This window comes from Oceanobacillus piezotolerans (assembly GCF_003665065.1).
Lineage (GTDB): Bacteria > Bacillota > Bacilli > Bacillales > Amphibacillaceae > Oceanobacillus > Oceanobacillus piezotolerans.
The window spans coordinates 749,731-794,737 of the sequence record NZ_RCHR01000002.1; the positions used below are offsets into that span (position 1 = coordinate 749,731).

Below are 45,007 nucleotides of genomic sequence, written 5' to 3' on the forward strand. Positions count from 1 at the left end.
TCTTCCACCGTTAATCCAAGTGGTTCAGCAATTTGCGTTCGAACGGCTTCATATGCCTTTTCTTTGGAAAGCTTAATGACACCACCAATAAAATTATCTGGATTGATCAGGCCAAGCACGACATGACAATCGGACACGGTAACAGTTTCAATGCCTCCCTCAGGATTACACACACCAACACGTGAACCTGCACTATCAGGTCCAATAACTAGGTTTCCATAGTTCGGATCAACACGTACAAAACTTCCCGTTCCTGCTCCCGTTGTATCCATGGAAACAAGTGGTAACGAAAGGACAAGGCGCGCCATGGCTGGATCGGTTTCAATAGCTAAATTTCCATCTGTGATCAGACCAATATCAAAACTTGTTCCACCGATATCCGAGCATGCGACATTTTTAAGACCGAGATTTTCACTTAAATACTTCGCTCCGACCATCCCACCAATTGGACCGGAAACACAAGTACGTGCTAATTCATTTGCCTGAATACCAATGGTTCCTCCATGACTTGCCATAATACGAAGGTCAAATTCTGCTCCTTGTTCACGCAATGAATGGTCTAACATTTCCAATGTCTTTCGTGAAGGCTCAGCAGCATAGGCCTCAACGATTGTCGTATTCGTTCGATGGGACTCCTTTCGAACGGGATAATAGTCAACCGTAGCAAAGACTTTAATATCTTTATTTTCCTGTTGGATCATTTCTTCAGCAATATCTCTAATTTTTCGTTCATGTTCAGGAAATTTGTACGAATGAAGTAGACTGATCACTATAGCTTCTACATCTTCGTCAAGTAAGGATTGGATCGCTGGTCGAATATCATTTTCATAAAGTGGTATAACAACATTCCCGAATAAGTCGACCCTTTCTGTAACACCAACTGTCCATTTTCGAGGTACAAGTGGTGAATCGAAATGATGGGTATTAATATGAATTCGGTCGGAATAGGAATATCCTAAGTAGGATTGTACTCCACGTCCCATTCGGTGATTGTCTTCTGTCCCTTTATTAACAATTAATCCAACTCGTTGCCCTACTCGTGATACCAAGCGATTGAGCATTGCTGTTCCAGAGTAAACCCCTGCGAGTAGATTCGGATATTCTTCTTCAATGACGGCATCCCATTGATTGAGTGCATCGATGGCAGAGTTTCTCAGGCCAATATGCTCGTCTTTAGGTGTTGTTTGTGCTTTCCCAACAACAAACTCCCCTGCTTCATCAATAATAAAAGTGTCTGTCATCGTTCCACCTGCGTCAATTGCAAGAATTTGTGACCTTGCCAAATTATATTCGCTCCCCTCATCCATAAGGATATTTAGTTTTACAGCATGTCTGTGACGTAGTACGGTCTTCTTTGAAAAGTTGCTGTTACAAATACACTTGCAAATTGCGTGCCAGCTTTTTTAAAAATAAAAGCTTTTAAATGTAAGGGCTTACATACCGAGTGTTGTTCAAAATGTGTAGCGAATAGCAACAGGTGTAGCGCAACAATGGAGTTGATTGCTTCAGTAAAAGGTTTAGTTTGTTTGGACCTAATAGAAGAATTGGCGAAGAAAAGATAGAAAAACAAAATATAATTATTGATTATTGCAAAAATTACGTAAATAATATAAGATGTATTATAATAGAAATCTACCCAATTGACCCGGCTCCCTTAGACAAATGCATTCTTGGTAAATCATTACTTGATGAAAAAGGATAATCATTTGATAAAGGAGGATAACCCTTGGAAAATTTATTCACCTCGATGTACTCTGCATTGGATTTGAACGATGATGCAAGTGCGATTAGGCGATCATGGGAGGATTTTGTTACTGATCATAATTATAGTACGTTGCAGATGCCTATAAGGAATGATATTTTAGATTCTTGGAAGCGTTGTCATAGCGATGGAATCAATCCTCTGCAGACTCAAGCAAGAGAAGGGCTTACGCCAATTGAGCTAGAGCAGTTATGGACAGAATCCGAACTCTATCATTCAGCAAAGCCAATTATTGAGGCTGTTTTTCAAAAATTAATTGGCACAGACTACTTGATTACGTTAAATGATGAAAAAGGGAACATGATTTATTTAAAAGGTGAAATAGATATATTAAGGAAGACAGAGAAAATGAACTTCACGGTCGGAATGGATTGGAGCGAAGCAGCAGCTGGAACGAATGCAATTGGGACAAGTATTATAACGAAAACGCCGATACAGATTTTTGCAACGGAACACTTTTGTGAGGGATTTCACTCAATGACATGTTCATCTGCCCCAATTTTCCAGCCTTACACAAGAAAAGTCCTTGGAGTGATTGATATTACTGGCTTATGGCCAAATGGACAACCACATACACTCGGTTTAGCTGTCACCATTGCCCAAACTATAGAACAAGAGCTTACGAAACTACACATTAAAAAATATAACTTCTTAATGGAATATTATCATCAAAAGAAATCGCAATGGAAAAACGATCCGATGCTCGTTATAAGCAATGATTTTCTGTTAGTTAACGGCAGTGATAAATTACTAAAAACCTTCGAAATAGATAAGATGATGCATTTAAATGAAAATCACCAACTCCGTGCTATTGTAAGAAAACTAAATGAGCGAAAATTTGATCGAACGGATCTCTCGACCCAGCTAAATAATGTTGAACTGCTTGGCCTTCGCCTTGATGATGTACATAGGATTCAAACTTCTGGTGAAACAATCGGATATGTCATTTTATTTAAAGGCAATTTGACAGACAAAGCACCTGCCATGACACAAGTGAATCCAATTACAAAGTATAATTTAGTTGGAGAATCAGGTGGTCTGAATCGAGTTTTGTATAAAGTTCAAAAAGCGGCAACAACAGATGTGCCTGTTCTATTAATTGGCGAAACCGGTACTGGTAAAGAAGAAATCACTCGAATGATTCATCAGGAAAGTCGAAGAAAGAAACAGCCATTTATCGCAATGAACTGTGGTGCGATTCAAAAGGACCTCATTGGCAGTGAGTTGTTTGGCTATGAAAGTGGGACCTTTACTGGTGGCAACAAAGGAGGAAAAAATGGAAGGTTCGAGGCAGCAAATGGCGGAACTTTGTTTTTAGATGAAATTGGCGAAATGCCCTTTGATCAACAGGTACATCTACTTAGAGTTCTAGAAGAAAAGGAAATTACAAGGCTAGGCTCTTCGAAGACTATCAAGGTGGATGTACGAATTATCGCAGCGACAAATCAGAATTTACAGGATATGGTTGAAAAAGGTCTGTTTCGCAAAGATTTATATTTTAGACTAAATGTTGTCTCAATCGAAATTCCGCCATTACGGGAGCGAAAAGAAGATATATTGCAGTTAAGTAATTACTTCTTAGCTAAATTTGCCAAGAAATATGAATTACTATCCCCACCGATCTTCGATGAAGAAACGGCGAGCATTTTAGCGAATTACCATTGGGAAGGCAATATAAGAGAGCTCAGGAATGTAATTGAACATGCGGTTATTTTTAGTATGTCATCAGCAGTAATTAATCGGACGCATTTACCCGATTATCTACTGAAAAACATTGAAGACTCCCCACAAAAGGAAGACAACAAAATGAATCTTTCTTTGATGGACAACCTAGAAAAACAGCAAATCATTGAGCTCCTGCAGATGAAAAACTGGAATATATCAGCAGTTTCGAAAGAACTGAGTATCGCGCGGTCAACTTTGTATCGTAAAATACAAAAATACCAGCTCGCGAAAACCTAACAGTTGCTTCGAATTCCCTTTTTAAATAGTTGGCATCCTATTTGCTATAAATGAAGTAGAAAGAGGTGAAAAGGAATGAAAAAAATTTTAACATCATTTGATGAAGCTGTACGGGATATTCAAGATGGTTCGACGATCATGGTAGGTGGTTTTGGACTTGTTGGGATTCCTGAGAATTTGATTCTAGCTCTAAGAGATGCGAATGTGAAGCACTTGACAGTTATCTCTAATAACTGTGGTGTTGATGATTGGGGCTTAGGTTTATTATTGAAAAATAAACAGATTGATAAGATGATTGGTTCCTATGTCGGAGAAAATAAGGAATTCCAGCGCCAAGTTTTATCAGGTGAATTGGATGTTGAGCTTGTACCACAAGGGAATTTGGCTGAGCGGATTCGAGCAGGCGGAGCAGGGATTCCTGCATTTTACACACCAGCAGGGGTGGGTACACCGATTGCAGAAAGGGTGGAAGTACGGACGTTTGACAATAAGGAATATGCGCTGCAAACGGCATTGAAAGCGGATTTTAGTTTGGTCAGAGCTGCGTTTGGTGATACCCATGGGAATTTAATTTATAACAAGACGGCGCAAAATTTTAACCCAATGATTGCTACAGCTGGGCAGGTGACGATAGCGGAAGTTGAACAGATTGTTGAAGCAGGTTCGCTTGACGCGGCACAAATTCATACGCCAGGAATTTATGTGCAAAGATTAATCAAAGGGAAGCAAGAGAAACGAATCGAAAAATTAACATTAACTAAATAAATCAGGGAAGGAGGTAACTCACGTATGGATAAAGAATTGATTCGGGAAAAAATAGCGAAACGAGCGGAACAGGAGATTGAAAGCATTTCCTATGTGAATTTAGGAATTGGTATCCCAACAATGGTTGCGAATTATATACAGCCCGATAAAGAAGTGGTGCTTCAATCAGAAAACGGTTTACTAGGGATTGGCAGATTTCCATTAAAGGAAGAAGTGGATCCTGATTTAATCAATGCTGGGAAGGAAACGGTCACTGCGACTATCGGCGCATCCTATTTCAGTAGTGCCGAGTCCTTTGCAATGATTCGCGGTGGTCATATTGATTTGGCGATTTTAGGTGGAATGGAGGTTTCGGAAGCAGGGGACCTAGCAAATTGGATGATTCCTGGAAAAATGATCAAAGGCATGGGTGGAGCCATGGATCTCGTTCAAGGGGCGAAGAAGGTTGTAGTAATTATGGATCATGTCAATAAAAATGGCGATCCAAAAATTCTAAAATCATGTACATTACCTTTAACGGGAAAAAAGGTTGTGAATCGCATCATTACGGACCGTGCTGTCATTGACGTAAGTGAAAACGGACTCGTCCTTGTGGAAGTGGCAAAAGGTTTTACAATTGATGATATTGTGAGCGCAACAGAAGCCAAACTACATGTCGATGAGAATGTGAAAATGGGGACCTATTGAATTAAGAAACGGCTCCAAAGCCGGAACGGATAATATGCAAAACGCACTTTATTTATGTGCATTTTGCAATGGAATTATTTAATAATCCAAAACCGTACAAATACTTTACAAACAAATCTCCCTGCGGCAAATGTCATAAAGATTATAAGTTATGGAAGGAGCAAGGAATGAATATTAAAGATAAACAAGAAAGGGTTGAAATGTAACCTTTGTCAAGGACGTTATAAATAGACTAGGCAACATCTAAAAGATGATTTCTGTATTGTACAGGAGTCATCTTTTTTACGTTCCATTTTAAATTTGCGTAATATAACCTGTATTTATGGTAACCCATAAAAATGTATATACAGTTTTATGAGTTACTTATCTTCTTTATCTAATAATCCTTAGTTGCTTTTTCAACTATATCAACCTTTATAACATCATTTATAGCAGCAAAATTACGGAATCTTTTATGAAGTTCTGCTTCTGGTATAAATGCTACTTCTTTGGTTTTTCTTTCTACTGTAGTTACATCTTCCTGTATTTCTGTATTTACAGGTTATTCGTCATTTTGGACAATCTTAGAAATGAATTCTGCATTCCCTTTTTTTTAGGGGGGCTTGTGGTTTTGGTCTACTATATTTATCCTTTAACGACTAAAATATCTCCGTATAGCCCTCCGATTAATAAAAGAGCAACTTGAAACAGGAGATGTAGACCAGTCAAGGACTGTATCGCTTAATACAACATCAAAGACTACCCAAATAGAAACTAATACCAATAATATTAAGAATGATGAGTTTGAGGATTTGTCTGAAGACATATTGAATATGGGTAAATAAGAAATAAGTCTTTATCCATCCCCTACTTATCCTTTCTTTTAAAATTGAAAAGAAATTTAACTATATATATTTTATCTTTATCATGTATTGCTGTAATTACGGTTTTATAGTTATACAGCAATACATGTAGTTTAGTTTTTATAGGAAATCTATCGGAGTAAATACATAGAATAATAAGATAACAAAAAGAGTGCAGAAATGATATGCTCCCCGTTAGGTAGACAGATTAAAAAATAAAAATTTATTTTGCCTTAGGGGGGTTTTTGTTTCCAAAAGATCGCACTCATTATTGTAAAGAGGATTTTAATATTAGCTCGATTGTACGTTTTTTGATTTAAAAAACCCTTCATCTTATTAAATGAAGGGTTTCTTAATCAAGTTATGCGGAAGTAGAAGATTGGCCACCATCAATTCGATAATAAGTACCAGAAATGAAGGAGGCTTTATCAGAAGATAAGAACACCATTAAATCTGCAATTTCTTCTGGAGTAGAATAGCGACCCATGGGAATAGAAGCTTCAATTGCTTTTTTAGCTGCAGCTGCATCTTCTGGGTTTGTATTCGATTCGATACGTTTCATCATATCTGTATCAACAGCTGTCGGAGCCACTGCATTTACACGAACGCCATATTGTGCTCCTTCTAAAGCAGCCGATTTAGTAATCCCTACAACTGCGTGCTTAGAAGCAACGTACGCGCTCATTCCTGGTGCGCCTAACCAACCGCCGTTTGAAGCCGTGTTGACAACGGCCCCACTTTTTTGTTCTTTCATTACTTGAAGAACATATTTTAATCCAAAGAATACTCCCATAACGTTAACATCTAGTACTTTTTTAATATTTTCCTCCGTAATATCCGTAATAAATTGATAATCGCCATTTATACCAGCGTTATTGATGAACACATCAATACGCCCATAATGTTCCTTTGTTTTTTCTACATAAGCTTTTGCTTCTTCCTCTTTTGCAACGTTAGCCGTAAGTGTTAAAACATCTGTGGCATCAATGGTAGAAGCAGCTTTTTCTAACGTTTCTTGATTTAAATCGACAAGTGCTAGTTTGGCCCCTTCTTTAGCGAACGATTTTGCTGTCGCAAGACCGATACCACCTGCAGCACCAGTAATTAAAACAACTTTGTCTTCAAATGACATCAAAAAACCTCCTAAAAATGTTCTCAATATTTCTCCACCTACAAATATGTATTCCCTAAAAACCCTTTCAAATCAAGATTATTTGTGATTTGAATCATTATTTCTTCTTTAATAAGTACAAGAGATGGAATGAATCAATAGTTTATCAACAAGTTCCTCCAAAGGTTGAATATTCCAAGACTGAATACGGTCAGATTTAAATACCAGTGTTAGCAGCTATGAGAGATTGGGGATTGAAACATCTTGAACATCTTGATGAATTATATGGTGAAGAAAATAAACTAAAAGGTTAATAAAATAATTAAAACTATCTAAGTATCTAGGGATATTCACAAGACAGAAATATATATTTCATAGATGTGAAATTAATTATGATTTAATATGGAATTTTAAAACCAAAGGATGGGAAATCATTATTTAACAAAAAAATACCGCAATAAATTCTGTAGCGAATATAATTGCGGTTTTGCATGTAAATGACTCGTTTGTACCTTAGTAGTAAACCCGTTAGAATAAAGCTGCTGTTTTGTTTATTTTTCCTTTTTTATAGGTTCATCTTTTAACGCTGCCCAAAATGCAAGCACAATAGAGAGTAATAAAACAATTATTGGGGCAATAAAGATGAGAAAATCATTCATGTTCAGCCCCCCTTATTTTCTTTTCCCTTTCACATAATCTTTATCAAACAGAAATAGTTTCAATAAAAGATAGAGAGATGGGATAAGCATCAGTAATCCTAATATAAACGCAACAACAAGTGAAATCGCCATTGCCTGATTCGTAAACCCTTCATAAATCGATAAATGCGGGTAAAGCAAATATGGATAGTGTGAAAATCCGTAGCCAAAAAACGCAAGTGCAAATTGGCCAAATAGCAGCCATACTACCAGGCTGTACTTTTTCCGTGACCAAATTAGAGCGACCGTTGCAATCCATAGCAGGAAGGAAACACCAAATACCCACCATATATCTAAAATTCGTTCAAAATGTGCCGGATTATGTGAGCGTAGTTCAAAGATAATTCCGCTTGCGGTAATAATGAGCGGCAATGCCCAGGCAAGTGCATACTTGCGCATCAATTCGGTTGCATCCTTATCTCCGGTTTTATTCGCATACCATGTTAGGAAAACAGCAGATATATAAAGAACGGCAACCACACTTAACACGACAATCGCCCATGTTAATGGACTAGTGAACAATGCCCAATAATTTAAGACTGGATCTCCGTTGACGATATCTACAAATCCACCTTCCGAAATCGTAAGCACAATTGATAAGGAGGCAGGAATAAATAGCCCGGACATTCCATACATAAACGCATACCCTTTATGTCCTCTCGATCCATAGGTTTCGAAGGCATAGTAGGAACCTCTTATCGCTAATAGGATTAAGGCAATACTGCCTGGAATCAAGAAAATCGTTCCAAAATAGTAGGCTGTTTGCGGGAAGAACCCAACAATCCCAACAAAGAAAAAGACGAAGAATACATTCGTTACTTCCCAAACTGGTGATAAGTAACGCTGAATGATTTTCGATAAAATATGGTCTTTTTTCGTAATGATACTGTACGCATTGAACACGCCGGCACCATAATCAATGGAGCCAACCATGACATATCCAAATAAAAACGTCCAAAGCACCGTAATCCCCAGGATTTCTAGACTCATGCTGGATCACCGCCTTTGTTGTATTTTTCCAAGTCCTTTTCAATTGGATTATTCTTAAATATGCGCCGCAGGACAAACACCGTTCCAGCGCCTAAAACAATATATAAAATAAGGAACAGAATAAACATCCATCCAACATAATCACTACTAGTTGCGGCTTGATCCACCGTCATAATTCCTCGTAATATCCAAGGCTGTCTGCCGACTTCTGCCGTCCACCATCCTGCCTCGATAGCAAGAAAAGTAAGCGGTCCACCTATTACAATCAGAAGACGGTACCACGAAGCTCTTACAAAGGACCACCCTAGTTTTATTCCGAACCAATAAATGAAGGAAAGAGCCATCATAAAGACCCCAATCGTTACCATGGTATCGAAAAAGTAATGGACAACCAGTGGCGGTGTTTCCTCTTGTGGAAATTCATTTAATCCTGTTACTTCCGCCATTGGATTCCCATGTGCCAAAATACTTAATGCAAATGGAATGTGAATGGCATATTTGGTTTCTTGATTTTCTTCATCTAACGCACCATATAAAAGGAGAGGTGCTCCTTCTTCTGTTTCGAAGTGCCATTCAAATGCAGCTAATTTCTCTGGTTGATATTCGGCTACATACTTTCCTGAGAAATCACCTATCAAGGCTGCCGCCACTGAAAAAATAAATCCAACCTTCATCATCAAATACAGCGATTTTTTATGATACTCATGGGAAGAGCCTTTCCATAGTTTAAATGCAGCAATGGCAGCTAATAAAAAGGCAGACGCCATATATGCTGTGACAATAACATGAGATACTTTAGTCGGCATCGCAGCAGTAAACATCGCTGCGATAGGATTGGCATGGACAAGCTGTCCATCCACGAAATCAAATCCTGCTGGCGCATTCATAAAGGAGTTCACGACGGTAATGAAAAATGCCGAAGCTGTTGCTCCAAGTGCCACTGGAATAAGCAGCAAAAAGTGCTTTCGCTGATCATCAAATCTGTCCCATGTATAAACATAGATTCCTAGGAAGATAGCTTCAAAGAAAAACGCGAAAACCTCCATAAATAACGGCAACGCAATAATGTTACCAGCCAGTTCCATAAAGTTCGGCCATAATAAAGAAAGCTGAAGGCCGATAATGGTACCTGTGACAACACCAACCGCTACCGTAACAACAAAACCGCGTGCCCAGCGTCTTGCCATTAAGATATAATGCATATCATTTTTCCTAATCCCAATCCACTGCGCAATCATTATCATAAGTGGGACACCCACACCAATGGTCGCGTAAATAATATGGAAGGTCAGCGTGAGCAAGGTTAGCATCCGACTTGCGAATACTGGATCTTCAAACAACAATGTGGTATTCCTCCTTTATTTCGTACACTGCTTTTAATAGCTTCTGAGATTAATATAATGGATGCGGTTCACAAGCCGACCATATATGAAGTTATGGAACTGTAGTGATATTGGTTTAAAAATGTAAACGACCGTGTGTTCAACTTATATTATGTATGGCCTCAGCAACACATTCTGTCTCAGTGCAGCTTTTTAATAGATTATTATTTGCATCCTTCACTAATGATATTTATAAAAAGCTAGCCTTTCCTTATGTATTGCTTACAATACGTATTTACCCAAACCTTAAAGGTTAAAACTTCTATCATAGTGGAGACATAGATTGACTTCCCTTGAAGATGGAGCATACTCGAAGGTTTTCTAGCGGCCTTTTGTGTTGCTTGCTCAAGTTTTGGGATGGCTCGAGCGACTTTTAATGCGGTTTGCTTACCTTTTAAAGGAAGGAGGGCGACTATTGAGGTGGGCTGATGAAGTTTCAGGGAGGCAGGAGCAACTTCTTTCTGTTTTGGGCAACTAGCCTCATTTTTATAAAAAAAGGCACTTCCCTTTTATTACAGGAAAGTACCCGGTAAAATAATTAGCTATAAGGATAGGAGCGTTTTTCATGCTGAATCGAAATCCATTTAAATGTAGTGAATGCATCGAGACTCCATTCTCCATTTAAACGGCCTACGCCAGAATTTTTCATTCCACCGAAAGCTACGTTCGGTTCATCATTAATGGTTCCATCATTAATATGAATCATACCAGTATCCATTAACTTGGCAAGCTCTGCACCACGTTCTACATCCCTTGTATGAATAGCGCCACTTAATCCATATGGACTTTGGTTAGCGTAAGAAATGACCTCTTCATCATTGGAAACTTTCATGATGGATACAACTGGAGCGAAGAACTCTTTATTAGCAATGGTCATATCTGGTGTCACGTCGGTAAATACAACCGGTTCAACCACATTACCTGTAACCTTACCTTGAATGACAGGTTTTGCACCCTCTTCAATGCCTTTCTCAATCAATGCAACGGTATTCTGTACTTGGCGTTCATTAATTAATGGTCCAATAATCGTATTATTGTCTTTTGGATCGCCACAAGTTAATTCGGAAACTTTGGATACATATTTTTCAACAAACTCATCATAGACTGCTTCATGTACAATTAGACGATTAGCAGACATGCAGATTTGCCCTTGGTGAGTGAAACGACTAAATACACCGGCACTTACTGCAAGGTCAATATCTGCATCTTCTAATACAACAAGTGCACTGTTTCCACCTAATTCTAAATGAACTTCTTTTAGATTTCGCCCTGCAACTTCACCAATATGTTTTCCAGTTTTCGTTGATCCTGTAAATGAAATGGCTCTTGGAATTGGATGCTCCACAAAGCCATCGCCAATTTCTGAAATCTCTGTAGTAATGACATTTAATAATCCTTTAGGAAGGCCTGCACTTTCGAAGATCTTAGCAATCATCGTTCCGCCCGTAATCGGAGTATTTTCATGCGGCTTTAATACCACACCATTCCCTGCAGCCAATGCTGGTGCCACAGATTTCATGGATAAGAAGAATGGGAAATTGAATGGGCTGATGACCCCAACTACACCTACTGGTACACGGTAAACACGATTTTCTTTTCCATCAATAGGAGAAGGTAAAATGGAACCATTCATTCTCATTGGAAATGTCGATGCTTCCTTTAAGATGTTTTGAACTAATCCAATCTCAAATTCCGCTTTTAATCTTGTTCCGCCTATTTCGTCAATAATCACATCCACGATAGCTTCATGGTTATCTTTAATATAATGGTGTGCATTATCGAATACTTCTCTTTGCACAACTGGATTAGTTTTCGCCCATTGCTTCTGTATCGTATCGGATGCTTCGTATGCATGATTTAGGTCATCCATGCTGGCGGCTTGATAACTGGCAATAATCTCACCATTGTATGGATTCTTATTATCAATTGTAAGAGTGCTGGTTCCTTCTCTCCACTCTCCATTTATGTATTGGCTATGTAATGTTTTAAAATTCACCATATGTATTAACCCCCATCACTAATTTTTAAGTTCTATATTTTCCCTAGCTAAATCCGCAAGAGTATGAATATTAGAATTCACTTCTTCCATCGTGGCAGTTAACTCTTCAATTGCAGCAGACTGTGAATCTGATTCTAAATTTGCTTTCTGAATATCTTGGTTTAGGCTATCAATGATTTCTTTAATATTGGTTGTAATATCTTGTATTTCCTCCACTTGTTTTTTGGAGCCGCTAGCCATCTTTCGAATTTCATCTGCAACAACAGAAAATCCTCTACCATGTTCTCCAGCCCGGGCGGATTCAATCGCAGCATTTAACCCAAGTAAATTACTCTGTTCTGCAATTCCTTTAACCACTCCAGAAACCTCTTCTATCTGCTTAATACTGTGATTAACCTCATTGGATTTATTAGAAATAAAGTTCATATTCCCCGCTAAATCAGAAATAGAATTTGCCATATCTAAAACTGTTTTCGTAACATCTTCAACTATATGTGATAGACTACTCGATATATCATTGAGTTTATTTGCTTTGTCTACGTTCTGCCCTACTCCGACTCCCCCTACCACTCTTCCTAGTTCATCTCTAATCGGAACAGCACGAGAAACCAAATTCACCCCTAATATTTCAGCAGGTACCGTCATAGCTTGATTTCTATTCTCTCGAATGGCCTTGGTGATGATATCGCCTTCTAATAAAGGATCACCTGGTGTTACATTTAAGGCAAATGTCTTAGCTGGAAAGTTTATGATTAACTTCTCTTTGTCATAAATCCCAATAGTAATATCGTCATTGATTAGCTCTTGAATATATGGTGCTAAATTGATAAACGCCTCTATAGTTGGGTGATGTTTTGCTTCTATTTCAACTGACACTTCATTTCCCTCCTATCTATTTTAAGAATGACTTCCATATTATATATCGGAAATTACCAATTTTTGTTAAATTTTATGGAAATAAATGGAAATACAACAATATAACTAAACAGAAAATCTTTTGGATAACTGGGGAAATTATGTGATAAACCGACGATTATGGTATTCATACCACAGTTTGCAAACCAAGCACTGTCTCCTGTCCCTAAGAACTAAAGTTAAACAATCCTAAAAGGTAAAAAATTTAGTATCTTATGAAAATTCTATTGACAACGTTTGCAGTGTTTAGTAAGATATTGTCAAAGTTAATTTGCGTGATGGAGATTTGGAGATCCACATTAGAAGCGTACATCTTATTGAGTGCGTTTTTAAATGTGGATTTTCTTTGCATTATATACAAGTACAAAGGAGTGGATAACGGAATTCAAATCTATCATCAGTTCATTGTAAAAAGAAAGAAAGGGAGGAATTATGTTGAAGAAGTTATTATTACTCGTTGCTATTCTTTCACTAGGATTACTAATGGCATGCAGTTCTGAAACTGGTGGAGAATCCAGTTCGGAGGAAGTTAAAAAATTAAAGCTCGCACACAATCTAAGTGAGGATCATCCTATCCACACTGCATTGACAAGCTTTGCTGAGGATATTGAAGAAAAAACAGATGGCTCTATTACATTTGAAATCTTTTCCAATGGTGTATTAGGCAGTGAGCAAGAGGTATTAGAGCAAATGCAAAGCGGTAGTGTCGACGTTACGAAAGTAAGTGCCGGCGCATTGGAGTCCTTCTCAGATGATTACTCTGTGTTCTCCCTTCCCTATATTTTCACAAGTGAGGAACATTATCGTAATGTGATGGAATCTGATGTAGTCGAGGAAATCTATCAATCTACTGAAGATAATAACTTTATTGGTTTATCCTATTTCGACTCTGGAGCAAGAAGCTTTTATACAAAAGATACTCCGGTTGAAACACCAGAGGATTTAGATGGACTTTTAATACGAGTAATGGATAGCCCAACAGCGATTGAAATGATTGAACTGTTAGGCGGAACGCCGACTCCATTAGCTTATGGTGAAGTCTACACTGCTCTGCAGCAAGGTGTTATTGATGGCGCTGAAAGTAACCCAACAGCATTAACAACTGGACAGCATGGTGAGGTTTCAAAGGCATTTTCTTATACAGAGCATACAAACATACCTGATATTGTTGTTATCAGAAAAGACATTTGGGATAGCTTTTCAGATGAAGAGAAGCAAATCTTTGAAGAAACAGCAAATGAAGCAAGAGTGGAACATACAGATCTATGGAATAAAGCGATTGAAGAAGCGGTAACAGAAGCGGAGGGAATGGGTGTCGAATTCTATGACGTGGATAAAGAGCCATTCATAGAATTGGTACAGCCACTTCATGATAAATATAGTGAAAATGAAAGATTAGGAGAATTGATCGAGCGCATCAATGAATTAGATAAGTAATGATCAGGAAGATGCTCACTGCCTGAGCATCTTCTATTTCATAATAGCTTGCAGAGATATGTGGGAAAGAAATGGGGTTATGAATAATATGATAGACAAAATAAAGACCATACTGAATTGGACCATTCTCTTCATTGCTTCCGTGTTATTAGCAGCTTTGGTACTAGGTGCTTTATGGCAAGTCTCTAGTCGGTATGTTTTAGGTTCCCCAAGTACGTATACGAATGAATTACTTGGGTATTTGCTAGTATGGACTTCCATGTTAGGTGCAAGCTATGCATTTGGCTCGAACGAGCACTTAGCCCTAACTTTTATGACAAATAAACTCCAAGGTAAAAATTTATTCGTTGTTACTGTGGTTAATGACTTATTTATCCTGGCCTTTGCTGTTTTTGTACTATTAAGAGGTGGCTTGGAAGCCGTCACTTTAACCATGTCCCAAACCACACCTATATTAGGCATTTCGATTGGATTATTGTACTCCATCCTGCCAATAAGCGGTTTTATTATTATTATCTACAAATTGTTAAACCTGAAAGACTATAAAAAATTAGCAGAAAAAGCAGGTGATTAACATGGATCCAGTGATATTAACAGCCATTATTTTGTTTGGTTCATTTTTCCTTCTATTATTTATAGGCGTCCCAATTGCCGTAAGTATTGGTATTTCGTCCCTGATTGCCGGAATAACGCTCGTTCCATTAGATATGATCGCCTTTTCTTCGGCCCAGAAGATATTTCAAGGGATTAATAGTTTTACCTTGCTTGCTGTTATCTTCTTTATGTTATCAGGCAGTATTATGAATAATGGCGGGATTGCGGTTAGGCTGGTCAATCTGGCTAAATTAATTGTTGGCAGATTACCAGGATCATTGGATCATACGAATGTGGTGGGGAATATGCTGTTCGGTTCCATTTCCGGGTCTGCTGTAGCCTCAACAGCTGCAATAGGTAGTGTCATGACACCATTGCAAAAGAAAGAAGGCTATGATCCTTCCTTTTCCGCTGCAGTTAATATAACTTCTTCACCGAGTGGGTTATTAATTCCCCCAACCGGAGCATTTATTATCTATTCATTGGTCAGTGGAGGCACTTCGATATCCGCTCTATTTATGGCAGGATATATACCGGGGATTATGATGGGATTATCTGTGATGGTTCTCGTCTATTGGAATGCAAAGAAGAAAAAATATCCGGTCACTGAGTGGCCTACCTTAAAAGAAGCCCTTAAAATAGTATTACAAGCAATTCCAAGCTTATCCTTAGTAATCGTTGTTATCGGCGGAATAATTGGTGGTATTTTTACAGCTACTGAGGGTGCAGCTGTTTCCGTTCTGTATTCGCTCATATTAGCATTATGCTATCGACAATTAAAATGGTCACATATCTCGACCATAGTTAAAGAAACGGTTGTGATGACAGGGATCGTTCTGTTTCTTGTTGGTGTTTCCAATATTATGTCATGGGTAATGACTTATTCTGGAATGCCTCGGGCAATAACCGATTTGTTACTCTCTGTATCAGAAGATCCAATTATCATTTTACTGTTAATGAATATCATTCTATTAGTTATCGGAACTTTCATGGACATCACTCCGGGAATTCTCATATTCACCCCAATATTCTTACCAATAGCAATGGAAGTTGGAATGGATCCGGTTCATTTCGGTGTGGTTCTCGTCTTTAACCTGGCAATTGGGGTATCCTCTCCTCCTGTAGGCAGTACCCTATTTATCGGAAGCAGTATAGCAGGTGTTCGACTTGAATCTACCTTTGTACCAATATTAAAAATCTATATTCCTATCATCATTTCATTATTGCTCGTTACTTATTTCCCTTGGTTTAGCTTGTTTTTACCTAAGTTATTTGGTTTGATGTAATCATACATGTTTATTGACACGACTAAAGCCCTCGCAGCTTTTCTTAAAGCAGCGAGGGCTGAATAATGGACTTATTATCAAACTAACCAGATAGCCTTATAGTGACACAAAACATTACGCCAGCGACCCAAATATTTTTTCTTTCAATAGCCGTCCTGTAGGCGTATCAGCTAATCCACCTTCACCTGTTTCTCGCAAAGCAGATGGCATTGTTTTACCAATCCGGTACATCGCACCGATTACTTCATCACATGGAATCCGGCTTGTAACACCCGCTAAAGCCATGTCCGCAGATACAATTGCAAGTGCTGAGCCACCAGCATTTCGTTTTACACATGGAACTTCAACAAGGCCTGCTACAGGATCGCAAACAAGGCCAAGCATATTTTTTAATGTCATCGCAAATGCCTCTGCAGATTGCTGTGGCGTTCCTCCAGCCATCTCCACAATTGCCGCGGAAGCCATCGCTCCTGCTGAACCTACTTCTGCTTGACAACCTCCCGCAGCGCCTGAAATAAATGCGTTGTTGGCGACCACAAATCCAAAAGCTCCTGCTGTAAATAAATAGCGTATCATCTGCTCCCTTGTCGGGTTAAGCTGATTTTTCACTGCGAATAGCGTTCCCGGAACAACTCCTGCGCTGCCCGCTGTTGGAGTAGCACAAATCGTACCCATGGCTGCATTTACTTCATTTGTTCCCATCGCTTTACTTACTGCGTCTAATAGTAAGTTACCAGATAAGGGTGTTTTTTCTTTCATATATTCTTGAATTTTGACTGCGTCTCCTCCAGTCAAACCGGTTACAGATTTAACTCCTTTTAGGCTATCTTCAATTGCCTTTTCCATCACTTGAAGATTTCTTTCCATATCCGCGAATATGTCTTCTCTCGTTCTTTCTTTCACATCCATTTCTTGGCGAATCATCACTTCTGAAATCAATATGTTTTCATTTTCTGCTATCTCTACTAATTCTGCTACGGTTCGAAACATATAAATTCCTCCTCTTTAACTAGCAATCATCGACACTTGAATGATATTCTGGGCTTTGTTTAGTTCATCCATCACATCTTCCCCAACATTTTGGTCTGTTTCAATAACCATTAATGCTTCCTTGCCAAGGTCTTTCCGGTTTACTTCCATATGCCCAATATTTATTTTGTGTTTGGATAAAATAGTTGCAACGGAGGCTATCGCACCAAAGCGATCGTTATGTGTGACAAGGATTGCTGGATGATTTCCAGACAAACGCAGTTCAAAGCCATTTAATTCGGTGATTTCCACTTTTCCGCCACCAATAGATATTCCCACTAACTCTATCTGATTTTCCTCATTGCCAATAATTAAACGAGCAGTGTTTGGATGGCTTACTGCGCTTGTATCTTCAATAAATTCGATGCTTAATCCACGTTCTTTTGCTATTTCAAGTGCTTTACTCATTCTGGGATCATCTGTTTCAAAACCGAGTAATCCTCCAGCGAGGGCAAAGTCTGTCCCATGGCCTTTATACGTTTTAGCAAACGACTCATATAAATGGATTTTTGCAAAGCTCGGTTCACTGCCTAATAGATTTCGAGCAGCTTTTCCAATTCTTGCTGCTCCTGCTGTATGAGAGCTTGATGGCCCAATCATTACCGGACCGATAATGTCAAATACTGAATTATATTTCATCATACAGGGCCTCCTTTTGATAAATTTCCGGAAAACAAAGAAACAAAAGCTGGATATATATAAAAGATATTAAATGCAGCCTATCTAATATACTATTACCTTATTGAAATATGATAGTTTTATTACCATGTACGAGAACTTTATCTTCCACATGCCAAGAAACAGCTTGAGCAAGTACCCTTCTTTCCACATGACGTCCAGCAACCTTTAAATCTTCTGCTGTATATTGATGATTAATCCGCTGGACATCTTGCTCAATAATTGGCCCTTCATCAAGATCATTGGTAACATAATGTGCCGTTGCACCTATTAATTTCACTCCTCGATTATACGCCCTTACATATGGATTTGCACCAACAAATGCTGGCAAGAATGAATGGTGAATATTTATAATTTTATTGTGGTAATTAGAAATAAATTTTGGGGAAAGAATTTGCATATACCTGGCCAGAACGATGAAGTCTACCTTCCCTTTCAGTAGTTCTAACGCTTTTTGTTCGGCATTTTCTTTTGTATCTTTTGTTAATGGAATATGATAATAAGGGATTCCATAACTCTCCACTACTTCTTTTAAATCTGCATGATTACTAATAACTAAAGGTATATCAACTGGAATTTCATTCGTTTTCCATCTCCAAATGAGCTCCATCAGACAGTGATCCGCTTTCGACACGAAGATAGCCATCCGCTTTCTTTTTTCTTTCGTGCTCAGCCACCATTCCATTGAATAATCCTTTGCCAACTCGTGGAGATCTTGTTCCAATTTTTGTATGGTTTGGCTTTCCACATCAAATTCAATTCTCATAAAAAAGATACCAGTTCGCGGATCTGTGGTGTGTTGGTCAATATCAATAATATTAGCTATATGTTCTGTTAGAAAATTAGTCACAGTGGAGATAATACCTGGTTTTTCTGGGCAAGTAATTAATAATGTAGCGGAACTCCCATTCTCCGTTTCCATTGCTCCCCCTCCATATTCAGCTGTACTTATCAATTTCGCACATGCTTTTTTTAGAGCTTATTGATAACACACAAATAAGATAAACTATTGACTAATTCAATTCAGTATTTAATGGAACAAAACCGCTACGGAAATACACTACGCTGGTATGGTGCTATAAAGAAAACACAACTCATCATAAGGAGTGATTGTAGCGAAGAGCAGTGTCGATTCCTCGAAAAAGAAAGACACTTTTTCTTCGTGCGATGAATCGCTGCCGAAGCTTTCATTGTCCTGCGGGAAAAGCAACAAGCGAAGACCCCGCAGGAAGTGCGAAAGGTTCAAAGGCTAAGTTCACCCCGCCCTTATGTCTTCGCCTTTGTGACCAACATCCTGTTGGCCCGAGGAAATATTTCCAGTGTGTTTTCGGTGTTACACAATAAACTAGTTTAAATCCAGTTATTTAGCAGTGTCTATCTACTGCCACAACTAAAAACAGCTATTATCCTATAATGCTAGATTCTAAGCATGGATTTCTATTCCATCAACTGCTAATGCTGCTTCGCCAATAGCTTCCGATAATGTTGGATGAGGATGAATCGTATGAGCAATATCCATGGATGTTGCACTTAATACGTGCGCTAAACCTGCTTCCGTGATCATATCGGTGACATGCGGACCTACCATATGCGCTCCTAATAGCTTATTAGATTCTTCTTCAACTATTAACTTGACGAATCCATCTGATTCACCATAAACAAGCGCTTTTCCTATTGCCCGGAATGGGAATTTCCCTACTTTCACTTGATAGCCCTTCTCTTTTGCAGCCTCTTCTGTTAGTCCTACACTCGCTACTTCCGGATTACTGTACGTGCATCTAGGAACGATCGTATAATCGAGTAGTGCAGGATTATTTCCCGCTATATGTTCAATTGCAATTAGACCTTCATGTGAAGCAACATGAGCAAGCTGCAACCCACCAATCACATCACCAATGGCATAAATATTATTTTCATTTGTTTGATAGTATTGGTTCGTTTGAATAGAACCTCGGTTTATTTCAATTGTTGTATTCTCAATACCAAGTCCATCCGTGTTAGATAAACGACCGACAGATACAAATAATTTATCTGCTGAGAAGTGTGTTTCCCTGCCCTTATGTTCTGCTTTAATCGAAACACTATCTGCTTTCTCTAATGTTTCAGATAGCACCTTTGCACCTGTTACAATTTTAACCCCTTTTTTCTTCATCAATCTTTGTACCTCTTTGGAAATATCTTTATCTTCTGTAGGCAAAATTCGGTCGGCATATTCAATTACAGTTACTTTTAAGCCAAAGTCAGAAAGCATCGATGCCCACTCTATTCCAATGACACCTCCGCCGACTATGATGATGGATTCGGGCAACGCCTCTAATTTCAATGCTTCATCTGAAGTTAATACATATTCGCCATCTGCTTCCAGTCCTGGAAGTGTTCTTGGACGGGAACCTGTCGCAATGATAATATTTTTGGCACTTAGTATATGCTGCTTTTCTTCATCATTCTTATAAACAGCTACATCTCTTGATCCTAGAAGAGTTCCTGTTCCCTCAAATACATCGATTTCCCCTTTTTTCATTAGATGTTGAATTCCTTTTAATAAACGGGTCACTATTTCTTCTTTTCGGGATTGTACCTTCGCAAAATCAAGTTCAACTTCAGGAGCAATCACACCATATTTTTCTCCATTTTTTGTATTCGCATAAACTTCCGCACTTCTTAATAAAGCTTTACTTGGAATACAACCAGCATGAAGGCATGTTCCACCTAATTTTTCTTTTTCCACGATTGCTGTTTTTAAGCCTAATTGAGTGGCACGAATAGCTGTTACATATCCTGCTGGTCCGCCACCAATGATAATCACATCATACTCCTCTTTCATAGGAATCCTCTCCTTCAAGATTGGTAACTACTTCAAAATATGGCGAAACATTCGGCGCATAATTGCCGACTATATGATTGTTAATCAAATTCTATGGCACATGCACTTGATTCGAAACTTTCCCCAACAAGAAAGCCTTGCTCAGCGTTATAATCGACTTGCGTTTCTTCGTCTAAATAGCGCTTTGTAAAACGGTCTATGCGGATTTGAATTCCATCATATTCAATCACAGTATCATTGGGCCGTAACTCATCGAAAACAAGCTTAAATTTCACAGACATTCCACAGCCACCAGCTACGTCAGCATCAATTCGAGGATATTGCTCTTCTTTTATCTCTGTTTTGTTTAGCTTATCTAGCGCTGATTTTGTTAACGTAATAACCAATGAACCTACCCCCTTCTGCCCAATTCTAATAACACTGCTATATTGCTGAAAAAAACTCGCTCTACTTTCTAGATAGAAAGAAAAGAATAGCTTATTTTGCTCCTCATACACGCTATTAAATAAAGCGCTATCTTTATGGAGCATGAATGTAAGCCATTTGGCAAGAGAGCATCTCGTCAATGGCTATTTCCCCTTAAGATTTCACTGTCTGTTTCTCTTTCTCTGAATCCTTCTCTTTGGTATAGCGAACAACTGGTTTTCTTGCTGCTTGAACCTCATCCAATCGGCCAACAACAGTCGTATGCGGTGCATCCAGAACAATGTCCGGATTTTCTTCTACTTCTTTGGCAATTTGGATCATGGCGTCTGCAAATGCGTCCATCGTTTCTTTTGATTCCGTTTCCGTCGGCTCAATCATTAATCCTTCCTCAACATTTAGAGGGAAGTAGATGGTTGGCGGATGGTAACCAAAATCAAGCAGGCGTTTTGCCATATCCAGCGTACGCACGCCAAGTTTCTTTTGTCTAGATCCAGATAGAACAAATTCATGCTTGCAAAGCTGTGTATATGGTGAATCGAAATGTTCCTCAAGTCTCTTGCGAAGGTAGTTTGCATGAAGGACGGCTCCTTCAGATACTTGACGTAACCCTTCCGTTCCCATTGTACGAATATAAGTGTATGCACGGACTAAAATACCAAAGTTTCCATGATATCCTTTTACACGGCCAATCGATAATGGGTAGTTAGAATTCAATACATACTTCTCTCCATCTTTTTCGATACGCGGTACTGGGAGATAAGGAATGAGATTCTCTTTCACACCAACTGGTCCAGCCCCGGGTCCACCGCCACCATGCGGGGTTGTAAAAGTCTTATGGAGATTTAAGTGCACGATATCAAATCCCATAGCACCTGGTGTTGTTTTTCCTAAAATCGCATTCGCGTTTGCACCATCATAATATAGCAGGCCGCCAGCTTCGTGAACCACTGCTGCAATCTCTTCAATTTCCGTTTCAAAAAGTCCAAGTGTGTTAGGGTTTGTTAACATTAATGCGGCTGTATCACTATCTAGATATTTCTTTAATTCTTCCAAATCTACTAACCCATCCTTATTAGATGGAATTGTAGTCGTTTCAAATCCGGCAACAGATGCACTTGCAGGGTTCGTTCCATGTGCGGAATCAGGGACAAGTACCTTTTTCCTGTTTTCTCCATTTTTCTCATGATACGCTTTCACCATCATTAAACCGGTCCATTCCCCCTGCGCACCCGCAGAAGGCTGTAAGGAGATTGCGTCCATACCAGTGATGACAGCTAATTCTTCTTGTAAGTTATAGAGAAGTTCTAAAGCTCCTTGTGCTGTTTCCGGCTGCTGATATGGATGAATTCGGCTGAATCCTGGAAGACGGGCAATATCTTCATTTATTTTTGGATTATATTTCATCGTACAAGATCCTAGTGGATAAAAGCCGTTATCAATTCCATGGTTTTTATTTGATAAAGCTGTATAGTGGCGAACGAGCTGAAGCTCAGAAACCTCTGGAAGATCTGCTGCGTCTTCTTCGTCACGAATTAAATGCTTTGGTAATTTTGACTCTAAATCAATACTTTCCACATCACTCTCAGGAAGGCTGTATCCTACCCGACCTGGACGACTGATTTCAAAGATAAGATCATTATATTCAACCATTTACAACCGCCTCCAAACATTCTACAAATTGATCAATCTCTTCTTTTGATCGCTGTTCGGTTACTGCAATCAGCATTTGTTTCTGTTCACCATACGCTTCCCCTAAGTCATAGCCGCCAATAATACCGGATTCGAGAAGTTTTTCGTTGACTTCTTTAACTGGAAGTGGAAGTTCAACAACAAATTCATTAAAGAATGCGGATTTATTTTTGACAATAAAGCCTTTACTTTGAAGGAGATTTGCCATATAGTTCGCTTTCTCAAAATTTTGCTGTGCCATTTGTCGGATTCCATGCTTTCCTAATGCTGTCATACAAACGGCAGAAGCAAGTGCGTTTAATGCCTGATTGGAACAAATATTGGAGGTCGCTTTATCACGACGAATATGCTGTTCTCGTGCTTGTAATGTCAATACAAAGCCACGGTTGCCTTGGTCATCATTTGTTTGACCTACAATTCTTCCAGGTATCTTGCGCATAAACTTCTTATCCACTGCAAAATATCCGCAGTGTGGACCACCAAAGGCCATTGGAATTCCTAGTGGCTGCATATCACCGACAACCATATCGGCACCTAGTTTACCAGGCGATTGTAAAAGTGCTAGTGCTAGTGGGTTAGCACTAACTATAAATAACGCACCCTGTTCATTTGCGTATTTTTTTATTTCTGCCAAATCTTCAATGGAGCCAAAGAAGTTTGGATATTGAATAATCACAGCTGCAGTGTCTTTACCCAATTGCGATTGCAATTGCTTTAAGTCTGTAATATCTGTATCAAGACCCACTTCTTCCACTGCATAGCCTTGGCCTTTTGCAACCGTATTTAAAATCGCACGGGATTCAGGGTGTACACCTCTAGATACAAGAACTTTGGAACGCTTTTTAGAAGCAACAGCAAGTGAAGCAGCTTCCGCTAGAGATGTAAAACCGTCATACATGGAAGAGTTGGCTACATCCATTCCAGTAAGTTCACAAACCATGGTTTGGAATTCAAACATAGCTTGCAATTCTCCTTGGCTAATTTCTGGTTGATATGGTGTGTATGCAGTATAAAATTCAGATCGTGAAATCATATGATCGACAACACTTGGAATGTAGTGGTCATACGTACCCGCGCCAAGGAAGGTTGAATATTGATCTGCGTTAATATTTTTTGCTGACATTTTATTTAATTTTTTTCTAAGAACAGGTTCAGGGTCTGCTTCTGGGATGTCAAGCTCCCCTTCTAATCGAATGTTAGACGGAATGTCTGCAAATAAATCTTCCACTGAGGAGACATTTAAATATTCCAACATTTCTTTTTGATCTTGCTCTGTATCCGGAAGATATCTATACGTATTGGTCATGTTATTCTGCTCCTTCACTAACAAATGCTTGGTATTCTTCCTCATTCAACAACGATTCCAACTCTTCTGGGTTAGATAATTCTACTTCTACTAACCATCCCGCATCATACGGTTGTTCATTAATTGTCTCAGGGGCATCTTCTAACTCTTCGTTCACACGAACAATGACGCCTGATACAGGAGAATAAAGGTCAGAAACTGCTTTAACCGACTCAATGGAACCCATAAATTCATTTGCAGTGACTTCATCATCTACTTCTGGATTTTCAACAAAGACGATATCACCCAACTCCTTTTGGGCATAATCAGAGATTCCAACTCTGACACGGCTTTCGTCTAACTTTAAGACCCACTCATGTTCTTTACTGTATAGTAAACTAGCAGTTGTATTTGTCATTTCTCTTCTTCCCTTCGATCTATTATTTTTAGAAGGAAGGAGATTCAGCTAATTTATCATCCATATGAAAATTCAAACTTTGCTAAATCCCATTCCCAAAGGTAGTTAAGACACGGGTTTATAAGACTTTGGATATCACTAAATAAACGCAATCTTGTATAGATAAACTATTTATCCTTTTTTATAAAAGGGTGTCTTAACAACTACTGCGTCAATCAATTTATTACGGATTTCTATTTTTAACGGTGTATCTGGTTTAGCATGTTCCGTGGATATCATAGCAAGACCTAGATTTTTCTTTAGAGATGGAGAACGAGTACCAGATGTAATGAAGCCAATCTCCTCTTCTCCCTCTGAAAAGACTTTATAACCGGTACGCGGAATGCCTCTTCCAGTTACTTCCACTCCCACTAATTTCCGTTTTAATCCCTCTTCTTTCTGTTTTGCAAGACTTGATTTTCCGATAAAATCACTTTCTTTGTTTGTCTTTACTGCAAAACCTATTCCAGCTTCGAGTGGACTGATATCTTTCGTCAGCTCTTGGCCATAGAGTGCTAGACGTGCTTCAAGACGAAGTGTGTCACGTGCACCAAGTCCACATGGCTTTAATCCATCTTCCTCCCCGGCTTGCAGAAGCTTTTTCCAGAGGGATTTAACATCACTATTTGCCAAATAAAGCTCAAAACCATCTTCCCCAGTGTATCCTGTACGAGAAACAAGAACGTCTTCGATTCCATCTAGATTGATATGTTGCTTGAAGCTAAATGGAGCGATTTCGCTTAAATCCAGATCTGTTAATTTTTGTAAAATATTCGCTGCCTTTGGTCCTTGGAGAGCAAGCAGTGCGGTTTCACTAGAAATATTGTTAAGGGTTACATCTCCTTTGACATGCTTCTCCATCCATTCATAGTCTTTTTCAATATTTGCAGCGTTAACTACTAACAAATATTTTTCATCCGCCAGCTTATAGACAAGAAAATCATCAATGGTACCACCATCTGGGTAACACATAGCTGTATATTGGGTTTTATTTACAGCAATTTTTGTTACGTCGTTTGTAATAAGGTAATTGATGTAACTCTCTGCATCCTTCCCCTCTACAAGCACCTCGCCCATGTGAGAAACATCAAAAAGACCGGCGTCGTTTCGAACTGCTTCATGCTCTTCTATAATGCTTGAAAACTGGACTGGAAGTTCCCATCCTCCAAAATCAATGACCTTTGCACCGTAATCCTTATATACTTCAAATAATGGTGTTCGCTTTAATGCTGCTTCAGTACTCATTTTTTTGCACCCCTGCTTTCGATTTGTTTCCTAAATTGACCCATTATCATAGATTTTTACTCTTTATACATTTACTGGCTGCTGGAATATCGGATAGCTTCCGCAAATTTCTTTTGTTGTTTCTTTTGCTCTTTCAAGAACTTCCTTATCCCCTTTGCTCTTCAGCACATCAGCCATTACCTTACCGATTTTAACCATTTCATCTTCCTTCATGCCTCGCGTCGTTAATGCTGCTGTTCCGATACGGATCCCGCTTGTAACAAACGGTTTTTCTGGATCAAATGGAATCGTATTTTTATTTGCTGTGATTCCTGCTTCCTCTAATATTTTCTCCGCTTCCTTCCCTGTTAAATTCCAAGGACGTAAATCTAAAAGGAGAAGATGATTATCGGTTCCACCAGAGACAAGGGATGCTCCCTCTTCCATTAATGTATCACCAAGAACCTTCGCATTTTTAACAACTTGCTCGGCATATTCCTTAAAGCTTGGCTGTAGTGCCTCATTAAATGCAACTGCTTTAGCTGCAATGATATGCATTAATGGTCCACCCTGAATACCTGGGAATACAGCTTTATTGATTGCTTTTATTATCTCTTCATCATTGGTTAAAATGATTCCCCCACGAGGACCTCTTAATGTTTTATGTGTAGTACTTGTGACAACATCAGCATAAGGGATTGGAGATGGATGAAGACCTGCCGCAACAAGTCCTGCAATGTGAGCCATATCCACCATGAATTTCGCACCAACTTCATCTGCAATTTCTCTAAATCGTTTAAAGTCTATAATTCTAGAATAAGCACTTGCTCCTGCAATGATCAATTTTGGCTTTTCCTTTTTCGCAATTGCTTCCACTTCATCGTAGTCAATCAATTGGGTATCTTCTCTTACACCGTAAGAAACAATATCAAACCATTTACCTGAAATACTGACAGGACTGCCATGCGTTAAATGCCCGCCATGAGAGAGGTTCATTCCCATTACCTTGTCCCCTGGCTGAAGCAATGCATAAAAAACAGCTAAGTTTGCTTGTGCACCTGAGTGTGGTTGTACGTTGGCATATTTCGCATCAAATAGCTTCGTTAGTCGTTCAATGGCTGTGGTTTCTGCAACATCCACAAACTCACATCCGCCATAGTAGCGCTTCCCAGCATAACCTTCTGCGTATTTGTTTGTCATTACGCTTCCCATTGCCTCTAGAACATCTTCACTGACAAAGTTTTCTGATGCAATTAACTCCAGTGTTTGGAGCTGACGCTGCTGCTCATTTTCAATGGCTTTAAAAATAGTTGAATCATTTTGTTGTAATCCCATTTTTTATTCCTCCTTAAACTCTTGTAATTTTTTCGCTAAAGCTCAACCTTCATTGATAAATAGTATCTGAGAGAAACACTATTATTTCCTTTCTGTTACACTTGCAGCTTTTCAAGGACAAAGCGCTCTACACGAATGTGCTAGAAGCCGCTTCAGCAGAATACTCCGCTTTCCACGGGCACGGCCTCAGCCTCCTCGCGGAAAATCACCGCTGTGGGGTCTTCGGACACGTGCTATTCCCGTAGGAGTCTACGTATTCTGCCTACGCTAATTGAGACTTTCTGCTTTGTGTGTGGTGTAAGTACTGTAAATAACTTCTTAAGCTAAGCGTTCGCTTTACTTTTGTGCAAATACCTTTGCTGCACGCTTCTAGCATGAAAAAAAACAAAAAAGGACAGAAAAGGGTAGTGTTCTCAACCCTTCTCTGTCCTTTTACCTGAGAGTTTAACTCTTTATGAAAGAGCCTTCCCCTTTGGTGGCGTATCTCTTACATACGCGCTCTCCAGAGGTGCGTCACGTTGTGGTTCTTTCTACCTGAGAGATTGGTTCCAAGGGTATTTTTGGAACTTGCTCCTTCGGTGGCCTTTTCGCTTGCACTCTCCCACAACAGTCATCCGCCCATATTTAATTTTGTTACTTGGAATGGTAAATGTACTGCCTATTAAGTAGCTGAAAATCATTATAGAGGGTGACAAATAATAAAAAGCGCTTACAATTGCAGGATAAAACCAACCAATTCACTTAGATGACTTGGCTTCGGCAAACCTTGGAGTGAATACAGATTACTTTGTTATCTGCATAAAAAAGGACAGAGAAAAATAGGTCTTCTATTTTCCTCTGTCCTTTTACCTGAGAGTTTAACTCCTTTGGTGGCACATGGCTCTCTCCAGAGACGCGTCTTATTGTGGTCCTTTAACCTGAGAGATTGGCACCCACTCTGGGTATTTGCTCCTTCGGTGCTAAGCAATTGCTTAGACTCTCCCACAATAATCAACCGCAACTATTTCATTTATTTTATAATATTATGAAATCAGATTTTTGTCAACATTATGCTTTATTTTACTGTTCTTAGAATAGTACACAGACTATAAAACAGGAGATTTTCATTCCAGTTGATTAAAGGACTTTCTTCGTTATTGATTTGCTAGAGCAGATTCCTTCAGACCTGCACGATTTATTTTGAAAAGCGATATGTCGTGATCGGTTTCTCCAGAGAGTGCTAATTGGGACATAATTTCACCAACCACACTGGCAAACTTAAAACCATGACCAGAAAATCCGGCAGCAATCATGATATGGGAGTGTTCTGGATGTTTATCGATGATAAAGTGTCCGTCCGGTGTTCTTGTGTAAAGGCAAATCACTCCTTTTTTCAATTCACCAGAGGCTTTCGGCATAAATCGATTTAAAAACTCCCGAATATGTCCTTCATCGTTTCCGTCCGATCCATATTCCCGATTCATCGTGTCCGGATCCACATTGTCTATAAAATCATGGCGGCCAACCTTTACTCCACAGCCATCAAAGCTTGGAAATCCGTAATAAATCGCCCTTGTATCACCTGTTGGAACTTCCACCATAAAAGTCGGGAATACATTGGAATTAAATAATGTTTCATCGGCTTCAAACCAAGCAACAGGCTGGCGAGTCGGGACAAGGGGGAGATTCAAATTGACCATGGAAGCTATTTTTCCACTCCAAGATCCAGCACTGATAATTAGCTTATCCGCAGTAAATGTGTCCTTCTTTGTAACGACTGTTACAGAATCCTCAAATGCCTGTACATCTATAACAGGATTATTCAGCGATAATTCTGCACCATGGTGCTTTGCCAATTCCCGATAGGCTTTAATACAATTTTCGCTGAATAAAAAACCTGAATTTGGCTCATAGAAGGCATTATAGTCATCTGGAACTTGTAAGCCAGGAAATTGTTCCATTGTCTCTTTTCCTGTTAAATATTGCACATCTAAGTTATATTCTTTACCGCTTTCTATTGCTTCCTCAATAAATGGCGCATTTCCCTTTGGCCCAAATCCAATCGCTCCTACCTGCCTGAATATTTTATGATGCGTCTTCTTTTCCAGCTCATCCCATAAAACTTGCGACCGAAGTGCAAGCGGTACATATTCTCTTCCTTCTCCATAAGCGTGGCGGATGATTCTTGTTTCCCCATAATGACTTCCCTGGTCATGCGGCGGATTAAAAGCATCCACCAGCAATACCTTCGTCCCCTGCCTTGCTAAGTAATACCCAGCCGCCATCCCCATAGTGCCAGCCCCTGCTACAATTACATCGTAATGTTTGGTCATCGATAAAACCCCCTCATAAAGTTTAATATCGCTATTTTTGTTTAGTCTTTCAGTAGCTTCTCTGGTTACCAGTAGTTAAAATAATTAGAATATTTAATTTCATTATATACTCCCTATACTGACATGTATAATGCTAGTTAAAGATAACTCCTATCTCTTATTCTGATTTTATTAAATTATAAAACTTATATTTAAATGCTTGGTGTCTGTCAGCTACCGATCGTTTTGCCATCTATTGAACGGGGCGTAGGGCTAACTTAGCTCTAAAAATAAAAAGGACAGAAAAAGGTAATATCTCTACCTTTTTCTATCCTTTTACTTGTAAATTTTACTCATCACAAGTCCCCGTCCTTTATAGAGAGCGTCAGTCTATGATAGGTCGAGTTAATTGCAATGAAGATTTATTCTGATTCTATTAGCGGCCCGCACCAATGTTCAAGTTCTCAAATACTTCAACAGCAGCTTGAGCAACTTCTACATCATGTTCTACTGAGCTGCCGCTAACACCTACCGCACCTACTACCTTATCATCTTGAACTAATGGGATTCCGCCACCAAATACAACAAGTCTTCCACTGTTTGTAGTGTTTAATCCATATAACTCAGCATTTGGAACGGTTGCTTCCGCAAGATTAGACGTTGGCATTTTCAGTGCAACAGAAGTCCAAGCCTTATTCTGAGCAATATCCACACTTGCAAGCCATGCATCATCCATGCGATGAACAGCAATCAGATTTCCGCCTTCATCCAATACGGAAATAACCATATTTACGCCAAGCTCTTGTGATTTCTTTTCTGCACCTTCAATTAATTTCTTTGCTATTTCTAAGTTTAATGTACTCATTTTACATTCCTCCTAATTTAATTTAAGTATGATAAATGAATTATCTCAAAGCTCCATGCGGATCAATGACAAACTTCTTAGCAACTCCGCCATCAAATTCTTTATACCCAGCAGGAGCTTCTTCTAACGAAATAACCGTTGCATTTACTGCTTTCGCAATTTGTGCTCTTCCACTTAAAATAGCTTGCATTAAGTCTCGATGATATCTCATAACTGGAGTTTGACCAGTAACAAATGTATGTGCCTTTGCAAAACCTAAACCGAAACGGATTTTTAATGTTCCCTCTTGGGCATCTTTATCCTCTGCGCCAGGGTCACCAGTGACATAAAGACCTGGGATACCTAAACGTCCACCTGCTCTTGTCACTCCCATGATGGAATTCAATACCGTTGCTGGCGCTTCACCGGCACCATCTCCATGGCCACTCGCCTCAAAGCCAACTGCGTCTATTGCACAATCTACCTCTGGAACACCTAAAATTTGTTCAATTTGTTCTTCCAGATTAGGATGAGTGCGTAAATTCACTGTTTCACACCCAAAACTTCTAGCCTGAGCAAGACGCTCTTCTATTAGGTCTCCAACAATAACGACCGATGCGCCTAGAAGTTGAGCAGAATGAGCAGCAGCTAATCCAACAGGGCCTGCACCAGCTACATAAACCGTTGATCCAGTTTTCACGCCGGCACTTACTGCACCATGGTAGCCAGTCGGGAATATATCAGATAACATGGTTAAATCAAGAATTTTTTCCAGTGCTTGATCTTTATCAGGGAACTTGAGAAGTTGAAAGTCAGCGTAAGGTACCATCACATATTCAGATTGGCCACCGACCCATCCGCCCATATCCACATAACCATATGCAGAACCAGGACGATCAGGATTAACGTTTTCGCAAATATGGGTATCCTGCTGCTTACAGTTTCTGCAACGTCCACAAGCAATGTTAAATGGGACAGACACAAGATCCCCTTTTTTAATGAATTCCACATCGCGACCGACTTCAATTACTTCACCGGTAATCTCATGACCAAGAACAAGTCCTGATGGAGCAGTTGTTCTACCACGGACCATATGCTGATCACTGCCGCAAATATTGGTAGTGACAACCTTTAAGATAACGCCATGCTCACATTTCCTTCCCACGTTAAGAGGGTTAACACCGGGGCCATCTCTTAATACTAGATCAGGGAAACCAATATCCTCCACCTCGACTACTCCCGGTTTTCTGTACACTACTGCCTTGTTAGCTACCATTCCATTTCCTCCCATCGTAATCTAATATCCGTTTATCTAGCTGACATGCAAAGAAGTAAAATAAAGGGTTTTAACTGTTTTATAGTTTCTGATTTTTGTTAATATTCCTTACCCACTTACATCATAGATGGAATCTGACACCAGGTAAAATAGCTAAAGATGATAGGTAATATCAGCAAAACTGATACTTGTTTCTTTTGCGTTAACTACTGCAAGAACCCTGCTTCTATAATTCAAGAGACCAAGAGTTCAGTTTAAGATAAGCAGCTAGTTAAAAGTTTGATGTGTTTAAAACCCCCTCGTTTTTTGTATCACAAGACGAAGCTGCTAAAGCTGAAGAAGAGCGTAATCATAAGGAAGCAGCAGAAAAGTCAGCTGAGGAAGAACGTAAGCTAAAAGAGGCGGAAAAAAGGCAGCTGCTAACGCAAAGGCTAAAGAAGAAGCAGAAGCAAAGGGTAAAGCAGAGCAAGAGAAAGATGGCTTTCCTGCAGCAGTGGAGAGAGTCGTTGAAGGAGATACGTTATAGATTTCAATCAATGGTAAAACGGAAGATGTTCGCCTTTTACTAATAGATACTCCCGAAACCGTAGATCCGAATAAACCAGTTCAGCCTTTTGGTCCTGAAGCTTCCTAATTTGTTAAAGGTACATTGGAAGGTAAAGAAGTACGAGTAAAAGTAGGTATTGAAGAAAGAGATAAATATGATAGAGTACTAGCATATGATTTATCGATGGCGAAACCATTCAAGAAAAACTGCTTCGTGAAGGACTAGCGAAGACGGCTTATTTATATAATGATTTAACCATGCTTGATGCGTTTCATGATGCTCAGCAAACAGCAATTGATGCAGGTAAAGAATTATGGTCGATTCCAGGTTATGCCCATGTGGATGACGATGTATGATTTCCATTATCAAGAACCTGAGCCAGAGCCGGAACCCGAACCTGAATCAGTTTCTGAACCTTCATCAACTATTGATACTTCCGGTCCTGATAAAGATTGTAGTGATTTCTCTACACGAGCAGAAGCCCAGGCATTTATGGACGCATCTAGACCAAGTGATCCTCTCATAGATTAGACGGAAATGATAATGATGGATTAGCATGTGAGAGTTTACCTTAAATGACGAATAATCAAATAAAATTTTATTATTAAATCCCTATTATCCATATATAGAAAATTGTAAGAAGGCCAGTGATTTCATTGTCTTCTTTTGTTATAAAAATTATTAAATAAACAGTATAAACGGCCTTTTGAAACCTAAGAATTACTTCCCTTTAACCTAAAAAGTTATACAAATAAGATACGCAGTTAAAATAATTCCTATCAATAATAATATTTTTATTAGTAATCTATATTATTTTCCACTCCAACAACTTTTTAATAAAACTCAAGCTTAGTCACGGATCCTTCGGCATTGCAAAATGTCAGTTGAAGGTGCATTAAATAGATTAGATGGCGTCTCGGCAGCTGAAGTTAATTTAGAAGCTGGTAAAGTAGATGTTACCTTTGATGAATCAAAGGTAACTGTTGATGCTATGAAGGAAGCTATTGAAGAACAAGGCTACGATGTAGAAGCCTAAAATACATGAGATAACAAACTGATTTAGCTAAGAAAAAAAGACATAAGCAAACAACCCTGTTGTTTGAAAACAAAAACAGACAAGGTTGTTTTTTTATCATACATTTCGCCTGCCACAAAATGTAAAGGAGTTTGATTTTCTCTAATTAAAACACTTATATCTTCTTCACAATACCACCCAACATAGACAGGGAATCTATTTCATTTCTTTTAGTACGTCTAGAAAATATCCCCAATTATTTAACATAGATGGTATATTGACATGCTCATTTGGAGTGTGTACATCATACATATCAGGACCAATAGAAATAGCATCTAATCCGGGAATTTTTTCAATAAAAATACCGCACTCAATCCCTGCATGCACGGAGATCACTTCAATATCTTTTCCTTCTCTTTCATAATATACCTTTTCAAATAATTGACGTATTTTAGAATTTGGATTGTATGGCCATTCTGGATAATCAGAGGTAACTCTAAACTTGCAATCTAAGCTTTCAGCAACCAATCGAGATTGATCAGAAATAGCATATTTTCGGCTTTTCACTGAACTTCTTACGTCACTTTCTATTATAATGGAGGTTTTTGTTGTAGCAACTTTACCTACATTAACTGAACTCTCTACTAGCCCTTTCAGATCCATACTCATACTTTGGATTCCATTTGGAAGTAACATAAGAGTTGCTATTAGCTTTCTTTTTGTTTCTTCTGAGAAACAGGTAGACAAGGAGTCTCCTACTTGCTCGAGCTCAATGAAAACATCAGGATCAGAAATGGCATACTCTTTTTTAAGAATAGTTGTCCATGATTGTAATTCTCGTTTAAATTGATTGACTTCACCTTCTGAGAGTCCGATCGTAACGATCGCTTCACGGGGGATTGCATTTGATGCCATACCGCCACGCACATGTTGAATTACAAAAGAAAAACGAGTTGACAGATCATACAGCAGGCGTCCCATTATTTTAAGGGCATTTCCTCTTTCCTGGTCAATTTCAATTCCAGAATGTCCACCAATTAAACCTTTCACTGATAGATTATAACTCACATATTCCTCATGTGTAGGTTCTTCTATGATCGGTATTTCTAAAATGGTCTGTAACCCTCCTGCACTACTGACCAACAATTTACCGTCTTCCTCTGAATCAATATTTATCAAAAATTTCCCTTTAAAAAGGCTAGGATCAACTGTTAATGCACCTTTCATCGTTGTTTCTTCCTCTGTTGTAATGACTATCTCGAGGGCTGGGTGTGGTATATCTGTAGCATCCAGTAACGCCAATGCATACGCGACCGCTACGCCATTATCCGCTCCAAGCGTTGTATCCGTCGCATATAAACAATCGTTCTTGATTCGTAACTTTAATGGGTCTTTGTTAAAATCATGAATGGTCCCCTCATTTTTCTCACACACCATATCCATATGTCCTTGGATAATCACTGTCGGCGCATGTTCATATCCTTCTGTAGCAGGTTTTTTGATAATTACATTTAATGCCTCATCTTGAGTGACTTCTAATTCACGTTCAAGCGCAAAGCGGACTAAATAATCACTAATTTCTTTTTCGTTTCCTGAACATCTCGGTATTTGGGATATTTCGGAAAAGAAATGAAATACTGGTATCTCATATAATTTCTGTAAACTATCGTACATCGTTTTCTCCTCCTCTAATTACAAGCAATTTTTTAATATACCCAAACAAATAAATGTATAAATAGAAGGTAAATTAAACCAAAAGTATAAAGGATTATTAATAATGGAATGAGAAATCTTGCCCACTTAACCCAGGATAATCCAGCAATTGCCAGACTGGCCATCAATTGACCATTAGTCGGTGTAAGAGCGTTGGAAATACCATCGCCAATTTGAAAAGCTAGAACGGCAGTTTGTCTGTTTACTTCAAGCAAATCAGCTAACGGCGCTATGAGCGGCATAGTTAATGCAGCTTGTCCGCTTCCTGAACTAACAATGTAGTTGATAACATTCTGCACACCATAGATTCCAGCTACTGCAAAGGTGGACGGGAGGTCTTCAATTAAACTGGATAACGAGTGGACAATTGTATCAATTGCATTCGCATTTTCTAGGATGACGACCGCACCATGCGCTAAGCCAACTGCCAATGCTGCTACAACCATTTCATTACATCCCTTTGTAAATGATTCGGCTATCTCATTATAATTCTTTTTAGCAATGATACCGACAATGACACCCATGATTAAAAATAGGGAAGCTATTTCCTTCATATACCATCCATAATTGATGATTCCAAAAGGTATGATCAATATAGTAAGCAGAAAAATAATTAAAATGACTACTTTGCTTTTCGTTAATTGATTACTTAATGTTACGTTTCCATCTTCTGAAATTAATTGTTTATCTCCATACACTAGGCTTCTCTCGGGATTTTCCAGTATCTTTCTAGCATATCGCATGACATAAATATTTGTGATAATAATCAAGATTGCCAATAGAACAATTCGCACGAACATTCCAGAGAACAATGGTAATTCTGCAATACCTTGTGCTACCCCTACATTAAATGGGTTTGTAACGGCTCCCGCATATCCAATGGACGTACCAATAAGCGGGGTAGCCACTGCAATGATTCGGTCAAACCCCAGTTTAAGTAGGAAAGGTAAAAGAATAATTAAGTATGGTATACTCTCTTCAGCCATTCCAAACGTAGCACCACAGATAGCAAAAAATGTCATTAATATTGGTATTAAATAAATTTCATTACCTTTTAGCTTTGTAATTAACCTGTTAAACAACCCTTCAATCGCACCAGTACTTGTTAAAATTCCAAATGACCCACCAACAATAAACAATAAAAAGATGATGTCTGCACTTTGAACCATCCCATCAAATACAGCGGTGAAGATATCTAGGAAGCCTGCAGGACTTGCATCGGTTTCATGATAGGTCCCATTTATAACAATCGTTCTTTCTTCTTCATTCGTTTCCCGATCGTATTCACCAGCTGGAATGAAATAAGTCGCAATTGCTAGGAAAACAATAATACCAAATAAGATAATAAAGGTATGTGGTATTTTTGATTTTCCCTTATATTTTGGTTTCTGATTCTCTTCTTTTTCATCTAACATTATGAAACTCCCTACTTTCTTAAACTAACAAATCATATTAAAACAAAATTCACTTTACCATGATAAAGTGCTAAAACGATACAGTAATTATATACTATTAAATTTAGCTAGACAAGGTGTTTTGTAGAAAAATGTCGAAAGCGGGCATATTTTCTTTAGTTAGTATCTCCATTTGTCGGGACTTTCGTTCACATGGCTCCCTATTCGAGACTATCCTCTCATCTTTTCAAATTAAGAAGGAATCCCGCCTTTCAACCTTGAAATAAGAAATAACATGGTGTGACACATTATCTAAGGAGGATGACAGATGATTTTATCAGCCGAATAAACAGAGGAGCTGCTTCCCGTCTCAATGGAACCTGAGCATCAAATCTCAAGCAATTAAAGCAGGTGAATCGGTCACTATATTAATATTAATTGGATAATAAGTAGAAAGGTGTGTGCTTATATTGGGACTAGAGAATAAAAATGAAAAACATGAAGAACAATCAGGTCGTTTAGAACGTATGGGGATCTCGTTAGCTAATTGGAGTGAGAAGTGGTTTCCAGATGCATATGTTTTTGCTGCGATAGCAGTTGTTATTGTTGCAATCATTGCTTTACTAATGGGAAGGACACCTGTCGAAGTTGGTGTTGATTTTGGAACGCACTATTGGGATTTGATTCCTTTTACAATGCAGATGGCCTTTATTATTATTACAGGTTATGTCGTAGCTACTTCAAAACCTGTACATAAGCTAATTGAAAAGATTGCTGACATTCCTAAATCACCGAAGATAGCCATTGCTTTTGTAGCTTTCTTCGCCTTAATTACATCCCTCATTAGTTGGGGATTTAGCTTGGTATTCAGTGGAATCTTAATTAAAGAAATTAGTAATCGGGTGAAAGGCGTCGACTATCGAGCCATGGCTGCAGCAGGATTTCTAGGTCTCGGAGCCATTTGGGCATTAGGACTTTCCTCATCAGCAGCATTATTAATGGCAACGAAAGCTTCCATTCCTCCTGAATTGTATGAAATTAGTGGTACGATTCCAATGTCGGCCACGATTTTCACTTGGCAAAACTTAGTCATGATTATCGTTTTAACCGTCTTGTCGATTTGGATTGCCTATGTTTCCGCACCTAATAAAGACAAGGCAAAGACTGCAGAAATGGCTGGCCTTGATTATAGCCGAAAAGAAATCTCTGAAAAGAAGAAGGCTAACAGGCCAGGAGAATGGCTTGAATATAGCCCTATATTAACTATTTTAATAGTTGCTCTTGGTTTTATCTATATTGGCAGCACCATTGCGGATTTAGGACCAATCGCAGCACTAAATCTTAATAATTATAATTTTATCCTTTTAATGCTTGGGTTACTTTTGCACTGGACACCGAGGAACTTTTTGAACTCTGTTTCTAACTCGGTACCTGCAATTAGTGGCGTACTTATACAATTCCCCTTATATGCAGGGATTTTTGGAATTTTAATGAATTCAGGGCTAAATGATGTATTAGTAAAATTCTTTCTTTCCATTTCGACTGAGAATACTTTTCCACTCATTTCAGGAATCTATTCAGCTGTCCTAGGACTCTTTCTACCTTCAGGTGGGGGGAAATGGATTGTTGAGGCACCCTACTTACTCGAAGCTGCGAAAGAGTTAAATGTTAACATGGCTTGGATCGTGCAAGTATATAATGCGACAGAAGCACTTCCAAACATGATCAACCCATTCTTTATGTTACCGTTACTCGGTGTATTGGGCATTAAGGCAAAAGACCTTGCTGGCTATTCTATTTTACAATTGATTTTTCATGTTCCGGTTGTATTTTTCTTAGTTTGGATTTTAGCAAAAACAATGCCATATGTTCCTCCTGTTTTTCAGTAATTTATTTCAACACCTCGACTAGGTTTTATACTAATTGAGGTGTTTCACTTTGGGCTACGGTGTGTCAGTCCCCCACTCCCCTACAGAGTTAAAATGGAAAAGGTGCTGCTGACCGAGCCATGCTCTATTTTTTACTCAGATACCCTGAAGAAATTGAAGCTTCGCATAAAAAGGAAATGGATGTATCCCTGCTCCTGCAATGGCATGAAGACTTCCCACCCGACATTTATGAAAAGCATCGTAATCTCGCTGTCTATGAAATCCAGGAAAATCGTAATCCTTGGATCGATTATCCGGATAATCTGATGCGTATTTTTTCATTCCAATGAAGCATGTCAATAAAAGATTTAACAAATAAAATACTTCTCACCCTTCCGTCTTCAACTATAAAAGAACTTACTAAATTTAGTAGAACAATTTATAAAATAAGTTTATGATAAAATGCACTTAACCTAACTGGCCAGGTTAGTGGAATAAATAATTACGAAGGCGTCCTAATCATTTTTAATTAGGACGCCATTTATTAAACAAAGAATATACCCGTTTTTAATATATTTCCAACAAAAAATAATTGAATCTTTATTTTATAAAAAGTATAATGATTAAAACTTTATAAAGAAAGGGATATGAGATTGGATTCTTTCGATTATAAAATAATCAAGTCGGTAATGACAAACGGTAGGGTTACTTGGGCTGAATTAGCTTCTCAAACTGGATTATCTGCCCCTGCAATTGCAGACCGTGTTAATCGTTTAATTAGCAATAAAGTAATTAAAGAGCTTGGGGCAATGGTAAATGGTGAAAGCGTAGGGACAGAGTGTACTGCATTTGTAACAGTTTCATTAGAAAGACCAAAATACAGGGAAGATTTTCTACAACTTGTCACAGATTTAGATGAAGTGCAAGAATGTCATCATATTGCAGGTGAAGACGATTATTTATTGAAAATTCGTTGCCGAAATACAAAGGATTTAGACAGAGTAGTAAGTTATGAAATTAAAAGTCTTGCTGGCGTACTGAGAACAAAAACAACAATTGTAATGGATACAACAAAAGAAACTTTTTGTATCCCACTTCAAAAAGATAAATTTAATAAAATAGGTGAAGATTAAATGTTTGGGGAACTGTTAATTAAGGGACTTATTATTGGGTTCAGTATTGCTGCTCCAGTTGGACCGATTGGGATTTTATGTATTCGTCGAACAATTGAGCATGGTAGGATCGTTGGATTTGTCTCTGGTTTAGGAGCTGCAACAGCAGATGGGTTATATGGTTTAATTGCTGGTCTTGGTTTGACACTTATTACTAATTTTTTAATTGGACAGCAGTTTTGGCTTCATTTTATTGGTAGTACCTTCTTATGTTACTTGGGCGTAAAAATATTCTTTTCAAGACCTTCTAATAAATCAGCTAAAGCAAAAGGCAACAAACCTTTTACAGCATACGCATCTACCTTTTTTTTAACTATAACTAATCCAGTAACTATTTTATCATTCATTGCTATTTTTTCAGGTCTCGGAATTATAGATAATTATACAACGATACTTGGCTTAATTTTAGTTTTAGGAGTATTTTTAGGTTCAGCATTATGGTGGCTATTGCTAAGTAGCATAGCAGGGATAGTTGCGAACCGCATGAAAAATTTTTCTTTAAGTTTCGTTAATCGTATTTCGGGATTAATAATATTATTGTTTGGCTTATATGGTTTAATGATTGGGATGGGTTAACTAGTGACTAGTGTTCAATGAGGGGGAATTCTTTTAGGTGAAGGTCGTTTTTTTGTTTTTCCATAAGAAAGATTGTGAAATATTGTACTTAAAGTATCGGGTGCATTACTTGAACACAAGTAATGCCATTTTTCTTGTTCAAGTAAAGGGCAGGTTAATTTAAAGAAAGGTGGTTGATTATGTGATAAAATAGAAAACGTCTTTAAAAAAATTGGAAGGGGAAATTTATATTACTACTAATCATGTTATCAAACAGAGATTAACTTTGATGCTCACTGTAATCATGTCGTTGATATTACTTGCAGCATGCGGAGGAAGCGATAATGGAAACGACGAAACGCTGGAGGGAGAAGGTAGTACAAAAGAAAAAACTGAATTGACAATTGGATTAGATCCATATGATTATTCCAGTGTACCTGCTTATTTATCACAAGTCATTTTGGAACAGGAAGGTTTTGAAGTGCAGATAGAAGAAGCAGAAGTTGGAATCTTATATCAAGCTCTCTCTGATCAGGAAATAGATGCATTCATCGACGTTTGGAGTCCCAATTTACATAAAGATTATTTGGAGAAATATGGCGAGACGTTTGAAATAGCTGGTACTCTATATTCGGATATGCCACTCGGGGTCGCTGTGCCAACGTATATGGAGGATATTAATTCGATAGAGGACGTTGCTGCTAATCCAGAACTTTTTAATCATGAAGTTTATGCGATTGAACCCGGTAGTGGGATGGCTATAACGACAGAAGAAATGGTGGAAACTTATGAAATGGACGACTTTACGATACAAAACAGTAGTGTTGCTGTGATGCTTGCCCAAGTAGACAAGGTGATTAATAATGAAGAAGCTATTGTATTTAACGCTTGGCGTCCTCACCCGATGTTCGTCCGTTATGATATTAAATTTTTAGAGGATCCACGTGATACTTGGAAAAGCGATGACGTTGAAATTGCGGTTACACCTCAATTAAAAGAAGAGTCACCGACAGCTTATAAGTTGTTTGCCAACATGGAACTGACTTTAGATATGGTAGAAGACTGGATCATGGAATTGGATGAAGGAAAGTCGCCTGAGGAATTAGCAGAAAATTGGGTGGAAGAAAATCAAGAAACAGTAATTGAATGGTTAGAAAAATAAATGTAAATAAAAATAATCGTCGTTTTGGCGATTATTTTTATTTTGTTTATGACTTAATCAGTTATCCATAATAGATATGACCAAGTCCCTTTGATTTTTCTATATCAACTAGATTCAATCTTCCAAGAACTAAGCCTTCATTAAGATAAGCATCCGATGTTTTAAGTGTAATTATTCACAAAGATTCTTTATACATAATGGATTTACGTCAATATTTAGGGAGAAATAACAAATAGCTTATTCAACTAAATGGTGCTTTAACACAACAAGGGTATCGTTGATAGGAGGGGTTAAATGAAAATGATATTAAATCGAATAGCACTTGGAGTGATTTTACTAGTTGTAGTTTTATTTTCGGTAGATAAATCTATTTTAGGACATGGGTATATAGGACTTATCTCTTTTGTTTGTTTCCTTTTAATAATTAATTACATCAGTACATTAGAGAAAAAAGATCAAATTGATAAAAAGGTAAAGATAATAGGCTGGTTTTGTTTTTTCGGAACTGTAATTATAGGATTGTTGCTAATCATTTCGTTTCCTGAAATTTTTAATACATATGGTTTATAGAACAAGAGAAAACCGCTTTTAACTTATTCAACAAACGGGTGCGATAGTAAAACAAGACGATCATCAATTGGTCGTTTTTTTCTTGTAAATATTTTAATAATATTTCGAAATGTTTAATGCCTGGGCACATTAAAAGGTCAGGCTTAAATGAAAAGCGGTGTGAAGAGCAACGCTTTTTTAATGAAATCCAAATACATAATCACTACTAAATATCCGGAAGTCGACCATTATGAGGTGAGAATAATGGTTCGGATTTTAGTTGAAAAAGAGTTTTCTTATGGCAATAGATGTTGATTTATATTGTACATTAATATTTAGCCCTAGAATTGAAACCGACACAATTATTGCCCTGTTTTTTCCTTAAGGATTTTATAGAGTCAGCAATAATGGCAATTAATCAATCTAGTAATCGGTTGACCCAGTTCTAATAAGAGTGAGGTAATAATTCATGGTTATTTTATAAAAAATAGGATTTAATCCCTGGTAATAATAGGAAAAAATTACCTAGTAAAACTATTTAAATTATTATAGAGTTTATATTAATATTCAAAACTATTAAATTTATCTAGGGGGTTATTATTTGAGGAAGAATAGTAAACTTTTATCCATCGCTCTTGCAACCTCATTAATATTAGGAGGTTTAAGTGTACCGGTCTCTGCTCAACAACAAACAATAGCGCAACAGCAAATTGTGAAAAATCCGTTAGACAACAAGGTGATCAATCAAATTGATGTCGATAATATTTACAACACAATCGACTATTTGCAACAAACGCCAAGAGTAGCCTCTACACCGGAGGAATATGCAGCTGTTCAGTCTATTAAGGAGCAATTTGAATCGTATGGCTATGAGGCCGAGGTTCAAGAGTTTCAATATATGGGTTATACCGCACCACATACGGTTGAATTAACAATAGACGGGACAAGCTTGGATACGCGCACGTTTACCTATACTCCGAGTGGAGACGTACAAGCACCGTTAGAATATGTTGGGCAAGCAACTGAAGAGGAGCTGGAAGGGAAAGACCTGAGTGGTAAAATTGCTTTGGTTCAGCGTGGTTCTAATTCCTTTGCAGAAAAAGTAATAAATGCTGCTGAAAAGGGAGCGGAAGGTGTAATTATTTTCAATAATACAGGTGGGGTCCTTAATGGTACCCTTGGTACAACCGACGATCGTTACATTCCTGCTGTTTCCATCACCCAAGCACAAGGAAACGACCTTGTCACAAAGCTTAATAATGGTGAAACTGTAACGGCTTCCTTAAAAGTATTAGGAGCATCTGCCGGACTTCGTTCATCTCATAACGTCATCGCTTCTAAGAAACCTACAAATAAAAAGAAGGACAATGGTAATGTTATTACGGTAACATCTCATCATGACTCCGTACCAGGCGCACCTGGGGCTAATGATAATGCTTCAGGGACAGCAATGGTTCTTGAATTAGCTCGTGTATTTAAAAATCTACCAACAGATACAGAAATTCGCTTCATTACCTTTGGGGCAGAGGAATTAGGATTAATTGGGTCAAGGCATTATGTAGCCAATCTACCACAAGCAGAGCTTGACCGCATTGTCGCGAATTTTAACCTCGACATGGTAGGCAGCAGAGATGCAGGGGATCTTGTTGTGAATACTGTAGATGGTCAACCTAATTTAGTCACAGAGTTAACGCAAGCCTCCAGCTTACGTTCAAATGGCGAACCTACACGACTTGGACGTAGTGGAAGCAGTGATCACGTACCATTTGCGGAAGCTGGTATTCCAGCCGCACTGTTTATTCATAGCCCGTTGGAGCCTTGGTACCATACACCACAGGATACAATTGATAAAATCAGCAAAGAAAAACTTCAGGATGTAGCACAAATTGTTTCGACAGCAGTCTATGATTACACACGATTTGACAACCAAACTCCGAAACGACCACAAAAGTCAAATAAACAGCAGCTTCCAGAACAATTTTATTTTGAAGAAAGCCTTCAATAATAACATAGAACCAGCTCTAGTAGCTGGTTCTTTCTTTTGAATATCATTATGTATTGATGACAGGCAAGATAGTACAATTTGGTAATAGTAGCGGTAAAGCTGATATTTTTAAAACAAGTGATGTTCGTAGCATTTGTAGAATTATTAAGGGTTTTAGTTTAGGCACAACGAGAAAACATAATCCAGGACAATTAGCACCTGTTGCAGAAAGAGTTATAGAACTATTTTAGTCAAAACATATTACCCTTCCGATAGAAAAAATATGTAATTTAAGTGATGCTGCAGAAGCGCATAAATTAATTGAAAGTTGTAATTATGAAGGAAAAGTATTCTTAAAGTTTAAAGAATAAGAGCTTAAACACAATAAATCTTCTTCTGCTAACGGGTGCGATAATCCAAGAAGGATTATCGCTTATTTTTGGTGAAGGTATGTATTAATGGGCAGTATAGTCTCATAAAAAATGAGAGGCATTTAACCTTGATTTTGGAATACTATATTTTTTGGCTAATAAGTTATATCCTAGACTGCCTCCTAAATATTCCTTTACGATTTTTGGTTTGAATTTTTCACTATTCTTTGCCATACAAAAACACCCCAGAAGTTAGATTTTTAACTCTAATTTCTGGGGTGCGGTAACAAAGACTCTTATTTCATTATGTAAATAGCTGGGCTACTAGGATTCGAACCTAGGATACACGGGATCAAAACCCGATGCCTTACCGCTTGGCTATAGCCCAATAATCTAAATGGCGGAGAAGGAGGGATTTGAACCCTCGCGCCGCTTACACGGCCTACACCCTTAGCAGGGGCGCCTCTTCAGCCACTTGAGTACTTCTCCAATGGCTCCACAGGTAGGATTCGAACCTACGACCGATCGGTTAACAGCCGATTGCTCTACCACTGAGCTACTGTGGAATAAAGAATAGTTACGCGCCCGAGAGGAGTCGAACCCCTAACCTCTTGATCCGTAGTCAAACGCTCTATCCAATTGAGCTACGGGCGCATATATGGTGCCGAGGACCGGAATCGAACCGGTACGGTAGTCACCTACCGCAGGATTTTAAGTCCTGTGCGTCTGCCAGTTCCGCCACCCCGGCTATTAAGCATATTTTATAAAAATGATGCGGGTGAAGGGAGTCGAACCCCCACATCCGAAGATACTAGATCCTAAGTCTAGCGCGTCTGCCAATTCCGCCACACCCGCAAATGATGAGCCATGAAGGATTCGAACCTTCGAC

Annotated in this window: 40 protein-coding genes, 6 tRNA genes, 1 pseudogene and 2 riboswitches (1 of these 49 cut by a window edge); of the genes and pseudogenes, 18 read left to right on the forward strand and 29 right to left on the reverse strand. The window is 38.5% G+C overall.

Annotation, left to right across the window (positions count from 1 at the left end):
- On the reverse strand, positions 1-1,307 hold the 5' portion of the coding sequence (locus tag D8M04_RS07795; RefSeq protein WP_121522331.1) for a hydantoinase/oxoprolinase family protein. It extends 850 nt beyond the left edge of the window; only the first 1,307 of its 2,157 coding nucleotides appear in the window; the start codon lies at positions 1,305-1,307; the stop codon falls past the left edge of the window.
- 419 nt (positions 1,308-1,726) lie between these two features.
- Here D8M04_RS07795 and D8M04_RS07800 point away from each other — a divergent pair, with 419 nt between their 5' ends.
- The 3 genes from D8M04_RS07800 (at position 1,727) to D8M04_RS07810 (ending at position 5,176) form a co-directional block, all read left to right on the forward strand.
- Positions 1,727-3,724: a sigma-54-dependent Fis family transcriptional regulator gene (locus D8M04_RS07800; protein ID WP_121522332.1), complete on the forward strand. Its 1,998-nt coding sequence runs from the start codon at positions 1,727-1,729 to the stop codon at positions 3,722-3,724.
- 75 nt (positions 3,725-3,799) lie between these two features.
- Positions 3,800-4,489 (forward strand): CoA transferase subunit A, encoded by a 690-nt coding sequence (locus tag D8M04_RS07805; protein ID WP_121522333.1) that lies wholly within the window; start codon positions 3,800-3,802, stop codon positions 4,487-4,489.
- 24 nt (positions 4,490-4,513) lie between these two features.
- The gene (locus D8M04_RS07810; protein WP_121522334.1) at positions 4,514-5,176 is read left to right on the forward strand and encodes a 3-oxoacid CoA-transferase subunit B; all 663 of its coding nucleotides are present in this window, start codon (positions 4,514-4,516) and stop codon (positions 5,174-5,176) included.
- Positions 5,177-6,379: 1,203 nt separating this feature from the next.
- Here the strand turns inward: D8M04_RS07810 and D8M04_RS07815 are convergent.
- From D8M04_RS07815 to D8M04_RS07835, 6 genes are all read right to left on the reverse strand, one after another.
- A complete protein-coding gene (locus D8M04_RS07815) occupies positions 6,380-7,150 on the reverse strand; it encodes an SDR family NAD(P)-dependent oxidoreductase (protein ID WP_121522335.1) in 771 nt (256 codons plus the stop codon).
- Positions 7,151-7,680: 530 nt separating this feature from the next.
- Positions 7,681-7,788 carry a cytochrome bd oxidase small subunit CydS family protein gene (cydS, locus tag D8M04_RS20700; RefSeq protein ID WP_425464004.1) on the reverse strand — a complete coding sequence of 36 codons (108 nt, stop codon included), beginning with the start codon at positions 7,786-7,788 and terminating at the stop codon, positions 7,681-7,683.
- Between the two features lie 12 nt (positions 7,789-7,800).
- On the reverse strand, positions 7,801-8,817 hold the full coding sequence (locus D8M04_RS07820) for a cytochrome d ubiquinol oxidase subunit II (protein ID WP_121522336.1): 1,017 nt from the start codon (positions 8,815-8,817) through the stop codon (positions 7,801-7,803).
- Complete coding sequence (locus D8M04_RS07825) at positions 8,814-10,160, reverse strand: cytochrome ubiquinol oxidase subunit I (RefSeq protein ID WP_121522337.1); 1,347 nt, start codon at positions 10,158-10,160, stop codon at positions 8,814-8,816. The genes D8M04_RS07820 and D8M04_RS07825 overlap by 4 nt, the downstream gene beginning before the upstream one ends.
- Positions 10,161-10,737: 577 nt before the next feature.
- Positions 10,738-12,198, reverse strand: a complete 1,461-nt coding sequence (locus D8M04_RS07830) for an aldehyde dehydrogenase family protein (protein ID WP_121522338.1) — start codon at positions 12,196-12,198, stop codon at positions 10,738-10,740.
- A gap of 18 nt (positions 12,199-12,216) precedes the next feature.
- Entirely contained in the window at positions 12,217-13,074 is an 858-nt protein-coding gene (locus tag D8M04_RS07835; protein WP_121522339.1) for a methyl-accepting chemotaxis protein, read from the reverse strand.
- A gap of 471 nt (positions 13,075-13,545) precedes the next feature.
- On the opposite strand from D8M04_RS07835, the gene D8M04_RS07840 reads away from it, so the two are divergent.
- The 3 genes from D8M04_RS07840 (at position 13,546) to D8M04_RS07850 (ending at position 16,430) form a co-directional block, all read left to right on the forward strand.
- Complete coding sequence (locus tag D8M04_RS07840) at positions 13,546-14,550, forward strand: TRAP transporter substrate-binding protein (RefSeq protein WP_121522340.1); 1,005 nt, start codon at positions 13,546-13,548, stop codon at positions 14,548-14,550.
- Positions 14,551-14,638: 88 nt separating this feature from the next.
- Complete coding sequence (locus D8M04_RS07845) at positions 14,639-15,124, forward strand: TRAP transporter small permease (RefSeq protein WP_121522341.1); 486 nt, start codon at positions 14,639-14,641, stop codon at positions 15,122-15,124.
- A 1-nt stretch (position 15,125) separates the two neighbouring features.
- Positions 15,126-16,430 carry a TRAP transporter large permease gene (locus D8M04_RS07850; RefSeq protein ID WP_121522342.1) on the forward strand — a complete coding sequence of 435 codons (1,305 nt, stop codon included), beginning with the start codon at positions 15,126-15,128 and terminating at the stop codon, positions 16,428-16,430.
- Between the two features lie 114 nt (positions 16,431-16,544).
- On the opposite strand, the gene sdaAA is transcribed toward D8M04_RS07850, so the two are convergent.
- From sdaAA to fdhA, 13 genes are all read right to left on the reverse strand, one after another.
- Complete coding sequence (gene sdaAA, locus D8M04_RS07855; protein ID WP_121522343.1) at positions 16,545-17,420, reverse strand: L-serine ammonia-lyase, iron-sulfur-dependent, subunit alpha; 876 nt, start codon at positions 17,418-17,420, stop codon at positions 16,545-16,547.
- Between the two features lie 15 nt (positions 17,421-17,435).
- Positions 17,436-18,098: an L-serine ammonia-lyase, iron-sulfur-dependent subunit beta gene (sdaAB, locus tag D8M04_RS07860; protein ID WP_121522408.1), complete on the reverse strand. Its 663-nt coding sequence runs from the start codon at positions 18,096-18,098 to the stop codon at positions 17,436-17,438.
- 100 nt (positions 18,099-18,198) lie between these two features.
- Positions 18,199-19,059 (reverse strand): formyltetrahydrofolate deformylase, encoded by an 861-nt coding sequence (purU, locus tag D8M04_RS07865; RefSeq protein ID WP_121522344.1) that lies wholly within the window; start codon positions 19,057-19,059, stop codon positions 18,199-18,201.
- Between the two features lie 501 nt (positions 19,060-19,560).
- Positions 19,561-20,961, reverse strand: coding sequence for a dihydrolipoyl dehydrogenase (gene lpdA, locus D8M04_RS07870; protein WP_121522345.1), 1,401 nt, complete (start codon positions 20,959-20,961; stop codon positions 19,561-19,563).
- An 80-nt stretch (positions 20,962-21,041) separates the two neighbouring features.
- A complete protein-coding gene (locus tag D8M04_RS07875) occupies positions 21,042-21,347 on the reverse strand; it encodes an iron-sulfur cluster biosynthesis family protein (RefSeq protein ID WP_121522409.1) in 306 nt (101 codons plus the stop codon).
- A gap of 193 nt (positions 21,348-21,540) precedes the next feature.
- A complete protein-coding gene (gene gcvPB / locus D8M04_RS07880) occupies positions 21,541-23,037 on the reverse strand; it encodes an aminomethyl-transferring glycine dehydrogenase subunit GcvPB (RefSeq protein ID WP_121522346.1) in 1,497 nt (498 codons plus the stop codon).
- The gene (gene gcvPA / locus D8M04_RS07885; RefSeq protein WP_121522347.1) at positions 23,030-24,382 is read right to left on the reverse strand and encodes an aminomethyl-transferring glycine dehydrogenase subunit GcvPA; all 1,353 of its coding nucleotides are present in this window, start codon (positions 24,380-24,382) and stop codon (positions 23,030-23,032) included. Before gcvPA ends, gcvPB begins: the two co-directional genes overlap by 8 nt.
- Position 24,383: 1 nt before the next feature.
- Positions 24,384-24,779, reverse strand: a complete 396-nt coding sequence (gcvH, locus tag D8M04_RS07890) for a glycine cleavage system protein GcvH (RefSeq protein WP_121522348.1) — start codon at positions 24,777-24,779, stop codon at positions 24,384-24,386.
- Positions 24,780-24,950: 171 nt separating this feature from the next.
- On the reverse strand, positions 24,951-26,063 hold the full coding sequence (gcvT, locus tag D8M04_RS07895; RefSeq protein WP_121522349.1) for a glycine cleavage system aminomethyltransferase GcvT: 1,113 nt from the start codon (positions 26,061-26,063) through the stop codon (positions 24,951-24,953).
- 63 nt (positions 26,064-26,126) lie between these two features.
- Positions 26,127-27,377, reverse strand: a complete 1,251-nt coding sequence (glyA, locus tag D8M04_RS07900; protein WP_121522350.1) for a serine hydroxymethyltransferase — start codon at positions 27,375-27,377, stop codon at positions 26,127-26,129.
- Positions 27,378-27,888: 511 nt separating this feature from the next.
- Positions 27,889-27,991: riboswitch (glycine riboswitch) on the reverse strand.
- 281 nt (positions 27,992-28,272) lie between these two features.
- A riboswitch (glycine riboswitch) is annotated at positions 28,273-28,371 on the reverse strand.
- A gap of 139 nt (positions 28,372-28,510) precedes the next feature.
- Positions 28,511-29,689 carry an N-methyl-L-tryptophan oxidase gene (gene solA, locus D8M04_RS07905; protein WP_121522351.1) on the reverse strand — a complete coding sequence of 393 codons (1,179 nt, stop codon included), beginning with the start codon at positions 29,687-29,689 and terminating at the stop codon, positions 28,511-28,513.
- A 415-nt stretch (positions 29,690-30,104) separates the two neighbouring features.
- A complete protein-coding gene (locus D8M04_RS07910; RefSeq protein WP_121522352.1) occupies positions 30,105-30,533 on the reverse strand; it encodes a GlcG/HbpS family heme-binding protein in 429 nt (142 codons plus the stop codon).
- Between the two features lie 40 nt (positions 30,534-30,573).
- Positions 30,574-31,788: a formaldehyde dehydrogenase, glutathione-independent gene (gene fdhA / locus D8M04_RS07915; RefSeq protein WP_121522353.1), complete on the reverse strand. Its 1,215-nt coding sequence runs from the start codon at positions 31,786-31,788 to the stop codon at positions 30,574-30,576.
- A 284-nt stretch (positions 31,789-32,072) separates the two neighbouring features.
- On the opposite strand from fdhA, the gene D8M04_RS07920 reads away from it, so the two are divergent.
- From D8M04_RS07920 to D8M04_RS07940, 5 genes are all read left to right on the forward strand, one after another.
- On the forward strand, positions 32,073-32,357 hold the full coding sequence (locus D8M04_RS07920; protein WP_121522354.1) for a hypothetical protein: 285 nt from the start codon (positions 32,073-32,075) through the stop codon (positions 32,355-32,357).
- A complete protein-coding gene (locus D8M04_RS20705) occupies positions 32,357-32,422 on the forward strand; it encodes a hypothetical protein (RefSeq protein ID WP_425464009.1) in 66 nt (21 codons plus the stop codon). The genes D8M04_RS07920 and D8M04_RS20705 overlap by 1 nt, the downstream gene beginning before the upstream one ends.
- A 107-nt stretch (positions 32,423-32,529) precedes the next feature.
- A complete protein-coding gene (locus D8M04_RS20540; RefSeq protein ID WP_281277117.1) occupies positions 32,530-32,691 on the forward strand; it encodes a hypothetical protein in 162 nt (53 codons plus the stop codon).
- Entirely contained in the window at positions 32,678-32,866 is a 189-nt protein-coding gene (locus tag D8M04_RS07935) for a hypothetical protein (RefSeq protein WP_158595094.1), read from the forward strand. The genes D8M04_RS20540 and D8M04_RS07935 overlap by 14 nt, the downstream gene beginning before the upstream one ends.
- Before the next feature lie 346 nt (positions 32,867-33,212).
- Positions 33,213-33,371, forward strand: a complete 159-nt coding sequence (locus D8M04_RS07940) for a cation transporter (protein WP_121522357.1) — start codon at positions 33,213-33,215, stop codon at positions 33,369-33,371.
- 195 nt (positions 33,372-33,566) lie between these two features.
- Here the strand turns inward: D8M04_RS07940 and D8M04_RS07945 are convergent, their stop codons facing one another.
- Together D8M04_RS07945 and D8M04_RS07950 are read right to left on the reverse strand one after the other, a co-directional pair.
- Positions 33,567-35,024 carry an aminoacyl-histidine dipeptidase gene (locus tag D8M04_RS07945; protein WP_121522358.1) on the reverse strand — a complete coding sequence of 486 codons (1,458 nt, stop codon included), beginning with the start codon at positions 35,022-35,024 and terminating at the stop codon, positions 33,567-33,569.
- A gap of 32 nt (positions 35,025-35,056) precedes the next feature.
- Positions 35,057-36,478 carry a YfcC family protein gene (locus D8M04_RS07950; RefSeq protein WP_121522359.1) on the reverse strand — a complete coding sequence of 474 codons (1,422 nt, stop codon included), beginning with the start codon at positions 36,476-36,478 and terminating at the stop codon, positions 35,057-35,059.
- Positions 36,479-36,927: 449 nt separating this feature from the next.
- Here D8M04_RS07950 and D8M04_RS07955 point away from each other — a divergent pair, with 449 nt between their 5' ends.
- From D8M04_RS07955 to D8M04_RS07985, 7 genes and pseudogenes are all read left to right on the forward strand, one after another.
- Positions 36,928-38,346, forward strand: coding sequence for a short-chain fatty acid transporter (locus D8M04_RS07955; protein WP_246001151.1), 1,419 nt, complete (start codon positions 36,928-36,930; stop codon positions 38,344-38,346).
- A 110-nt stretch (positions 38,347-38,456) separates the two neighbouring features.
- A pseudogene (locus tag D8M04_RS07960) lies at positions 38,457-38,675 on the forward strand (endonuclease); the annotation flags it as partial.
- Between the two features lie 303 nt (positions 38,676-38,978).
- Entirely contained in the window at positions 38,979-39,458 is a 480-nt protein-coding gene (locus tag D8M04_RS07965; protein ID WP_121522361.1) for an Lrp/AsnC family transcriptional regulator, read from the forward strand.
- The gene (locus tag D8M04_RS07970) at positions 39,459-40,073 is read left to right on the forward strand and encodes a LysE family translocator (protein ID WP_121522362.1); all 615 of its coding nucleotides are present in this window, start codon (positions 39,459-39,461) and stop codon (positions 40,071-40,073) included.
- A 268-nt stretch (positions 40,074-40,341) separates the two neighbouring features.
- Positions 40,342-41,214: a glycine betaine ABC transporter substrate-binding protein gene (locus D8M04_RS07975; RefSeq protein ID WP_121522363.1), complete on the forward strand. Its 873-nt coding sequence runs from the start codon at positions 40,342-40,344 to the stop codon at positions 41,212-41,214.
- Positions 41,215-41,508: 294 nt separating this feature from the next.
- Positions 41,509-41,784: a hypothetical protein gene (locus D8M04_RS07980; protein WP_121522364.1), complete on the forward strand. Its 276-nt coding sequence runs from the start codon at positions 41,509-41,511 to the stop codon at positions 41,782-41,784.
- Between the two features lie 580 nt (positions 41,785-42,364).
- Positions 42,365-43,768: a M28 family peptidase gene (locus D8M04_RS07985; RefSeq protein ID WP_121522365.1), complete on the forward strand. Its 1,404-nt coding sequence runs from the start codon at positions 42,365-42,367 to the stop codon at positions 43,766-43,768.
- 452 nt (positions 43,769-44,220) lie between these two features.
- Here the strand turns inward: D8M04_RS07985 and D8M04_RS20545 are convergent, their stop codons facing one another.
- From D8M04_RS20545 to D8M04_RS08015, 7 genes are all read right to left on the reverse strand, one after another.
- The gene (locus D8M04_RS20545; protein WP_281277116.1) at positions 44,221-44,352 is read right to left on the reverse strand and encodes a hypothetical protein; all 132 of its coding nucleotides are present in this window, start codon (positions 44,350-44,352) and stop codon (positions 44,221-44,223) included.
- An 82-nt stretch (positions 44,353-44,434) separates the two neighbouring features.
- Positions 44,435-44,506 (reverse strand) — tRNA-Gln (locus tag D8M04_RS07990).
- 10 nt (positions 44,507-44,516) lie between these two features.
- Positions 44,517-44,607, reverse strand: a tRNA-Ser gene (locus tag D8M04_RS07995).
- A gap of 2 nt (positions 44,608-44,609) precedes the next feature.
- Positions 44,610-44,684 (reverse strand) — tRNA-Asn (locus tag D8M04_RS08000).
- A gap of 14 nt (positions 44,685-44,698) precedes the next feature.
- Positions 44,699-44,772 (reverse strand) — tRNA-Arg (locus D8M04_RS08005).
- Positions 44,773-44,777: 5 nt separating this feature from the next.
- A tRNA-Leu gene (locus tag D8M04_RS08010) sits at positions 44,778-44,866 on the reverse strand.
- A 25-nt stretch (positions 44,867-44,891) separates the two neighbouring features.
- Positions 44,892-44,973 (reverse strand) — tRNA-Leu (locus D8M04_RS08015).
- Between the last annotated feature and the right edge of the window lie 34 nt (positions 44,974-45,007).

Bases quoted from the DNA above. Each gene is read 5' to 3' on its own strand.
- gcvT (WP_121522349.1), bottom strand. From the start codon at position 26,063: ATGAGTACTGAAGCAGCATTAAAGCGAACACCATTATTTGAAGTATAT.
- glyA (WP_121522350.1), bottom strand. From the start codon at position 27,377: ATGGGATTACAACAAAATGATTCAACTATTTTTAAAGCCATTGAAAAT.
- D8M04_RS07910 (WP_121522352.1), bottom strand. From the start codon at position 30,533: ATGAGTACATTAAACTTAGAAATAGCAAAGAAATTAATTGAAGGTGCA.
- D8M04_RS07850 (WP_121522342.1), top strand. From the start codon at position 15,126: ATGGATCCAGTGATATTAACAGCCATTATTTTGTTTGGTTCATTTTTC.
- D8M04_RS07805 (WP_121522333.1), top strand. From the start codon at position 3,800: ATGAAAAAAATTTTAACATCATTTGATGAAGCTGTACGGGATATTCAA.
- D8M04_RS20545 (WP_281277116.1), bottom strand. From the start codon at position 44,352: ATGGCAAAGAATAGTGAAAAATTCAAACCAAAAATCGTAAAGGAATAT.
- sdaAA (WP_121522343.1), bottom strand. From the start codon at position 17,420: ATGTTTCGAACCGTAGCAGAATTAGTAGAGATAGCAGAAAATGAAAAC.
- gcvH (WP_121522348.1), bottom strand. From the start codon at position 24,779: ATGACAAATACAACTGCTAGTTTACTATACAGTAAAGAACATGAGTGG.
- solA (WP_121522351.1), bottom strand. From the start codon at position 29,689: ATGACCAAACATTACGATGTAATTGTAGCAGGGGCTGGCACTATGGGG.
- D8M04_RS07940 (WP_121522357.1), top strand. From the start codon at position 33,213: ATGTCAGTTGAAGGTGCATTAAATAGATTAGATGGCGTCTCGGCAGCT.
- gcvPB (WP_121522346.1), bottom strand. From the start codon at position 23,037: ATGGTTGAATATAATGATCTTATCTTTGAAATCAGTCGTCCAGGTCGG.
- D8M04_RS07935 (WP_158595094.1), top strand. From the start codon at position 32,678: ATGACGATGTATGATTTCCATTATCAAGAACCTGAGCCAGAGCCGGAA.
- D8M04_RS07975 (WP_121522363.1), top strand. From the start codon at position 40,342: ATGCTCACTGTAATCATGTCGTTGATATTACTTGCAGCATGCGGAGGA.
- D8M04_RS07830 (WP_121522338.1), bottom strand. From the start codon at position 12,198: ATGGTGAATTTTAAAACATTACATAGCCAATACATAAATGGAGAGTGG.
- D8M04_RS07840 (WP_121522340.1), top strand. From the start codon at position 13,546: ATGTTGAAGAAGTTATTATTACTCGTTGCTATTCTTTCACTAGGATTA.
- D8M04_RS07815 (WP_121522335.1), bottom strand. From the start codon at position 7,150: ATGTCATTTGAAGACAAAGTTGTTTTAATTACTGGTGCTGCAGGTGGT.
- lpdA (WP_121522345.1), bottom strand. From the start codon at position 20,961: ATGAAAGAGGAGTATGATGTGATTATCATTGGTGGCGGACCAGCAGGA.
- D8M04_RS07980 (WP_121522364.1), top strand. From the start codon at position 41,509: ATGAAAATGATATTAAATCGAATAGCACTTGGAGTGATTTTACTAGTT.
- D8M04_RS07950 (WP_121522359.1), bottom strand. From the start codon at position 36,478: ATGTTAGATGAAAAAGAAGAGAATCAGAAACCAAAATATAAGGGAAAA.
- cydS (WP_425464004.1), bottom strand. From the start codon at position 7,788: ATGAATGATTTTCTCATCTTTATTGCCCCAATAATTGTTTTATTACTC.
- D8M04_RS07970 (WP_121522362.1), top strand. From the start codon at position 39,459: ATGTTTGGGGAACTGTTAATTAAGGGACTTATTATTGGGTTCAGTATT.
- sdaAB (WP_121522408.1), bottom strand. From the start codon at position 18,098: ATGAAATATAATTCAGTATTTGACATTATCGGTCCGGTAATGATTGGG.
- D8M04_RS07845 (WP_121522341.1), top strand. From the start codon at position 14,639: ATGATAGACAAAATAAAGACCATACTGAATTGGACCATTCTCTTCATT.
- gcvPA (WP_121522347.1), bottom strand. From the start codon at position 24,382: ATGACCAATACGTATAGATATCTTCCGGATACAGAGCAAGATCAAAAA.
- fdhA (WP_121522353.1), bottom strand. From the start codon at position 31,788: ATGGTAGCTAACAAGGCAGTAGTGTACAGAAAACCGGGAGTAGTCGAG.
- D8M04_RS07820 (WP_121522336.1), bottom strand. From the start codon at position 8,817: ATGAGTCTAGAAATCCTGGGGATTACGGTGCTTTGGACGTTTTTATTT.
- purU (WP_121522344.1), bottom strand. From the start codon at position 19,059: ATGGAAACGGAGAATGGGAGTTCCGCTACATTATTAATTACTTGCCCA.
- D8M04_RS07810 (WP_121522334.1), top strand. From the start codon at position 4,514: ATGGATAAAGAATTGATTCGGGAAAAAATAGCGAAACGAGCGGAACAG.
- D8M04_RS07945 (WP_121522358.1), bottom strand. From the start codon at position 35,024: ATGTACGATAGTTTACAGAAATTATATGAGATACCAGTATTTCATTTC.